Raw genomic sequence first — 57,671 nt, 5'->3', positions numbered from 1 at the left:
AGGGATGTGAAACAAGCGTTAACCGCAGCAACCGATATTCGCTCCCGCGTGACGATCCGAAGTGAACACAGCGGTACGGTTGTAGGCATGAATGTGCACAGTGTGGGCGGTGTCGTTAATGCGGGTGATGTGATGATGGAAATAGTCCCCAATAGTGACGAGTTAATCGTGGAAGCTTTGGTTAAGCCAGAAGACATTGATGTTGTTCACCAAGGGTTAGCTGCAAAAGTGCGATTGAGTGCTTTTAATGTGCGTCGGACGCCTCCCGTCCAAGGTGAGGTGATATATGTAGCCGCTGACCGATTAATGCCTAAAAAAGAGTCCCAACAAACGGGGTACCTCGTCAAAGTTAAATTAAGCAAAAGCGATGTAGAAAGGCTGGGGGACGTTGAGTTATACCCTGGTATGCCTACCGAGGTCTTTATTTTATTAGAGAGCCAAACAATGTGGGAATACCTTTCTGCTCCCTTGTTTAGTTCTTATTACCGCGCCTTTAGAGAGTCGTAAGCAGGAGGCTTATCATGATTGTGTTTTGGTTATGCTTTTATTTGTTTTTCTTTTTTCTTGCGGTTGCTATTGGTTACCACAAGGGAAATTTAGTCGCAGGTATCTTATTAGGCTATGTTTTAGGTCCAATTGGTGTGTTGCTTTTATGCTTGAGTAAAGACCGAAAACATATTACCTGTCCTTATTGTGAAGCTCAGATACACAAGCGTTCGTATTTTTGTCCTAAATGTCGAGAAAAAGTAATGGCTGTTGCCTAGGGTAAAAGTATAGGAAAGTACAATGAGAAAGAATAAACAACGCGCAAAGTCAGCAAATCATCAAGCGATACTTCCTCAGCACACAGGACGATTGGAAGGGAAGTGGAAAAGTTCGGCGATGCTCTCGTATATAGCGACGTTACTTGGTAAATCAAGACTGACGGTTTCTGCTGTAGTGGCTTTTGTTCTTACGATAGTCGTTGTTTGGCAGTATTATCAATATCAAGAAAGTCTGACACAACTAGTAGCAAAAGAAGCAATCATTGTTGATCAGCGCGATCAAATTAATGAGCTGTTAGTTGAGTTAGATAATCAGGGGCAAAATGTCATTGAGCTGGAAAGCAATGTTAGCTTAGCCAGTGAATTACTTGCGGATAATAATTTAACTGTGAGCTTGCTGAATGAAAAAGTTGAGCAGTTACTGGAAGATAATGCTGACAAAGAAGCTGCATTGCGGTTGGTGAAGTTAGATTATCAACGTAATTTATCAAAGGAACGGAATAAAGGTAAAGCGCGCATTCGCTCGTCTGAGCAAGCCTTGGCGCAAGAGCGTGAGGCTTTAGCTTTGCAAGAGGCCAGTGTTAATTCCAAGATCGGTGATCTTGATGATTGGGAAAAGAAAAAGGCCGAGTTCGATAAATTGTATGCAAGTTCGGCGCTTGAGGTAGAGAATGAAAAGCGCATCGATAAGCTAATGGCGCAGTTTAATAGTTTACGTGTCGATCTGACAGTGGTGAATGAGTGTGACAAAGATTATTTATACCGCTATAACGAAGCCAAAAGTGTACTGAACCATATTCGTACGTTTATACAAAAATATGAAATGAAACAAGAATATTACTTTTTTGTTATTTCAAATGACAGCCAAATAACATCCCAAAATAGGAAAATTTGCTTTAAAGATTAGTCTTAATTGCGACAGCTCATGCTACTTAAACGTGTAATGCGTTTATTTGAAAGGCTGATGATTTTACTGTAAATAAAATTATCATTTATCAATACGTGTATTTAGGTATACTGGTCGGCTGTAACCGTTTGTTGAGTATATAGAAATGCGATTTGTTGTTGGATGTGCGTTATTGTTAGTAGGTTGTAGTTCAACAACGAATATACAAGACCGACTTTTAAGTGATATTGACTACCCTTTATCTAAAACGTTTGAATCGGGTCGATTCGAAAGTGTTGTTATGCAGCCTTATATTCAATTTGGGCAGCACAAGCGCTTTTACGAAAAAACGACTCTTTCTCAGTTTAAACGTTTAAGCAAAGCGCGCTCTGCGAGCCTAGCTGTGCAATATGCCGACTTATTTGATGAACCGCTTGATGTTCAGAACCGTCATTTATATCAATACCAAGTGAAATTCGGTCAGGAAGTGGGTCAAACGAAACGCTATTTCTATATTTTCGATACTCACGATAATGGTGCTCGCTGGGTGATGAACATTCATCATGACGGCATGGGTGCTGAGATGATGTTCCCTACCAAGTTAAGTACCCTCGATGAAGGCATGTCATTCACTGCAACCTATGATTTGCAGATAAGTGATGTGGTGCATTTAGCTGAGAAACAAAAAGAGACGTTACTTTTCCCTGTGACACGGTTAGTGAACGCTTTGGATCAAGCTGCTATTAGCGATGACGATTTTGCTGATGATGCCTTTAGCCGCTCAATTACCACACTCATTGATTATGAAGGCCTATTTCCGATTGGCTTTTCATTTAAAAACTCGTTAAAGGGAACAAGTGACAGTAAAGCTGCTGGTGATGCACTATCGCAACAGTGTACGTATACAGTCACCAAGACCTTCCAGCCGCTAAAATCACGTGAAGCATTTGCGGTTAAAGAGATTAAATTTGAAACGGTGAAAGTTAATACTGCTTATGAATACACGCTGTCTTGTGATGGCCGAGAGGCTGATCACTTGGCTGTCGATAGTCAGTTTTGGTATTCACCTGCGATGGGGATTTTAAAAACAGCACGAGATGTGAGTTTTACTGAGCTGGTTTCAGATGATTTGCTAGATGATGCGATGAGCTATATTGATGATAAGCAAGCGTTTAAAGCAGAGTTATCTAAGGTGAAGTTTACCATTGGCTCTGCTGTGACTGAGCTGAAGCAGTAATGTGATTTTCTGTGTGATATTTTGCTCAGTTAGTTACGGATATTAGGTAGATCCACACGCTATAAGCAGCAAAATGCCGATACGGTTTGTATCGGCATTTTTGTCTGTGCTTACTGTTCACTATGGTGTGGTAATGTAAGATTAAATATCTGCATCGTTGAAACTGATGTTTTGGCTATCGCTATCACTCCAGATGGTGACTTCTTTACCTTCACTATTACTGAAGGTGTAACCAGTCAGTGAACTTACATCAATATCTTGGGCTTCGTAGGCCGCTTGTAAGTTGCTATCCATACTTGCGTTACTGCTATCGAGTGTCCAACCAAAGCCTTGCAAGTCAAGCGACTCAGCACCAGAGCAAACAAACTGCCCATTAGCATCACCAGCGGTGTCATTGACTAAGACTTTATCTAACGCGATTTTTAGCTCGGCATCGGTCGCATTTACGACTACCCCTTCAATTTCTTGGTAAGCAGTTTGGGTCATATCAATGATTTGGTTATCACCATCGCTGCCAACAGAAAGCACATCGAAGCCTTCGCCGCCACTAAAGTGCACGGTAACACCGTCTGTTTGTGCTATGTCTTCTTTGTCGAAGATAAGGGTATCGTTGCCGCTACCAGCGAACAGTTGGTCAGAGCCTGCGCCGCCATCAAGGGTATCATCACCACTTTGGCCAAAGATAAGGTCGTTACCAGCATCACCACTGAGGGTGTCATTGCCGATGCCACCGTCGATGTTATCGTCGCCATCACCACCTTTGACTGTGTCATCGCCTTCACCAGCCGATAAGGTATCGTTGCCAGTACCACCATCGATTGTATCGTTACCTATGTCACCATAAATGGTATCGCTACCACCGTCCCCAGTAAGTTTATCGTCACCTTGCTCACCGTAGATAACATCATTGCCACTGCCGCCTTTGACAGTATCATTATCATTTCCTGCGAAGATAACGTCGTTGCCACCATCACCTTTTAGCAAATCAGATCCATCACCGCCATGGAGGGTATCGTTACCTGAACCGCCATATAAGCTGTCATTGCCTAAACCACCCGTGAGTTGGTCATCGTCATTTTGGCCGTACAGTTTATCGTTCCCTTCACCGCCTTCGAGCACATCATTACCGCTACCCGCATACAGTTTATCGTTCCCTTCACCACCTTTTAGCGTATCGTCACCTGAGCCTGCATTTAGGTAGTCGTCACCAATACCGCCATCGAGTTGGTCACTACCACTGCCTGAATAAAGGCTATCGTTGCCTTCTTCCCCTGACAGTTTGTTAACACCGTTGCCAGCACTTAGGTAGTCATTACCCAAGCCGCCAGTCATGGTGTCGTTACCGCTACCCGCGTACAGTTTATCGTTACCTTCGCCGCCATCCAGGGTGTTATTACCGCCGCCTGCGGTTAGGTCATCATTGCCTTCACCGCCAGATAGTTGGTCATCACCATCACCGGCTTTTAATGTATCTGTTCCTGCACCACCATCAAGGATGTTGTTACCGGAGTCGGCTGTTAGACTATCGTTACCATCGCCCCCAGATAAGGTATCGTCACCAGCACCGGCGTTAAGTGTATCGTCACCTAAGCCGCCCTCTAATGTATCATTGCCTTCGAAGCCTTCTAAGCGATCATCGCCGTCATCCCCTTGAAGGATATCGTTGCCAGTGCCGCCGTAGAGGGTATCGTTATCATCGCCGCCTGATAGGGTATTGTTACCTGCTTCGGCATGAAGCTCATCTTGTCCCGCACCGCCTTTAAGGGTGTCGTCACCTTCGCCTGCGAAGAGTTTATCGTCACCTTCTCCACCTTCGAGGATATCGTTGCCGTCACCACCAAGAATGACATCATCGCCCGCTTCACCCTTAAGGGTATCTTGGCCTGCGCCACCTTCTATTTGGTCGACACCTGCGCCCCCTGAGATATTGTCGTTACCTTCAGCACCGTAAAGAAGATCGTCGCCACTGCCTGCAGTCACTGTATCGTTACCGCTACCACCAAATAGTGTATTGGTACCTTCACCGAGATCGATCGTGTTGTTACCCGCTTCGCCGTATACTGTATCGTTACCTTCACCCGCTGTGATGGTATCGTTGCCGTCACCTGCAAATAGGGTGTCGTCGCCTTTACCACCTGTGATGGTATCTTGGTCACCACCACCGTATAGGGTGTCATCAGCATCGCTACCGATAAGGGTATCATCACCTGCGCCGCCGTAAATTTGATGGCTACCACCTGCTGCTGCGATTAAGGTGTCGTCGCCGCCTTCACCGAGTAGGGTATCTTGACCATCATCCGTTAGGGTATCGTTACCTTCGCCACCAGCTAAGAAGTCAAAGCCTTCACCACCGACTAAGGTATCGGCGCCATCACCGCCAAAGAGCGCATCGTTACCTGCACCACCGTCGAGTTTATCATCGCCACTACCGGCATCGACGTGGTCATCCCCAGCGCCTGCGGTGATCGTATCTGTGCCGTCACCGCCATAAATCATATCGTTGCCTTCGCCTGCATCTATCGTGTCGCTGTTGATGCCACCATAAATTGTATCGTTACCTGTACCAGCAGTAATTTGGTTATCACCTGACTCACCATAGATAGTATCGTTACCTTCGCCTGCATCTATGGTATCTGCGCCCCCCCCAGCAAAGATGGTGTCATCACCGGCATTTGCTGTAATTGTATCGTTACCGTCACCACCGCCAAGAATGTCGTTTTGGTCAGCACTTATCAGGGTGTCATCACCATCATCACCGTAGAGTTGGCTAACACCTTCGCCGCCATCTAGGTAGTCATTACCTGCACCGCCAGCCAGTACATCATCACCCGCTTCACCAAGCAGTTTGTCATCGCCTGAGCCACCAACTAGCGTATCGTTACCATCACCACCGAGTAAGTTATCATCACCCGAACCGCCGAGTAGGGTATCTATCCCTTCGCCGCCGCTGAGTGCATCATTACCGCTATTTCCTTCTAGTAAATCGTCGCCTTTATTACCTACCAGCACGTCATCATCACCGCCGCCGTGCAGCTGGTCTGATTCATCCGATCCTGTTAGCACGTCATTGCCAGCACCACCATAAAGGGCACTGCTATTGAGGCCGGCATTGATGGTATCGGCACCGTCTTCCCCAAAAAGGGCGTTGTTGCCGCTTTCACCTTCAATAATGTCATCGCCTGCACCGGCATAAACATTATCAGCGCCTGAGTTGGCATAAATGGTATCGTTGCCTGCACCTGCAAATACGTTATCGTCACCGTCACCTGCCGTGATGGTATCCGTACCGCCGCCTGCATAAATGTTATCGTTACCTGTACCCGCATCAATACTGTTATCACCTTCGCCTGCGTAAACAATATCGTGCCCGTCACCGCTGTCTATGGTGTCATTACCTTCGGCGCTATAGACGGTGTCGTTGTCTGCACCTGTGATAATGGTGTTATCACCTGCTCCTGCAAAAACAGTATCGTGGCCATCACCTGTTGTAATGGTATCGTTGCCTGAATCGGTATAAACAGTGTCGTCGCCAGTCCCTGAATCAATTGTATTGTTGCCTGTCTCACCAAACAGGGTATCGTGTCCTGCGCCACCGGAAATGACATCATCACCACTACCTGCGTAGACAAAATCATCGCCATCACCAGCGCTAATGACATCATCACCTTCGTTGGCGTGAAGAATATCGCTGCCTTCGCCACCATCAAGCACATCATTGCCTTCACCACCAAATAGTTGGTCGCTGCCTGTGCCACCACTCAGGTTATCGTTACCGACACCGCCATAAACCATGTCGTCGCCAGTACCGCCTTTAACAAGGTCGTCACCTTGCTCACCAAATAGTTGGTCGTTGCCTTCGCCCCCTAAGATAGTATCGTTATCATCACCACCTAGGATTAAGTCATTATCAGCGCCACCATCAATAATATCGTCGCCTGTGCCGCCAAGAATAAAGTCATCCCCTGCGCCACCAGTGATGGTATCTACGCCGGCATCACCGTGAATCTCATCTTTGCCTTCGCCACCATCAAGGGTATCTGTTCCTAAGCCGCCAAAGAGCTTATCGTCGCCTGTGCCGCCTGTAATAATGTCATTGCCGTCATCACCAATAAGGGTGTCGTTGCCAGCGCCGCCATCAATAACATCATCACCTAGCTCACCAAGTAACAGGTCATCGCCTTCATCGCCAAATAACTTGTCGTCACCATCACTGCCCAATAAAGTATCGTTGCCTGTGCCGCCATGTAATTCATCGTCACCATTACCACCGATGAGTACATCATTACCTTCATCGCCGTACAGTTTGTCGTCATTGATATCGCCATCAATGAAGTCATCGCCAGTACCACCATAGATGGTATCTGCCCCTTGTTGACCAAATAGGCTATCTGCGCCGTCGCCACCAGTAATGGTGTCGTCATAGATGTTATGTGCAATAAATTCGACTGAATCAATATCAGTAATTGGATTGCCTTCAGGGTCGATTAACGTAAAGCTAACCAGTTGGTCAGTACCAACTTGTTCTTTTGTGAATGTAATATCGACTAGGATTTCGCCTGTTTCACTCACAGTCGCCGGTACCGATGCGATGACAGTGCCTGCGGAGTCAGTTAGTTGAACAACAACAGAGGTATGCTTAGGATCAACCGTAAACTTAGTTGTCATTGATCCCGTATCATCAACAATATAATTACCTAACCGAGCACTGTGTGTGACTTGCTCTTGCGGTTCTTCTGGTGTTGGGGCTGTGTAACTATATACAGTTTGAGATTCCCCCCATTTATCATCGACAGCTGGTTCTGCTGGTGGTTCTTGACCATATTCAACATCACCAAAAATCGTATCATCGCCAGCACCGCCAGATAGTGTATCGCTGCCTTCCCCACCGGCGACAAAGTCATCACCGCCTTTGGCTTCTACATGGTCGCTACCAGAAAGAACGTTAATACCATCATCGCCTTCCGTGCCTACGACTTTATCGTTGTTTTTAGTCCCTTGCATACTCACCTCATTTGAATCTGACGGTAATTGGTAATGTATAAATATTTGTTCTCTATAGATGGCATAAATGATGCCAACTTTAGGAACCAGGAGCTAAGTCACGATAATGGGGGAGGGTGAAAGCACCTAAAAGTGCGCTAACCTTTTGTATTCCCATTGCCAATAGGTGACTAGCAGCATAAAAATACAGTTTCATATCAAGGTTAGACGGCTTTTTAGGCATTGCCATAGTTAATTCTGGATATTTTGGGGTGAATGCAATACGCAAAGGAAGAATGTTTTTAACTATGAAAATTGCAAAATGCAAAGAGGGATTAGAAGGAAAAAGAGTAGGCTAAAGTGATTGAACCATCAATAAAACGTCCAGTATCTTCACCTCGTTCTGATGGGTTCCAACGGTTACCTGAGTAGTTATTGTATTGCAATGTAAATGAGCCTGGGCGCCAATCGAAGTAGCCAAAGCCATAGGTGAAATCAGGGTTCCACGGTTGCCGTTGTGATTTATCAAAATAGTAGAAAGCAGTACCATTGACATACCAATTGCCATAAATGGAATATTTACAGCCAAGGCTCAGTGTTTTATGGCCACTTTTATAGGATGTCGAAGCGAGGTCGAAATACTCAGGAGTGTAGTTAAAGTCGACTTGACAGCCAATGGCACCATCATCAGTAAAAGTAAGCCAATCAACAAATGGCTTAGTCACTGGAAACTTCCAGCCAAACGCCCATGTACCTTGATTAAAGTTGGTAACAGGTTGCTCATCTGTACCATTAAAGCGGTTACCACCGTAATTAGAATATAAAAGGCTAAAGGTATAAGGGCGCCAATCGCTGTAACCAAAAACGTAAGTAAAGTCGGGGTTCCATGGCTGCTGCTGATCTTTATCGAGATAGTAATAGAGGTTGCCTGATACAAACCAGTTGCCAATAATCACATATTTGAGAGATAAGGTCCCAATTGTATTGTTATTAGTTGGGCCGCTTGTTGCATTTGCAGGCACATTCGCCGCTTGTGTTTGTAATAGCGGATGCCCCAATCCTAAGTTACCACTTAGCCCTTTCAGCCAACTATCATCTTCGTCGCGTGGTTTTGTCCAATCTTCAAACGGCACATCAAACGAGCTGGTCACTCCTTTCCAAATAAGGGCAGACTCTGGCTCTTCGTCATCGGATTTTTTATTAACTGTGGCTGCTTTTGCAAAATTAGGCGAGCTAGGTTCTGGAGCATGCTTAGCGGTTTCGGATTGGTACTCACTCGCAGTAATCGGCAGGCTATTAACGCAGCAAGAGAGTATGGAAAGAAAGGCAATAGTCTGTCTTTTTTGCATCATCCCTCCTTAGTAAGCATCAATTTAGTACGCTAAGGTACTAAAATACAACATTTATTACTTCTTTATATAACACTTGTCACATAGGTAAAAGTTTTTGTCTAAATTTATGGTGTAGAGGGTAAAACTTACTAGACTTGATTTGTGATAAACATGTTCTTGATATGTTGACACCACAGAATAATATGCAATAAGGTGTTTATTCTTGTGTGGTATTGCTGAAACGGTGGCTTCTGAATGAATGACATTCTTGTAGTAGATGACAACAGAACCATGCTGATGTTTATGGAACGAGTGCTGACCAAGCGTGGGTTTAATGTAACAACAGCAAATGATGGCACACAGGCCTTAACGGTTTTGGAAGAATGCCCACATATCCAATTTGTATTGAGTGACTGGATGATGCCTGAAATGGATGGCATTGAACTCTGCAGCCGTCTTAAGTCTGGATCGTACTCTCGTTATATTTTTTTCGTATTACTGTCAGGTAAAGACGATCAAGAATCTATTATCGATGGCATTAATGCGGGTGCTGATGATTTTGTCGTTAAAGACACACATGTCGATGAAATATCAGCACGTATAAAAGCTGGTTTTCGTACCTTAGAGCTCCATAATCAAATAACCGCGCAAAATAATGAGCTTGATTCTGCTTACGCCATAATGAAAAAGGATTTAGAGTCTGCTGGTGATTTATTAAAACGTTTATTACCCGCAGAGCGAAAACTGTCTGGTGTTGAAATTAGCTATGTCTCTTTGCCTAGCGCCCAAATTGGCGGTGATATGCTGGGCTACATGCAGTTAGATGAAGAGAACGTCGGATTCTATCTACTCGATGTTGCAGGGCACGGGGTGTCATCGGCACTTATGTCGTTTTCTGTTCAGCAGAGTATTGCTGTCAATACTGGCAAAGGGTCGATTGTTAAATCGCCTATCGAACAAGCGCCTTTCTATAAAATTAATTCACCTGATAGCGTCCTTAAGCAGCTCAATGATCTGTATTTAAGTGATGACCATAATTTACTGTATTTCACCATGGTCTATTCCGTGCTCAATGTAAAAACGGGCATGTTGGAATTTTCAATTGCAGGGCATCCGCCTTTAGTGTGGTTGCACGCAGCAACAGGTGACGCTGAATTTATTGGTCAAGATAGCTTTGTTGTTGGGGCCTTTGATTTTGTTGAGTACCAAACGGCAAGAATACAGTTAGAGCCAGGTGACAAAATTTGGATTTATTCCGATGGCATCACTGAGGCAGAAAAAGGGTCTGAACAGTTTACTGAAGAAGGGCTTAGACAAACCGTGATGGAAATAAAACACCATCCAACCACAGTGCAAACAGAGATGTTAGTTAATCGCGTCAGGGATTGGCAACGTTCAGAACAATTTGACGATGATGTGAGTGTACTCGTAGTCGAATGGACAGGTTATTCAGAAGGGGAACAATCATGCAATACGAAGCTTTCAACCAGGGTCAATGCACAATTCTTCAAATAAAAGAGGCACGTTTTGACGCTAAATTAGCGCCAAGTTTTCGCGCTGTTATTGAAGAAAAAGTAAATGAAATTGATGCACAGCTTGTACTCGATCTTACTGATGTTCGCTTTATGGATAGCAGTGGTCTAGGTGCTGTGATGGGTGCCTATAAATTATTGAAAGGAAAGAAAATAAGTGTGGTAAACCCACAGCGTGCAGTGAAGGAACTACTTAAACTCACCCGAATGGATAAATTAATTGCGAGCTACGATTCGATCGAAGACGCTGTTAGCACTGTTGCTTAGGAGCTAGCTATGAAGGGAATGATTCTTGCCGCAGGGAAAGGCACCCGAGTAAAACCTATTACTCAAACAATCCCTAAACCTATGATCCCCATACTGGGGAAACCTGTCATGGAGTCGATGATTCAACTGTTTGCATCACATAGCATCGACAAAATTGTGGTTAATACCAGCCATCTTGCAGAAGTGATTGAAAATTATTTCGGTGATGGTCATCACTTTAATGTGCAGTTGTCGTATTCATATGAAGGTGAAATGAAAGACGGTAAGTTCATCAGCAAAGCATTGGGTTCTGCGGGTGGCATGAGAAAAATCCAAGATTTCTCTGGCTTCTTCGATGAAACTTTTGTCGTTGTATGTGGTGATGCTTGGATCGATCTTGATTTAACGGAAGCGGTTAAGCGTCATAAAGAAAAAGGCGGCATTGCCACTATTGTTACTCGCAATGTTGATATTAGCGAAGTGAGTAAATATGGCGTTGTTGTTGCTGATGACTACGGCCGCGTGACGAGTTTCCAAGAAAAACCGTCGGAAGAGGAAGCGCTATCGACCGAAATTAATACGGGCATTTATATTTTTGAGCCTGCTATTTTTGACTTTATTCCTTCTGGTCAAGAGTTTGATATTGGGAGTGAGCTATTCCCAGCCTTGGTTGACAATGATGTGCGCTTTTATGCCACTAACATGGATTTTCAGTGGCTGGATGTCGGCAATATTAGCGACATCTGGGGAGTAACTAGTGAAATACTACACGGAAAAGTCCCTGGTTATCCTATTCCTGGAACTCAAGTGAAACCTGGAATTTGGGTGGGTATTAATACGGTCTTTGACCCTGATAGTTGCAATATTACACCTCCTGTTATTGTGAGTAGTGGCTGTGAGATCCAAGCCGGTGCTGTTATCACTGGGCCTGCGGTGATTGGTGCTAACTGTAAAGTTGAAACAAATGCCGTCATTAATAAAAGCCTAGTGAGTGATTATATTCATATTTCGGGCTCTGCATTTGTCGAAAATAAAACAGTCTTTGGTGATTATTTCATTAGTCATGATGGTTATACGCAATCTCTTATCGAGATGGATGCGATACATATGCTGAAAGATCGCCGTACCAGTCAGCCATTGTTGTCTCATCATCAAGGGCAGGGTGTTTTCTTTTCACATAAGCCAGAAGAAGTCACAGTGACTAAATAGTAAGGAGCGGCTCGATGGAGACGACCAAATGTCATTTTAACAAACAGTACAAAAGTTCTTTAGATGTTTCTCGCGATGTTGCTGAGGACATAAAAGCATTTTGGTTAGACGTTGGCTTGAAAGAAGATGTTATTGATCAGATTGAATTGTGTTTGGTTGAGTTGGTGAATAATGCTTACGAGCATGCTTATCAGTTAAACGAAGGCGAGCCTATCGAGCTTAATTCCTATATCAAAAATAATGAACTCGTGATTGAAATTGCCGATTACGGTGAATCAATGACTGATGAGGAATTTGAAAAGGCAGTAAAAGGAACCTTTATTGAACCCGATCCTGAAGACCCGGAAACATGGATGACGTCAGGGCGAGGCTTCATTATTGTGGTTCAACTTACAGATAACCTTGAATACGAAAAAGCTGGTGGAAAAAACACCTTCAAGCTTTATAAAAAAACAGAAGCATAGAACTTATTGCAGAGGAAAATATGAGAATAGCTTTCGCCACGATGGCGTTATTCTCATTATCATCTTGCGCTATACAACAACCTACTAATGACTGGCAAATTACAACGCAATCGTTAAATGGATTATGGCGATTAGAGATAATTGATGATCAACAACGTCAATCAACAAGTCGAAATGTCAATGTGCCGAATAACTGGTACTTGGAAGGAATTGATCATGCTGGAGCTGCAATATACCAGCGAGAATTTGATACAAGGGTTTCTGAAGAGTCACGTTATTGGTTAGTGTTTGATGCTGTAGATTATGAAGCAAAAGTGTCTGTTAATGGCGAACAAGTAGCAACGCATACTGGCTACTTTTCGCCTTTTGGTGCTGAAGTTAGCCATCTGATTCGTGATCGTAACAATAATATTGAAGTTTGGGTGAATAGCCCGAACGAATCGATTATGCCTGATTGGTCTCTATATAAGACGCAGATCAAAGGGGTCTTAAATCATCATGATACCCGCCCTGGTGGTGCATGGTCTGATTCAGGTCAAGATAGAAACTCAGGGGGAATATGGGGCGATGTTGTCCTTAAAGCCACGGGGCCAACAGCCATAGCATCTCTCACTGTGGTGCCTAGTATTGATTTACCATCAAAACGATCTCATTCTGAAATCGACAAACCTGCAGCCAAGATTCTAGCCACAACCAAGACTCAAGCATCAGTGAGCCTGACTGTTAATAATCTCTACAGTCAGCCCATTTCCTTTTCTTACCGTTTATTCGAAGGCAATAACACAACGCCTGTTGAATCCTATGAGCAATCAGTAAACGTCAAAGCCGGTGAGCAGATTATTAATTGGCAGTTGCCGAAGAAGGTTCGTGATCTTTGGTGGCCATGGGATTGGGGTAAACCAAGTCTATATCGTTTAGAGGTTACAGCTTCGATTAAAGGAAAAGTAACAGATCAGCAGGTTACAACAATTGGTTTTCGGGATGTCGATTTAAAAGAAACGTTTGATACAAAGGAAAATAAACAGAAAGGGCAATTTTATATTAATGGTTTAGCGTACTTTGTCAGAGGTACAAATTATATCGGTAGTCAGTGGTTAGGTGAATTAACCGGGAATGACTACCGACGCGATATAGCTCTTATGAAGTCAGCCAACATCAATAGCGTTCGTGTGCATGCGCATGTTGCGGGTAAAGCATTTTACGACGAAGCGGATAAAGCAGGGTTATTAGTTTGGCAAGATTTTCCCTTGCAATGGGGGTATTCAGATGCTCCGCAATTTAGGCTAGAAGCGGTAAAACAAGTGGCTGAAATGACTTCCATGCTTGCAAATCACCCTTCTATTGCATTTTGGAGTGGTCATAACGAACCGCCCTGGGATGCTGATTGGATGAAGTATAAATACCCGAGTTATCAGCCGCAGCAGAATCAATTGTTAACTGAAGCTGTTTATCAGCAGCTATTAAATGCTAAAGACAAGCGCGTTGTAAGAAAAGCATCTTATACCAAAGAACATCCTTGGTTAGGTTGGTATTCAGGTAAATATCAAGATTACAGCACAGCAACATTTACACCGATTATCAGCGAATTTGGTGCGCAAGCTATGCCAAGTTTAGCCATGGTGAAGGATATTTTAGGCGCCAAGTGGGATTGGCCGTTAACCGAACAAAATGTAGCTAAGTTGAGCTACCACAATTATCAACCACATGAAACGTTAATGCTTGCGAAGGTTGCTCAAGGTGAATCTTTGTCACAATTTCATCAAAATAGCCAAGAATATCAAAGAGTAGCCACCAAATATGCAGCTGAACACCTAAGATTAAATAAAGGTGAAGGTGTGGCTGCTATTTATCAGTTTATGTTTGTAGATAGTTGGCCTTCAATTACTTGGTCTGTGCTGGATGTGACACGTGAGGCTAAACCTGGTTATAAAGCGCTAAAACAGGCCTATCAGCCAGTGATAGCGGTTGTTGAACGTGATCTTTATAGCGCGAAAGCACATATATCTGTCACTGTGATTAATGATTCCCTTAATGCTTATCCCAAAGCAACAGTTTGGATTCGTAATCAATTTGATAGTAAGCAATGGGTATTTGATGACGTTGACCTGTCAGCCAATAGCAAGAAAGCCATCATTGAAGAGGCAAATCTTGCAGGGGTATCTGGCGCCATTATTGTTGGCATTACCGATCAAAATGGCATTGAAATTAGTCGCAACCTTTATAACTTTCAAGATAAATAGGTGGAACAATGACAAGGACGATCATTCTTCTGTTAGCACTGGTAACGAGTTGTGTACTACAAGCACAAACAATTGTGGTTAACCAACTCGGCTATTTATCGAATGGCGATAAAGTCGCCTATTGGTTAAAACCAAGCTCGGAAAGTGTCACGTTATGGTCTGTGGATCAAAATAAAAGCATTGCCCAATTTCGCGCTCAAAGTCAGAAACAGCTTAAAGATGAACGTCCCGTAGCCATGATTAATTTCAGTGAAGTGAAAGTGACAGGGTGGTTTCAACTGGTGGCGGGTGATGTGCGATCAGCACCTTTTCAAATCGCATCGAATACTTATCACGATCTGAGTCAACGTTTGGTTCATGCCTTGTACCTTCAGCGCTCGGGCGTAAGTGTTAATGACAAAACCACTGGGTTAGCTAGACCAATTAGCCATATGAAAGACGGTGTAATTTTCCGAACTGATACTTTTCATAAGAAAGGCAAGTCGTTAGATATGACGGGGGGGTGGTACGATGCGGGTGATTTTGGCAAATACACGGCTACTACCACAATTACTGTAGCACGTTTGTTAGAAGCATACCGTCAATCACCAGACATGTTTAAACCGGCTCATGATCAATCATTGCCTCCTATTTTAGATGAAGCGCAGTTTGGCTTGAATTGGCTACTGAAAATGCAACGTGCTGATGGTGCCGTTTATCGAAAAGTATCGGGTGCAAAATGGCCAGCTAAAATTCCACCTTGGCAAGATACACAACCTCGTTACATTTACGGTGTCAGCACGCCTGAAACAGCAAAATTTGCGGCAACTATGGCTTTTGCTTCACGCATTTATGCTAATTACCAGCCAAGTATGGCGCGGCGTTATTTGCAAGCTGCTGTTCATGCATGGCGGTATTTAGAAGTGACGCCAGAGCAATATATTGATTGGCAAAACGGTGATGATTCTGGCTCAGGTCCTTACATTAAAAATAAAGAAGACAATGAAGCGTCATTAGACACAGATGTTGATGATCGTTTGTGGGCATTAGCCGAGTTATATATCACCACGCAGCAAGATAAATATTTAACCGCGTTTGAAGCGCAATACGATAAGCAGTGGGTTGATATTTTTGAATGGAAAAACCCAGCCCTCATGGGTGTATGGCATCTGCTGCTTACGTTAGATCGCGGGCAAGAACTCTATCAACAACTCGCCACCGATTTACGCGATGTTGCAGAAAAATATATTACGCAAGCTAATGATTCTGCCTTCAGTATTGCTAACCAACGGTTTATTTGGGGCTCGAATAAGATGACGGCAGAAGCTGGGATCTTAATTGCTTGGTCTGATGCGATTCAACGTCATCAGCCACCGCATAAAGCGCAATATCGCGCAGTTGTTCAGTCACAGATTGATTATTTGTTAGGGGCAAACGCCTTCAATTTGAGCTTTGTGACTGGCAGCGGTACTTATGCCGTCCGTAATTTACATCATCTGTACCGTATCGCAACAGGTGTATATCTACCAGGGTATTTAGTTGGTGGGCCAAATGAAAAAGCGCAGGCTGGGGTCGCACCAAAAAATATGGGCATGTTGAGTTATATCGACAGTGAAAAGTCTTATGCAGTGAACGAATTCGCTATTGACTATAACGCAAGTTTGATTGGTTTATTGGCCACGCATCACGCGTATTTTCGTCAATATTAATGGAGTAATTCTAGATGGATTTTTATTTTAAGGAGTTCGAGCATCGCAAGCCGCCAGAGCCTGTGCCGCATAGCATGTCACGTGAATTGCTTTATCAATATTTAGCGACATGTAATCTGACACTGGGTATTTGGTACTTGTGGTGGCGGTGGACATACGCATTGAACTATGAAGCGATGTGGTTCTCTTTGCCCTTGGCGTTTGCAGAATCCTGTGCCTTTATTGGCTCTATGTTATTTACGTTCAATTTGTGGAAAACGAAAGATGAGCCACGTCGTGAGCCTCCGCATAAAATTGCCGAATGTGTGCATGAAACGGATGAAGACCGACCGATTAGCGTTGACGTGTTTTTCCCCACCTACGATGAAGAGCCCGATTTAGTTCGCTTGAGTATTTTAGATGCTCAGAAGATTCGTTACCCGCACGATATTGAGATGAAAATTTTCATTCTTGATGATGGTAAACGCCCTGCTATGGAAGCATTGGCCACGGAAATGGGTGTCGAATATATTACGCGTGAAGGGAATGTTGGCTTCAAAGCGGGAAACTTACGTAATGCACTTGAGCAAACATACGGGGATTTTATTGTTATCTGTGATGCAGATACCCGTCCTTTCCCGACAATCCTTGAACATACCCTAGGCTATTTCCGAGATCCTGATGTGGCTTGGGTGCAAACACCACAGTGGTTCTTTGATTTACCTGAAGGTGAACGTTTACCGCATTGGTTAGGCAAGAAAATGGGCGGATTTGGCCGCCTAATTGGTCGCGGTGTCGAGCGCTTGTATGGTCCTGTAACTTTAGGTGAAGACCCATTTGTGAATGATCCGCAAATGTTCTACGACGTTATCCAACGCCGCCGTAATTGGGTAAATGCTTCTTTCTGTTGTGGCGCGGGCTCAATTCACCGACGTGAAGCGGTAATGGAAGCAGCTTTACGTGCTTATAGTGAGCAGATCAGTAAAGAGCACGATGAAGTAGAGCGTCAAATTCGTAAATTAACCAAAGAGAAAACGGTTGATCAGGATATCTCGAATAACCTGCGTCAAGAGATCTTATTTGATACTGAGTTTACACCTTATAAATTCCACGTTTCGGAAGATATTTATACCTCTATCGTTCTGCACTCAGACACCGAGCGAAATTGGCGTTCAATTCAACACCCACAAGTTGAAAGTAAAATGCTGTCACCGCAAGATCTACAAACTTGGACGGTGCAGCGTTTTAAATACTCCGGTGGGTCAATTGATATCTTTATGAATGATAACCCATTGTTCCGTAAAGGAATGACGATCAAACAAAAGCTGATGTACGCAGCGAGCTTCTGGTCTAATTTATCGGCTATCTGGAATATCATTTTCCTTGCGTGTCCAATCATTTACTTCTTAACCAGTATTGCGCCAGTGAGCGCATACGATACAACCTTCTATTTGCATTTCTTACCGTTTGTACTGACGGCAGAGCTTGCCATGATGATAGGGACATGGGGTGTTGCTGGTTATAAAGGGAAAACGAACTTCTTGTCTTTCTTCCCCGTTAACTTACGGGCGTTATGGACAGTATTGAGAGGGCGGAAGATCAGCTTCCCAACCACACCGAAAGAACGTCAAAGTGGTACCTTCTTTAAGATGGTTATCCCGCAATTTACCGTGTTTGTATTGAGTTTATTTAGTATGTGCTTTGCTTGGGTTGGTTATTCAACGGGGGCCTATGGTAGCTACTCATTTGGTGGTCTTGTGCTAAATAGTTTCTGGATTATCAATAACATGATGGCAATGTGGGGCATGATTGCTGCGGCATTCTGGTCACCACCAACAGACAAAGAGCAGGAACAAGGATCGGAGGAATTAGAATATGGAATTTAAAAAAGCACTTGTGAATGCACGGCACCACTTTGTCTTTATTGCGGGTTTAGTGACTGCGCTAGTGGTGGCATTTACGATCGAAACGCGCGACTACGGTCAAGTGCTCGGTAATATCACGTTTGAAGTGTCAGAGCCGATTCCTTTGCGTGAAAATCGTATTTTGACTGAGCAGGAGTACTTGTGGGCGAAAACCGCTTGGCAGTATTTCGAAAATAACTACCAAGATAATACAGGTCTGGTCAACTCAGTAGATGGCTATCCTTCGACAACGATGTGGGATACCGCGTCATACCTAATGGGGCTGATTTCAGCAGAAAAGCTGAATGTTATCAGTCACGCAGAATTTACGCTTCGGATGGAAAAAGCACTCAATTCATTAGCGCGTCTTCCACTTATTGAAGGTCAATTACCGAACAAAGCATATAATACACAAACGCTAGAAATGGTGGATTATTCAAATCAGCCTGTGCCTAAAGGGATTGGTTGGTCTGCAATTGATATTGGCCGTATTCTCGTGCCGTTTAACATCTTGATTTGGCAGTACCCTGAGTTTAACAAGCCAGTGAATAATGTTCTTAACCATTGGAATGTCACTGAAATGATCGACAAGGGCTATTTGTACGGTTCTCGCCCAGCCGTTAAAGGTGATGGGTTCGAATTGGTACAAGAGGGACGTATTGGATATGAAGAATATGCGTCTAAAGCGCTTTCATTGATGGGACGCGATGTCTTTAATGCCATGAAATATATCGACTACTTAGATTTGGTTGAAATTGATGGCGTCGAGATCCCAACCGATAAGCGCGATCCTGCCAAGTACCATGCGCATAACTACGTTGTGAGTGAATCTTACATCCTCGACAGTTTGGAGTTTGGTGCGGATAGTATTTCTAAAATCTTTGCGTATCGCGTCTATAAAGCACAAGAGAATCGTTATGAGCGTACCGGAATCCTAACTGCGGTCAGTGAGGATAACGTTGATGAAGCGCCTTACTTTGTCTACAACACGGTTTTCTCTGATGGTAAAGAGTGGAATGCCATTTCGGATCAGGGCGACGACGCTTCGCACCTAAAAACCTTGTCGACGAAGGCTGCATTTGGCTGGTATGCGCTTTACGACACGCCATATACAAGCTTGTTAATCGATGATGCTCAAACGCTATTTTCGAAAGAAAAAGGTTGGTATTCAGGCCGTTATGAAAGTGATGGCCGCACAAATAAAGCAATTACAGCTAACACTAACGGTATTGTTTTAGAGTCACTTGCGTATGTTCAAAATGGCACCTTGTTGAGCGTAGGTGCTAAGTAAACGCAACTTTGATAGGGAGTGTTGTATGCGTTATATCATTGTTTGCCTGATGGGGCTGTTGGCGGCTGGCTGTGGTAACAAATACAGTAGTTTGTCGGATGAAATTATTGACCGACCAAACCACTGGGATGTGCCAAAACCTCGTCATGGCAAGCTGACGGAAAAAGAAATGGATATGGCTCGGATTGCTTGGAAGTATTTTGAAAATAACTTCCAAGAATCGACAGGGCTAGTGAATGCGGTAAATAACTACCCATCAGTTACATGGTGGGATGCTGCTTCGTATCTCGCAGGTATGACAAGTGCACTTGAGTTAGGAATTATAGAAAAAGAAGAGTTTGACCGTCGTCTTATTCGCTTTTTGACAACACTCAATACGATGCAGCTCTTTAAAGGGGAGCTGCCAAACAAAGCGTATAATACGCAAACAGCTGCGATGGTGGATTACGGTAACCAACCGGGTGAAATTGGTTATTCCGCACTTGATTTAGGGCGATTATTGATTTGGTTACACATCATTAAAAACCGTTACCCTGAATATGCAACGGGCGTAGACTCTGCAGTACTTCGCTGGAATTTCTGTAATGTTGTGGATGAAAACGGCACCATGTTTGGTGCTTTGCTTGAAAAAGATAAACCCGTCCAATATTTGCAAGAAGGACGCTTAGGCTATGAAGAATATGCCGCTAAAGGTTTCCAACTTTGGGGGTTTGATACAACGCAAGCGTCTATGCCTGAGCCATACAGTACCATTAACTTGTATGGCTACGACATTCCGTATGACACACGTGATCCTCGTAAACTCAAAGCACATAGCTATGTAGTAACAGAAAGTTTTGTTCTTGATGGTATCGAAATGGGGTGGGATTTAACTTCCGACAAGACACCGCATGATGCAAATTATTCGAATGACTGGATGGCTGAATTTGCGCTTCAAATTTATCGCGTGCAAGAAGCTAGGTATGAGAACACAGGGATTATCACTGCCCGGACTGAGCACCAATTAGCGGGTGCACCGTACTTCGTTTACGATACTATTTATACCGATGGCTATGCTTGGAATACGATTTCTGAAGTCGGTGAGTATTTACCACAATATGCCGCTGTTGCTGTGAAAGGCGCTATGGGTATTTGGGCACTGTGGGATACCGAATATACCGACCTAGTGTTTGACCATATTTCAAATCTTTATGATCGTGAAAAAGGATTTTACGAAGGAATATTTGAAAATGGTACTGGCTTAATTAACACCTTTACCTCAAACAATAACGGGATTACATTAGAAATATTGCTTTATAAACAAGAAGGTAAGTTGTTGACATATTTAGACAACCCACCTGTTAGTTTATGGGATAAAGCGCTGGAATCACCGTTTGGTTACGAAGGACAGTGTTTACCAAGAAAAACACTAAATAAGAAATAATTTCTCAGGTAAAGGGATGTAGATGTTGAGAAAAGGACTTATTGTATGCTCGTTATTTGCACTAACTTCCTGCGGAGTGGTGTATCAGGGTGTGCAAGATGGTTTAACAACAATGAATACGTCCCAAGTGATACGCCAAGGTCGTTATGGTGAATTAACTGAGCAGGAATTAGCATGGGCACAAACGGCATGGGTATATGTTGAAAATAATACTCAGCTAAAAACAGGTCTGGTTAATTCGATTGATAATTATCCTTCCACTAATATGTCGTCATTAGCAGATTATCTCGTTGCGCTAATGGCGGCACAAGAGTTCGAATTTATTACCAGTAAAGAGCATGATGAGCGTCTTTCTCTTGTCTTGAATTTTCTCAATAGAATGCCGCTCAGTTCTGTGGGTGTTCCGAATAAAGTTTATAACACTACCACAGGACAAATGGTGGATTATGGCAACCAACCCAAAGATATTGGCTGGTCAGCTGTGGATATCGGTCGCATATTGATTGTGCTTGCATTGACGAAGCAACGTAATCCCGAATTTTCTGAATATATTGATAAAGCGGTGCTGCGCTGGAATTTTTGTGAGTTAGTCACTAACGACGGTGAGCTCTATGGCGGAATCGTCAAAGATAATGGCGACGTATTTCGTTATAAAGAGGGGCGTTTAGGTATAGAAGAATACACTTCTTATGGCTATTTAGATTGGCAAGTCGTGCCACAAAAAGCGATGCGTTTCGATCCTTATGAAGTCATCACTATCAATGATATTGATATTATGTTCGATGGGCGAGATCCTCGTGACTATGATGTCCTTCGCCCCGTTTACAGTAATCCCTATCTGAAGCTCGGCCTTGAATTTAATTGGGACAATATTAACGACACGACCAGTAATGATGCCAAGCACACTAATGATACCTTGGCGGCAATGGCAGATTCATTGTATAGAGTGCAAGAATCTCGTTGGGATAAAGAGCGCATTTATACTGCTCGCGGTTCACATGTTGTCAGCGGTGAGCCTTATTTTGTTTACGATAGTATTTATGCACTGGGCACACCATGGATCACGGTCGCGGAAGATGGCAGTGATCATGATGAATTAGCCTTAATTTCAACTCAAGTCGCTTTTCAAATGTGGACCCTCTGGAAAACTGATTATACCGATAGCTTAATGGTACTGGTTCGTGAGTTGTATGATGCTGATCGTGGCTGGTATGAAGGGCGCTATGAACTTACAAGTGGCTATGAGAAAAGCATTACATTGAATACGAATGCTGGAGTGCTAGAAGCTTTGTTGTACAAGGCAAATGGTAAGTTGTATCAGCCGCGTAAAGCGCTGGAATACCGTGATGTTAAGTTTAACTCTCGTTTTGATCACCCTGGTCGGTGTTTAGTGGAGACGTTCAGATGAGCTTATTTCCTCAACATTCATGCAAAAAACGTGTTGTCACTTCATTTTTTGTCTTATGTTTACTGATGCTTTTTCCGTTTTTATCGACAGCAAATGCTTCAGCTGTCGATGTGGATATTAGCTTATACAGTAAAGCAACGTTTCTTGCTAAGTCTGGCCGTTATAAACAAGCAGCAGAGCAATACCATCGATTATCAATTATGTTTTTAAGCTCAGAGGCAAAACTTGGGCGTAAAAATATGTGGCAATATGCGGGGCTTGCTGAGGGGTTAGCAGCCATTGCCGCCGATAAAAGTAACAGCGCGAAAGCCTATCAGTATTGGGCAGACAGTATGCGTTATTTGATGACTGGAGGGACAAATTGGGACCAAATGAAACATAAGCTCCACATGCGCTATGAAGCAGCCAATACGCAACTATCTACCCAGTTACAAATAAATGATTTTGCTGCGACCATCGATGAACATTGGCAAAATGAGCTGGATACATTACAAGCATGGGATGAAAAGTTAGATTTTTTCTCCTTCTCTAGCCCTAAACTAGGTTTGGTTGACCGCTCACAAGCAGGCTCAACTGCGGTAAATGCTTCCCAAGTTAAACCTAAAGTCATGTATCAACCGCCTTCTTCTTCGGGCAAGAAACTCAGTGGTTTAAATAATAGCTTTTCACAAAGTAAGCAATTTGCGCCAGTGCCCGCAGCAGATCCAACACCGGAGCCATTATCGGAACCAGAACCGGCAGAGTCGAATGAACCAACACTTGCTGAAGATCTGAACTCACAGAAAGTGGCACCACCGGTACAGAAAAATAAAGTGGGTGGGTCACAATTAGCCGCGTCGATGACACCTGCACAAGATCTTGAAGCGCCTACAGTAGCAAGCCGCAGCGATAAGTCGATAGATGAAGCTAACAGCGATCAACCCGAAACTAAAAACCTTCAGCCCGAAACTAAAAACCTTCAGCCAAAAGACAATGTTGTAGTTCTTCCTATAGAAGCAATCTCGTTTGAGCAACAAACCGCTACCAATGACACACCAGCACTAAAAGTATCGTCTCAAGAGGCTCAAACAAAACCTTCCCCGCCCAATGTGCCTAACCCTATGGCGAAAGGAAACCTTGCAACGATTGAAGAAGCGACAGTGACACCACTACAGCGTCGTAGTTTTGCACCTGTTGTTAGCGAAGAATAGTCTGTGTCAGCTTGGTCTCTTTATATTGAACAATCGATAAGTAGCACCTTAATAAAGTTAAATTAGGGCGATCCATTACGATCATTCAATTGGTCATATTGACTCCGTTTATCCCGTATTTCTCACTTCAAATTAACGGCACAAAAGTAAGTTAAAATAGGCATTTAAATTTGGCTTAGTTGCATATGGTTACTAGTCTTTAAGTAGACCCTATAAGCAACCATTTGCTGACCAGTTGTTTGTTTAGCTTCGCTTGTGGGTGGTTTATTCTCACAAGGACTAAAGGATGAGCGAAATGACTGTATCGGAGAAAGTAATTCAGCAGGTGCTTGTTTCAGCGAGTGACTATTTTGACTTAACAGAAGCAGCGCATCAGCATAAGTTGCTTAAATTAGCGAATACCTTGTATTGCTTGAAAGACATTTCGATAGATCGCTACCAAGAAATTGCATCCCAGCCTAATTGTCCGCTTGAATTTAAGTTAGCCATAAAACTTGTTGAGTCTCGTCGTTATTTACTGACAGTGACTAAGCCAATCACGGTTGGTGTTGTGTTCGCTATGTGGGGGGAACATAACCGTTTGAATGTAAAAGATGCCACAAACCCGCATGGTGAAGATTCACTACGCGTCAAAATAGAACAGCTTAACTGGGTTACGCAAGGCACAGTAGTTGATTGGCGATTATACCCTGTGGACGATGGTTGCCCGCATAATAGCCATAACATTGCTAAAAGTATCGCGAAAGGCAGTGTGGATGCGCAGCAGATCAAAGTACTCAAATTATCAGATGCGCTTCCTGCGGCAGATGGCCCACTGAAAAATTTAGCATCGGCGGATGACTCTCGAAAAGGCGGTGCGATTATTTATGGTTGCCAACAAGCATTAGAAGACGGTGTCGAATGCGTGATGTACACAGATGCCGATAATTCTGTGCATCTTGGGCAATTAGGATTATTACTTAAACCCTTCATTATGAATCATCACCATGTTGTGCTTGGTAACCGTAAACACCCAGACTCGATTTTGGTTAAGCAAGAAGAACGTTGGGGCGTTGGAATTAAGACCTTACGTCATATGCAGCGCATGATAGGCCAAGAAATTTTCTCGAAAGGCATCAAAGACACTCAAGCTGCGTTTAAATTATACGGTGCGGGTGTCCTAAGAGAAATTATTCAGAACCCGACAGTGTATGACTTTTCGTTTGATACGGATTGGATTCTAGCAGCGATGGAAATGAAGCAGCCTATTGCTACTGTACCTTTCGCATTTATTGATTCAGCAGCTGAATCGGCATCTGTTGTGCAGGGGCCGATGACAACTTGGTACACACTGCTTGATGGCTTGGTAAAAGCCGTAAGAGCACGCCATGCCGATCATGATCTCGCGATGGCGAGTGTGTTTGATCAAGAGGTGAAATCCCATGAAGATCTTGAAGCCATCATTAACGTGTTACCTGCAGAGTTAGCCGATGCAGCAGATGCCGATTTGGGTGACCCATCACTAATGTCGCCAAGTGCCGTTAAAGAGTGGATCATCAAAATGAAGCAACCACAAACCGTGGCTTTCTAGCGAATATCAATAATTGTCAAAAATGATATCAGTACCCTTTGCCCCTGTTAACAGGGGCTTTTTTGTTTTACTGAGAATTTGTGATTTCTTCACCAACCCATAGTAATAACTGCTTAATCGCCCGAGATAGCACCTGATTCTGACGGACGATGTAGCCTAAGCTAGTGGTCGGGAAATCTGGTAACGGTGTTATCGTACTGGTTAGATTAAGCTTAGGGTGAAGTGAAAAAGCAGGCACAATGGCAATACCAAACCCAGCCTCTGCCCAGTCAATTTGAGCATCCACACTGCCGACTTCCATAATTCTATACTTAGGCAGTTTAAGGCTTGGTAAAGCGAGATCAATCAAATCCCGAGTACGGGTATCATGACCAAGTAAAATAAGGGTAGGGAGCTCATCATCAGGGAGTGCTGCATTATCCATAGCTTTTTTTTGCCACCTTGCTAGACCATCGCCTAACGCACACCACCGTACTTGCCTTAGCTCAGTAAAATGCAGCGGCTGACTTTCCTTCTGTGCAATAACAAAGCCTAAATCGGCTTTAGCACTTTTAACTAATTCGGCCGCTTGGGTTGACGTTGTATTGAATAGTGATAGGTCAATACCCGGAAATTCACGCTTAAATGACTGAAAGGGTTTGATCAGCAGAAGTCGAGAAATAATATCGCTAGCGGCAATAGAAACCGTTCCTTGGCACAGGTCATTGATTGCGTTTAAGTCGGCTTGGCATATTTGCAGTTCTTGCAGTGTTTGTTGGGCGCTTTTCAGCAAACGCTCGCCAGCTTGTGTTAACCGAAAAGGGTTCCGTTCGATTAACTTAACACGGGTAGATTGCTCTAACTGTTTGATATGAAGGCTAACATTCGGCTGGGTCATGTGGAGTGCTGAAGCGGTTTTACCAAAATGTTCAAGTTGCGCTAAGGTCACAAAAGTGTTTAGCCAATTAATATCTAGCATACCCAATCCTTACCATTGTTATCTTAATTTTAGGCGCTAGTCTCCGCCCAGTTATCGACAGTCTTGCTGCATGACTCGAAAACATTCTACGGCAAGGCGAACGATTAGTCATATGGAATCCTTATCAAGGTTATAACTATTATTAATTTCTCTTATTATCAAGTGAGGAATAGCATAACCACTTCGCTTTTAAGGAGAGTTAATTATGTCGTCTATCGTTGTTGTTGGTGCTAACTGGGGTGATGAAGGTAAAGGCCGTATCGTTGATTTCTTGGCAGAGAAAGCTTCGGCAAGCATCCGTTTCCAAGGGGGTAATAACGCTGGTCACACCGTTGTGAATGACTTGGGTACATTTAAATTACACCAACTTCCAAGCGGCGTATTTAATCCTGATTGTTTAGCTGTTTTGGGCCCAGGCATGGTAATTAGCCCTGAACACCTAACAAAAGAAATCGAAGAAGTGTCCGCTGCTGGTGTGAAGGTAAACCTATGCATTTCAGATCGTGCGACACTGTGTTTACCTCTACATGCACTTGAAGACACACTAGAAGAAGAACGCTTAGGCGATGGTGCTTATGGCTCTACACGTCAAGGTATTGCACCAGCTTATGGTGATCGTGTTATGAAGAAGGGCATTTTAGTGGGTTGGTTACAACAACCAGACGTGCTACTTGAGCGTATTCAATTTATGATGGATTGGAAACTACCTCAGTTAAAAGCGCTTTACCCATCTTTTGAATTCGAGCAAACAGCAGAAGAAATGACGCAGTGGTTGCTAGACGTGTCTGCACCTTGGCGTGATGCGATTTGTAATGTAACTCAGCCGCTTAAAGCGCTACAAGCTAAGGGTGAAAACCTGTTGTTTGAAGCACAACTGGGTGCGGGTCGCGATTTAGTTTACGGTGAATACCCATGGACAACATCATCAAATGTTATCTCAACGTACGCAGGTATTGGCAGTGGTTTGCCTGCGCTTCGTCCTGAGTGTGTGATTGCAGTTGCGAAAGCATTCAGCTCATCTGTTGGCACAGGTACGCTAGTAACAGCAATGGAAGAGCAAGATGCATTCCGTGAATCAGCTAACGAATTTGGTGCAACAACGGGTCGTCCACGTGATATGGGTTACTTTGATGCGGTTGCAACACGTAATGGTGTGGAAATTCAAGCAGCGACTGAAATTGCACTGACTAAAGTTGACTGCTTGAGTGGTCTGACAGATCTGAAAATTTGTGTAGGTTACGATGGTGACCACAGTGAAAACCCAATTTGGCCGCAAACGGCTTCTTTAGCACCTGTTTATGAGCAAATGGAAGGCTGGAATGAAGACATCACGTCGTGCCGTCAATTCGAAGAATTACCGAAAGCAGCGCAAGCTTACGTTTTACGTATTGAAGAGCTAATGGGTGTGCCTGTGAAGATGGTATCTGTTGGTCCTGGTCGTGAACAAATGATCATGCGCTAATACACTGATTGCTATTTTACGGTAATAGAAAAGCAGTATCACTTTGAGTGGTGCTGCTTTTTTGTTTTCTGACTTTCGGTTTTTACTTTGAAGGTAGACCCAAAGGGGGCACTCAGTCTATTGATAGAAATACAATAATTGTTATCAGAGATTGAATCTGGTTTCTATTATGCTGGTGGATTGTAATGGTTAGGTAAAGTTTGGCTTTTATCGTTTAAAATACAAACACTTGATTGTATTAAGGCTTTACTCTTTTCGCTGTCCACCGTATTATTCGCGGCATGGAGAGATGGCTGAGTGGTTGAAAGCACCGGTCTTGAAAACCGGCATACGTTTGTAGCGTATCTAGGGTTCAAATCCCTATCTCTCCGCCAAATTTAAGAAAACCGCTGAGCATTCAGCGGTTTTTTTTCGCCTCAATTTTGTGATTAGAGATAGGGTGCCGAACCCTAGAGTAGGGTTCACCTGAGCGAAGCGAAAGCACATTGCCCGTGCCGAAGGCGCGAAAAGGCAATAGCCCGAAGGGCGCGAGCTTGCGAGCAGTAAATCCCTATCTCTCCGCCACATTTAAGAAAGGCGCTAATTTATTAGCGCCTTTTTTGCGTTTGAGCAAAGCGATCCGTGCCTCGTCTTAAAATACGTATTCAGATGAAGCCCAACAGAAATGTTGGGCTTTTCGTTTGCGCAGAATATAGGTAACTGATGCACGGTAGAAGCTGTTTTTAATTGGCTTCAAGCGTGAGAGTTTCTTGGACAGAAATAGCCAAGTTATACAGATCTGAACGATAAGAAAACTGCTGGGAATCTAACTTATAGTCTTGCCAGAGCTGTACAGCGGCTGCGGTATTATTATCTTGAAGGTATCCATTAGCTAAATATAACGCCTGCATGTTGGTGAAGTCGGATTGATGATACGGATTGTGTTTCCTGGTCAGTAAATTGATGAAAAGGATTTGGCTGCGCTCTACATACCCCGCTTGAAATAGTTGCTGTGCATAGTCAGTAATAGCTTCATCCATTAAAGGCGCGGTACTAATGATTCGTGCAACGGCTTTATCTGTATTCTGATGCTTTAATAGCTGCGAGAAGAGGGTGTCACTGTGCGTATGGTGACCAGTTATTCGAGTAGCGTAATGGAGATAAACCGTCCTTTCCAGCCAATCAGTATGCTCCGGAAGGGTATGCTGAAGCACTGCGGGCGATAGCTGTATTTTATGCTCTTGGAGCAGCAAGCTAAACAATTCAAAGTAAGGATCTAGTGTTGGTAATCGTTGATCATTTTGTGCGATTGAAAGTGCTTTGTATGTAGTAAACGCGTTGCGAAAACTCGGCCAGTCTCGGTGAAAAATAGCGACGATCATCTCTGATGGTGACGTAGCGAACAGTGGCTGGATCTCTGTACTTATTTTAAAGTGGGTAGATTCATCTAATTGTAGAATCTCGTTTGCTTTCTGGGTATCGCCTAAAAGTAAGTATGCACTGGCTAAAGAGTTAATGGCATTACTGGCAAGTGCAGCCATTTCGCCATATTTGCTGATAATGCTCGTTTCAACGGTTCGGAGCGAAGTCTTCGACTTTTCTGGGTCGCGAAGATCTACCATTGTCAGTGGTTCAAAGGACAAAGTTTTGGTGTTGAGAGGCAGCGCTTTTGCCCTAAGCGATTGGTATAACGCTGAAAAAAGTTGTGCTTTCTCTACTAGGTTAAAGGCATAAGCAATATTTTTGGCTAAGCCAGCAACCCTGTATTTATCGCTTGCCGTAGAGGTATTTTTAATCCAGTCTTCTAAAAAAGTAATGACTGCATGCTTTTGGTGCTCGGGAATGTGGACGGTGCTGGTGACATACTGATTAGAGAAAATCATGAATAGGTCATGCTTTGCATCAAATGCGAGCTGTGACCAGAGTTGATGATCCTGCGTGGCTGAATCCAGAATCTCGCCAGTGATTTCTTGAAGCAAAGCTTGATGTTGTAATGGTTCACTGTGCTGATATTGAATCAACTCTGCAAACAGTCTCCAGTCATTGAACGTCCTCTGTGATGACTTCGCCAAGTAATGCCAGTGTTCAGTGGCAAGAGTCTGTTGTGGGCAAAACTCACGTTTATTTTCACTCTCACTTTCTATGTACTGTTGCTTTAGGCAATCAGGTGTTGAGAGCATAATCCCCCGACTATTTTTTAACTGCAAAACCTTAATATCAGCTTGCTCATCATTGCTATAACGAACTTGATGGTTGGATAAGATCGAAAGTAGGGTGCCAGCTATTTTGTATTCCTGTAGAGCTTGTAGCCCCATGACGAGTACTTTGCCCGTTTGGAAGTGTGCGCCAGCAGTTAGCATGTGGTGAGAATCAAGCCACTGATTCGATGCGTGCTGATATAGGCTTACTATCGTTGGGCTTTCAAAAGAGTGAAAAAGCGCGGGCTGTGAAAATAGTAGGACATTGGATAATTGTTCTATGACCTCATCGGAGGTTTGTTTTTCTGCGACGAGATCAAAGTGTTTGTGTATAAAAGCAATAGAACCAATGGCTAAAAGTAGAGTGGCACTGGCTAATATCCCTGAGACCATGGGACGGCGCAATACACTTTTTTGTATCCTATAGGTAAGCTTCTGCGAATAGGCATCAACAGGAAATCCGTTTAACCACCGCTCAACATCCTCACGCATCTCATCGGCATCACGATATCTTTTTGCTGCATCTGGCTGAACCGCTTTCGAGATAATTGCTGCGCTCTCACGGCAGAAACCGTTAGCGATCAGGTAAGGCTTACACAGTGTCGAATCCAGACATACCTCTGCGTTGAAGGTTTCTTCCTCAGAGAGTAAGTAAAAAAATAAGATGCCAAGTGAATAAATGTCAGATCGAGAGCGGTACCAAATGCCTTGTTTTTGTTCTGGCGGACTCCAATGATGCGAAAAAGCTTGGATGTAGTCTTTTTCAATCGCATCGCTGAGAGGAGGGATATCGTCAATTCGCTTAGAAAACCCTAAATCAATGATTTTGATGTTTTCCTGCTCATCCACAAGTAAGTTCTGAGGCTTTAAATCCCCATGGTAAAGCCCGTGGCGATGAGCATAAGCCATCCCGTCTAAGAGCTGCTGCAGCAAGTGTAACCGCTTTGCTTTTGATGGGGGCAATGATCTAAGGAATGTATCTAACTGGTTGCCATCCACATATTCTGTGACGATACAAAGTGCTCCATCAATCTCACCAGAGCCAAAAAGCTTACAAATGTAAGGGTTGTTAAGCGCAGTCAGGTTGCTGGCTTCGCGATAAAATAAATGTTGGCGTTCACGCAAAGAGAGAAGACTACCGCGCAATATTTTTACTGCAGCATAGTGGCGGTTTTGCTTTGACGTTTCAGGCGAAATGATTGTCTGAACTGCAAGGTAAACTTGCCCTGTTGCACCTCCTTCGGAAAGTATTTTGATTATTTTAAACCCCATGACTTCTTTACCGATGAAGTCTGTCCGCGGTGTTGCCTTGTTTGTCTGAGATGAAAACAGGTTATTACCTGTGACTGTTAGGCTTTCGCTAGACAGCGTCAGCATCGATTCGAGGTCATCAGCTAGCTCAGCATCTTGCTCTCTGATGCTATCAATTTGGATTTTCCGCTGCTCTAGTGGCAGTTCGAGCAGGCCGGCGTATAGGTCAGAGACTTCCACTAGGACAAGGCTTTTCTAAGATAGTTGGTTGCAAATAAAAGACGGTTATTCACTGTTCGCTCAGTTACGTTTTGTAGTTGGGCTATTTCTTTATTGGTTGATGCGGAAAAGTGCTTATATTCAAATGCCTCTGCTTGGGAGGGGTAACGATCTCTGAGTTTACTTAAGACCAAGTACAAGTCGTGACTTAAAGATAGATCTGGAAGATGCACGGTAGATCGTAATTGTTCTATATCAGCATAATTCTTTTTTATATCTTGTTTGTTCTGTTGAGATTCATGTTCACTAAAGAGCAAATGCCATACAGAGCGTCGAACATAATCAATAAATTCTTTGCGGTGAGTAAATGGCGTTTCATCTTTTCGCCATTTGTTTAGCTTAATAATAGCTTCATGTGTGAGCTCAGTTGCACTGGCTTGGATAAAAATAGTTTCAACGGGTTTATTTTTGTCGAGTAACCCTTGAATGATGCTATAAATATCTTGATAAGCAGTAGTGAAAAAGTCGTTGGTTTTCTCTTTATCACGAGATTGCCAGCCAGCGAGCAATTCAGTTGCATTATGTGCTTGTAATAGGTATTGCTTCTCTTTCATGCGAAAATTATTTTAATTTTTATTCTGTATAGGAATATATGATATTTGTGAATGCTCAGTTTGTAGATAAATATAGGAAGGTGCAAGTGAAAACATATTACACCATCAGGGCTGATGTATTTTTAAGCAGTATGATTGCTTATAAATAATATTATTAGTTGTTTGTTTATCAAGGAGGGTAGAATTATTTTTACTGTATGGGTAACTGTAAATTAAATATCAAAAAAGGTTATTGAGATAGAGTGAAAGTATAAAAATGCTATTTGATGAGAGGAAGATAGCTGAGAGTGATTTATATCAAAATGAAAACTAGAGCTAAATTAACCCTAGTTTTCAAATTAATTAAATATTAAACCAATTCCCACGTACCATCGATATTTCGGAAAGTGAAGTTGTCGTTAATCTTATTAGATTCATTTGTTTCTACACCCATAATGGTACCTTTTACTTGTGCTGCTGCTTTGACGGTACACTCAACATCACTGCCTTCTTTTTCGTCAATGATTTTGCAATCTGATAAGTCAAAATTATTGAATTTAATACTGGCACTATCACCTAGGTTGTCTTTAATTGATATGTCGAATGCGGCTTTTACTTCTTTTTCTGACGGGTGATCAGAACCACAGCCAACCAGTACAACAACAAGGGATAATGCACAGTATTTAGCCGCTTTTAGAATGTTTTTCATAATGTTTTCAATGCTCTATTAATAAGTTGTAAAAGTTATTGTTGTGGCGCCTGGCTTAGTTCTGATGTCAGTAGAGCGTCATTAAAAGCAATGATCTCTTTGTTTACAGAGAACATGCCCCATAGCCAAAGGAAGAACGCGATAAAAAGGGGGGCGATAAGAAAAGAGGTCACCATACAAGCAATAAACACGGCCATAACAATAACACCTTTAATCGGTGAGCCACTGTACATATGGCCTGTACCTGGTAAAACACAGTTCATCACAATACCCAGCGTCTTATTTTTCATCTGGTTTTTTATGCGTTCTGTATTGATTACATTATCGTAACTCATCTTTAATTCCTGTCCTGTGTTGATAGGAGCGCTATAGTCCGTATTTTGGTCTTGATCGTAAAGGTACGTAAAATTAAACAATAAGCGAAAATTATTTGTAAATTATTATATCACCCAAATTGATTAATTATTGATCGCTTGGAGCTGGTTCACCTTGACAAAATGTCAGAATATATAAGTATATTCACTCTAAATACTCGAGTTTTCTCTATCGAAATTCATCGCTTAAATTTATTTATTATTTGGATGTTTATCACTCAATAGGTTGTGATTCATCTAAGTCATTATTATGAATAGTCAGTGTGTATATTCACATATTTATTGTTTTAAAAAGGCAGATAATTGCTGTTATAAGCCTCATCGTGATGTCTGTTGTTGATGTCGATATTAAATGATTTCACCACCAATAGTGCGATTATTATATTTACGCCCGAATACAGTAATGTCACGGTGTTTATCTGGCTATATTTCAATTGTTATTCCCTGTGGGAATTAATCTATAAACACTAAAAAACAACTGTAGCGGTTTATAAATAAATGCACCTTGCTTGAAATATCGACAGCCATATTGTTAGCGATGAGAGTGATGAATACTCAATATTTTTGATGTAATTATTGGTTGAGTGAACAACCAATAATTACATCAAAGGTTAAGATAATAAGGAATGATGGAAGTGAAAGGTTCGATGTCACCCAAAGTCGTCAGTAATCACATTGATGATTTAATTAAGGAAGTCCAAGCGGTATCTCAACAAAAACAACAAGCAGAAAAAGCGGTTTCTAACGTAACCAGTTATGTCGGAAGTATTAATGAGATGCTTGGTAAAAATAAAGCATCCCATGAGTTATTTCTGGCTGATAAAGCAATGCCTCAAATTGCAAAGAGTATTGGTTCGAATTTAATGAGTAAAGACATGGCAGATACGTATCACGCGTCTCATCCAGACACTCATGCGATACATCAGCGTGTTAATGCTGATTTCTGCGTGTTATCAAAGCAATTGCTTAAAGGGCATCAAGCTTATGCTGAAAGTCATCGTGCGTTAGCCGAAAAGGAGGCGCAAATGGAAGCTGAAAAGAAAGAGCTAGAAATCGCTGCTGCAGAAGCTTCACAAGCGGCGAAGCTAAAACGAAATGCAACAATGAAAAAACTATTTTGTACTGCCCTTTTCATGGCGGCTGTTGCTGCGTTTATTTCTAAACAAGTGGGATAAATCATGTTTACACAAAAAGAAATCGAAAAATCACTTGAAGAAAAAGCAGTGAAAAATGGTGAAACGTATGTCTCGTTAGATGTACTGAAAGAACAAGCCGTATCAGCGAATCGCACTCTCTGTGATACCAAAAACCAATGGTTAGCATCTTACGATGAACTTGCTAATGCCGCCGTATCTCATGCCGCGTACCTTCCGCAGTATTGTGAAAATCTGCTGGTTGATTTAAGCGATAAAGAGTTAGCGAAGTGTGCTGCCTTGCGACATGCGCTTGCAGTATTGCCCGCCCCCTTGCAAGCAGAATTAAGTAAAGTTGATTGGCCGAGTTATACCTTCAGCGAGCAGTTGATGCCAGATGATGTCGTTATTGGTTACCAGTCTTTGACCTTGCCAGATGGTGGAAAGGTGAATGTGCCAACCATGATGCCATTCTTGTCGACAGCGAATTGCTTTGTTATTGACCATAATGACAATGCAATCAATGAAGTACATAAACTTGTCATTCGTTTGAATGCGCACATGCCATACACCAGTCAGTTTAGTTTGTTAGACCCCGCTAATGGCGGTAAATCCTTCCTCTACAATAAAAATATTCCTTATAAAAGAATGATCGAGAAAGACATTTGTAAGGTACTTGAAGAGATTGAAGATGATGCGCTGCGTATTCGTCAGACGTTCTTGGATCAGGCTACACAAAGGTTGCATGATGTAGATGAAACAATTCGCAGTAATGAACGTTTTGAGTTTATTGTGGCAGCAAATTTCCCATCAGGTTACGACCGCCGTGCGATTGAGTTGTTAGCATCTATTGCAAACAATGCGACTGATACCGGTAAGTATGTTCTGCTGCAGTTAGATAAAGAACAACATTATCCTAATGGCACTTCGTTGGAGATGTTCAAGTCTCGTCACAACGTTGTTGCTCAGCGCCAAGGTGACGATCAGTTAAGCGCAACAAACTACAGCGAACAATTAACAGATGATGTCATTACTCACTTTTTCGACAGCTTATCTCAAGCTAAACCTCAAGAGCGTAAGTTAGCCTTTACGGATGTTGTGAGTACAGCAGACGCAGATATGTGGCAGGGTGATGCATCGAATGAGCTACGTTCTGCCATTGGTGGTTCTGGCTCTAAGATGAACGACCTTGAAATTTGGTTTGGTGAAAGTAAAGATGGCAGAAGCAGCTCTCACGGTATGCTTGGCGCAACCACAGGTGCAGGTAAATCTTATCTTTATCATGCATTTATTATGGGGCTGGCTTGTCAGTATTCACCAGAAGAGCTTGAGTTTTATCTTATTGATGGCAAGCAAGGGGTTGAGTTTCAGTCATACTCGGACCTACCGCATGCCAAAGTGGTATCGCTGAAAACATCCCCACAACTTGCGCGGAGCGTTGTTGATGAACTGACCCAAGAGATGGAAAGACGTAATGAGATCTTCCAACGCTTAGGTGTAACGAATTTCGGTGGTTACCGAGAGGCAGGATCACCAGAGGGTAAACTGCCGCGCATCATGCTGATTGTCGATGAATACCAAGTGTTATTTGAAGATGACCGCGATGGTGTGGGCTCTGAGCTTATATATAAGCTGGCGGCACAAGCCCGAAGTGCTGGTATTCACATGTTTGTAGGCTCTCAACGTTTTGGTGCGCCGGGAATGCAAAAGCAGCAGCACATCTTCGGTAACATTCATTTACGAGTAGGGATGAAAATGACATCGGCTGATGTCACTTCGTTACAAGAGTTTGGGCATAACGGTAAGCGTTTACTTCGCGCGTGTAAGGAGCCTGGTCAGGCTGTTGTTAACGATGGTGCTGGTGACGATGAGCGTAATGTCGCGGGTCGAGTTGCCTTCTTAGATAACGACTCCCGCAGCGCATTGATCCAGCAACTAGCGCAGAAATGGCAACAACATAAAGCGGTCGATTGCCTTCATAAAGCCATTTTATTGGATGGTTCAGGCCAACCAGAATTACACGATAACCCGCAATTGGCGCAGTTACTCAACCATGGCGCTCGCCCAAGTGAACAAGCTTGGACACAATTTGCCAATACATCGCCACACCTTGGCGGGTTAGGCGAGAAAGAGTGGTATTCCGTCGAGTCTCCCGCTGTTTTTTGGTTAGGCCAAGAGCTGAATATTCATGGTCATGCAAATGTCATTCTTCGCCGTCGCCCACATGAGCATATTTTGATAACCGGCGAGAGCAATGAAGCTCGCTTGGGAATGATGAGTGTTGTTTTAGCACAGCTATCAATGAATTTTGCACCTGCACAATACCAAGCCGTGGTCTATGAACGTAGCATTAAAGGATCACCTTGGCATGGCGCAATGTCATCAAGTGTGCCTTCACAAGCCAATATTGCCGTAGTAGAAAAAGCGCGGGAATTTGAAGAGAAGATTGCAGAAATTCATGGCCAATTAGAGCAAAGACGCGGGTTATATGAAGATGAAGTTGGTGAACTCCCGTCAATTTTTATCTTTTGTAATGACTTTCAGCGTGCGACTGAATTACAGATGACCGCGGGTAAATTTGGTGTAAACGAACCTTCGGATACGGCTAAAAAGTTGATCCAGATTTTGGAGTCAGGGGCTGAATTTGGTGTTCACCTTGTGATTGCGAGCGACAGTGTACGTGCATTACAAAAAGTCTTGAATCGTCATGATATCGACAATGTTCGTCATAAAGTTGCACTGCAAATGTCAGAAGATGACAGTTTCTCTTTGCTTAAAGTGAGGTCGGCTTCTCAGCTTCAAATCGATGGGAAAAATCCGGTCAATGCGCTCTATGTTGACCATACCCAAAATCGACCAAACCATTTCAAACCCTACTTCTTTAACGACATAGATGATCATAAAGCCAAGATGGATCACTTGTTCAACCGTATGTCTGATTGGGAGTAATCATGTCTCTGAATGAAACTGAAGAAAAGATGCATCGATTCGTTGATGGCTTGGTTGAGTTTCAGGAAGTTGTTCAAAAACGCCAGTCAGATTGGCTGGCGTTAATTGAGGAGAACCTTCCTTTATTAGACGAAGACGATCGACGTTATTTAGAACCTGCGTTACGTGAGTTAGAGGGAGAACTTCTCCTTCTATCACGTCTTGTGCCAGATATAGCGGATGTGGTTTCTCACCGTCTCTCGATATTAAGAAGGTATCTCAATGAAGAATAACGAGATTCAAAAACGTCATCACGCACGACAAACTATTTTACGATCAACCCAAATGCTAGGGATGAGTTTGTATGAAGCGGCTGATGAACTGCAAGGGCAGTGGTTAGCGCTTAAAGATACTTATCACGGCGTTGGAGCTGAAGACACTGAAGCATATTTTCAGCAGATATCCGTGTCTGGTGTGCAAATTCAGGAGTATGTAGACAGGATCGCTTTATTGGCCGTGCATTCAGACAAAGCGTCTAAGGGGGAAGAATGAGCCCTGCATTACTGATTTATCAGTTTGGTGAACTCAAGCACCAATTAGAGCAAAGCCAGTATTTCTTGAACGAGTTTTTGCAGGGAGCCGATGATCTCCATCATTTAACGGTGGAGCATGCAGAAAGGGCAGCGTCAGATCTTGCTGCGAATGAAATGCGCGTTGAATCTTGGGTCGCTGTCCTTTCTGAATTAAAAGACGGTGTAAAAGAGCAGCGTCAAACAAACAGTGAGAACAGAACAAGATTAGCAGCGTTGAAAGAAGAGTCGGCAGAAAACACGCGTGTCGGCGCTAAATTAGTTTCATTTTGGGCTGACCAACTGAGTAAGGCTAAGCAATGGGAATCGAGTGCACGTGCTGCCGTTAATGTTGTGAGAGTGCAATACCAAGAAGCACGTGTTTCAGCAGATAAAGCCAGAGCCGAACATGCTAGTGCACTGTCAAGTCTTAGGAGTTTGCAAGAGCAAGTTTCTCATGTCGAGGTCACGCTACCAGATGGCACTAAGCGTGTAGAACGCAGAGGACCATGTACAAATGCAGCGCAAAGGGCTGAGTCTTCAGCGAAATCCACCATGAATGAGTTTGTGGCAATCGAAAATAAGGCGTTAGCGGCATTAGATCAAGCTCAAGCTGAGTTGAAACAAGCGGTTTATCAAGTCGAAGGCAGCAAGGCGGCGTTAGCAAGTGCAGAGCATGCAAGAGAAGTCGCTTATCAGCAACAAGAGCGAACAAACCGTTCTTACCGATTCTTTTTAGATGAGGGCCGTAACTTGGATGGGGTAGTCGAAGGCATTGAGGCGATTGAAGCAAGGTATAAAAAAATGCATTCGCAATGTTCAGCTCTCAGTCAAAAACTGGCTTCACTCAATCAGCGAAATGACAGCAACTTCATTGAGCTACGTAACGCCAACACATCACTAGAAGAACTAGAGACGGTCAATTATCAGCTTAAACGTTCGCTAAAATCTAAATCTGATTTGTTAGCTGCTTTTGATCAGCCCCTACGGACCGAATAAGGAGCATATATGCCTAGTTTTGATCATCACTATCATAAAACATCTTGCGACACATTACTGTCAGAGCTTGAGGGTGTGCGTTATCAAGTGTCAGTCTTCAAAGAGGATGTACGAACAATTAGAGCTATTTGGGCCGATAGAGCAGCAGTCAACGCGGAGCGTCGGTATTTAGCCCCAATAGAAGCGTACCAAAATGGGGCCATTCAGTCTTTTTCAGACCAAATAGACAATGCGGATGTGTGTCAGCAATTATTTCAACAGCTCCACGATCTTTTACTGATCTGTTATGCAGATGAAGAGCAATGTGTTGACACACAGGCGTCGATTATTCTGAAAAAGACTTTGGGCATGCAGTCTCAAAAGAGTGGGCTGCAATTTGAAAAAGACTACCTTGATAACCGCCATTTGTTTCAAGAAACATTGAGCGCCACTCACACTCACATAGAACCTATCTAATAATTATGTTTGCACGTTATTCATTCTTACCATTATTGGTACTTGTATTACTACAAGGTTGTAGTTCGCAACTCAAGCCAGAAGGTGAACGTTTTCAACTGCTCAGTCATTACCCTGATAATGCAGAAGGAGCAAAATATGGCAGTGAAAACCTCGATACAGGTGCTTTAGTCGATTCTCAATATGCCTTAACGGATCGAAATCTGTATTTAACCTTAGGTGGCGATCTTGGTTTTTTTAATCAAACATGTCCGCTTAAGGTAGGTGTCGAACGAGGTGATGCGAGGTTTAGTGAAAACTCGCTGGATGCACTGGAGTATGCAAGCCGTAATGGGTTTGATGTTGTCAACATTAGTGCGAGGGTAACGAAAGCAGGGAATTGGTTTGCTTATCACGATGATGAAACAGGCCGAGCAGCGGCAAATAAACAAGGGCACCGAAAGAAGTTCTATGACTTGTCGACTAACGATTTGTCAAAACTGCGGCTGCGAGATCGCGATGGGCAACTAACGGATGATCGTATTCCATCAATTAAAGAGATTGTTAATACGTGGGATCCGTATCTAGCGCATCAGCGCTTAGCCATTAACATTCAAGGTGATGCGACGCTTGACCAGTTGAGCGAACTTAACCGTATAGTGAAGCGCGCGTTAGCATCAGGATCGTACTTCTTTACTTCAGGAAAACTATATCAACTGCAGCATCTAAGAGGATTAGATAATGGGGTTTATTTGGGCTATGTGTGGGGGCCCGATAGTCTCTCATCTCAACGCTACAAACGCTCAATCAGGCAGGCAATATCCAATGATAAGATGTATCAGCGTAACCGAGGTTCATCCAATCGGGCGATAGATCTCGCATTGGCGAAGCAAAATCACCCTAAGCTTAGTGCGACAGAAGTCGCGAGAAAGTTGGGTGACAACGCGGGCTTGCATGTTGATATTCGTAGCTATGCTAAACACTCAACCATTTATCAGCGTGCAAAAGAAAATAACCTTTCAGTGTCGACTTACTCAATTAATGGTGATGATTACCATATCAACACACTGCAATCTTTAGCGAGCAAAAATAAACCCCTACCAGATGTCGCTGACGTAACGACATCTAAATATAAAGTGTGTGCTTCTCTCTTTCCTCGTTTGATTGCTGAGAATGGCGGTTATTTACCAAGGACCGACCAAGGAAAAAAAATCAGCCAATTGCCTAAAAATGGTGATTTTTCGGCAATTGAATTGCAAGGTGATTATCTAAAAAATGGCTACTACTTAGCCATTGATGGTGAAGTTAAGCCATTAAAAGTAAATAAAAAAGTGGCTGAGAAGGTAACGAAGAAAGCCGTTATTATTACCGTACCTGAAATACCTGCCGACACTGATTTAAATGTTGTGTTCGACCCTATCCATATTGTTATTCCTGAGTAAAAAACGCTATGCAATCAAAACCTAAATGGCTTGCGCTATTCTTATTCGCAATGTCACTGATTTACTTGATACCTGAAGTTATTTTCAATGCAAAACTTGTAGAGGTAGCGGGTTCATCGGGTCTTTCGGACGAAACATTACATATTACAGAGCTCTTTGGCCGTGCTATATCGGGTATCGGTGTTACTTTATTAATGATTGATTTGCTTGTCTTTGGGCGCGTGGCGGCGAAAAAAAGAACGGCAATTCCAGCGATGGTGGTGATTACGCTTATCGTTTGGCCTGCGACTTTCTTTGGTCAAAAATGGCTGGTGGATTATTTTATTATTGATTCCTCTAGCGCAGAACAAAGACAAAATGCCTTTATGTCCAATGTACTTCGTTCAAGTCTGGCGCAAAATGCATTACGGATAGAAGGTATCCCGTTTGAACCTGAGCATGCAACCTCGGCGCATGAAATGACCTTTCTTGCATTAATGGGGGGGCTTATTTACAGCAATGACAGTTTTATAAACGATGTGGATAAGCAAAAAAATGCGATTCTAGAAAAGTATCTTCTAAATCGTGCAGGGGCGCGGTTTGATGAAGATTATGCCGTGTATCGAGATATGCGAAAAGATGTACATGTTGCATGGGACGATTATAAACGAGCCAATAAACAATATAACGATGCTGTTGCTTCTCGCCATAATGAAGCCAATAAAGCTTGGAGTAATGTCGAAAGCGATGTTCTGAAAGGTTGGAAGCGTTATCAATCGGCGGAAAAATCCTATTTGATGCGAGCGGAAGGCAAAGCTCAAGAGTTGGCACCTAAAATATCTCAAGCTTTTGATGAAAAGAATAACTGCATAAGCCGTTATAGCAATATTAAGCATCAGAACAAATGTATTAAAACGGTTGAAAGTCATTATCGCCAAGGTTTAGCGAAATATGGTCTTCCTTACAAAGAAATGAATTATTGGCTGGTAACTGAAAAGGGACGAGTTAAAGGCACAACAACAGTCAGTGAGACTATTTTAACTTTAGGCCTGTCAGCTGTACTTGCTGGCCTTGAGTTGGCAACCGGTGATGGGGGAGAGCAGGACCAGCATCTTGTTTATTCCAGTATACCTAGCGATTATGTGCCTAACATATTGAACTTAATGAAAGGGGAATTTAAATCTGAAACAGGTTATTCCATGGGGATTGCTACCTTTTCACAGTTTAGGCATCACAAGGTTACTGCGCGTAAGATTGTGAGAAAAAGTAAAAATAAAGGGGTTCAGCTAGCCACTAATTGGACCATTAATGATGTGTCAGCATTCAAAAATGCAGTAAGAACTACCACCAGAGATAAAGCCAAAAGAAAGTGGAATAAAGAAATGGCGAAGCGGGGTCTGACTATTCCTCCAGGCCTTAACTTTAATCAGTTCCAAAAGCACTCAAGCATTCAAAATCAGATAAAACAGATCATGGGTGAAGAATATTATGTTAACCCTGTATTGACGACGTGGAACAATAAGCAGTTCTATAAGAACGTCACCTTAGTGAATGTACAGCGCGAACGTGACAAATGGCTTGCTTATATTAACTCTTCCGTTGTTAGGTTCGAAGATGGTGGCTTGTATGAAAATGAAGGGAAGAGTGCACTTCGTTCTATCATTGTTCCCCCTATATCAATGAGCTTGTCGTTGTTTTTAGTGCTTATAACTTTCTTTAAGTTACCGTTTAAGTTTTGGGCATTATTAAGTTATGGCGAAAACGAGGTTAGTACGTCGAAAAGCAAGCGAATGAACCATGTTGCTGCGCTAGCTGTTATTATTGCTATTTTCTCAATCCCATTATTGATGGGTAATTCTAAGTTTACAGATGAAGGTTCAACAACCGCATATTTCCTGAAATCTATTGATAACAGTGTGTCGCCATTGACGTCATCCGCTATTACATGGGTGCTTCATTCTCAGCCGAGTATTCAGCCAATCGGTATGGCTTTTGATAAAAACTTCCATGTTTTTTCTCTGTTTGAAAAATACGCACTGAAACCAATGAATGATTGGGATGAAAAAATTTACCCATTATTAAGTGTCGATCAATATAAACAAGCTGAACCTAAGGTTGTAAATGGTAAGGTAGCGATGTTTGTACATTCAAATGTACCAGAGAATAGAATTCGGATCCTTAATATTAAGCCGAAATATCAAGATGGTATGTTATTACAACCTGATAGTTATTATGTTGAGGTGAGTGCTTCTGGGTATCGGCCGGTTAAAAAATGGGTGACTCATAATCGTAATAATAATGAGCATGTGTTCTTTTTAAATAAGAAGTAACCTTTTGATTTTATTTTAATGTCAGAGTGTTCAACCAAGAAAAATAGTATTTTGCTTGGTTTAATAACTGAATTGTCATTTTAACGATTATAAAATAGAGCTGTATGAGGTACGTAATGAAAAAAGTAATTGAATTTATTGCAATGTCGTTCATATATCCTTTTGTTATTTTGTTTATGTTAGTTTGTTTTTTAATATTTATACCAATGAACTTTATGGGGCCTGCGTTATTCACTAATGAGTCAGGTTTGATTCCTAATCCCAATAAAAAAGGTTGGGCTGTTATCTATGCTTTTTACGCGATTGTTATTTCGTGTGTTTATGGCGTTTCATATTTAGTTGAACGGCTGGCTTAGATGCTCTGATTATGAGTCAACAATAGTGTTATTGCGCTATTTTCTTTCATCTAACGTTTGTTGATTGCTTTGAGCGGTAAAGTCACTCTTGACCTTCCATCAGCTGGAAGGTGTACCGTTTCTGCATTGGTGAGATAAAGGGGAATTAACGGTGGGGTGTTGTAATCAAGCACCCAAAGGGGGCACGCGTCAGTTAGCATTGCTGTTAAAAGTGACAGGCGCCATCTTTTTGATGGTTTTGTTAGTTGCGGTTTTTTTCGCCTCAATTTTGTGATTAGAGATAGGGTGCCGAACCCTAGAGTAGGCTTCACCTGAGCAAAGCGAAAGCACATTGCCCGTGCCGAAGGCGCGAAAAGGCAATAGCCCGAAGGGCGCGAGCTTGCGAGCAGTAAATCCCTATCTCTTTGCCACATTTAAGAAAGGCGCTAATTTATTAGCGCCTTTTTTGCGTTTGAGCTAACGTGAAAAGGATTTGTACCAAATCCGCTATACTCAAAGCGCTTCGCCAAATGTAAAGAAGCCAGCTTAATTGCTGGATTTTTTACATCTGTAATAAATTATTCCTACTTTACTTTGTCACTTAAAACGCTATGACTCCTGTGTGGCTTGTATGTACGGTAAGTGAATTTATATTGATGTAAATTCATAATACAAATGAAATGTGAACGAGTTAAGTGGTGAAGGGGTAAGTGGTGAATAAAAGGAAGGTGAGGTTAATAATGTGTTTTTCTAACTATAAAAGTGAAACATAAATATATAATAATTTAATTGAAAATAGCTTTTACTCGGTTATTTATCTGATTAAAAATATAATTTAAGTGAATGGTTTAACCTGCCGCTAAGGTGATCCGTTATTTAATTTTTTAAAGGAAGTAAGAAGTTAAAAACAACTATTTCTTTAAATCCTCAAGAGGGCAGGTTGTATATAAATGTCATATAAAAACTTATCATTGGGTAAAAAAATAGCGGTTGTGTTTTCTGCTATCGCAACGATTATTATCGCGCTTGGTGTATTTCTAACGGGGGAATTGAAGCTAGTTCGAGAGGGCACCATTAACTTTACAGATTCGACATTGCCGAGTGTACTGTCGGTCGAAGAGCTGAAATATGAAATTACGAATAATCGTACAACTCAGTTTTTTACCTTAACACATCAAAATGACCTTAATGCGATGCAAGCAACGTTGCAACGAACACAAAGAGACAGTGAGCGTATTAAGCAAATGCTAGCAGCTTATGATGCGACAGTTGCATCACAGCATGAACGTCAAGTTTTTGATCGTGTAAGCAATACATGGCGAGCGTACGAAACAGGTATTTTAGGTTTTGAAGCTGCCGCGTCTGTGGGTGATAGTGTCACAGCGGAAGCTGAGCTTGTGAATACTTACAATCAGTTTAATGAATTGATGATCGCGCTGGATGGTTTACGAGAGCTGAACTTAGGCTTTGTTGCTAATAACCGCACTGAAATGCTAGCGACTGCAACGCGTGTCGGCACTATGACACTCGCTTGTATCGTCAGTATGCTGGTTCTGATGGTGATCTTGAATCAATTTTTGACTCGCCAAATCTGTCGCCCACTTAATTTAGTGATGGAGCTTTCTGGGGAAATCGCCTCCGGTAATCTGACACATACCTTAGATCGTGACCAAATGGGTAACGATGAGCTAGGGATGTTGGCGGACTCTAGCATTAAGATGCAAAACAATCTGCGCAAATTGGTCGAAGAGATTGTTGCTGCAGTGACTCAGTTAAGTGCTGCGGTAGAAGAAGTCAGTGCTGTATCTGAACAGTCATCTCAGGGGATGAAGCAGCAACAAGATGAGATCACCATGGTTGTTACAGCGATGGAGCAAATGAAGGCGACAGTCGCTGACGTTGCGAGTAACACTGAAGTTGCTTCTGTATCTGCAACATCGGCGAATGATGAAGCTAAATTAGGTAGTAAGGATGTACAGAAAGGCACCGAATCTATTTTGGATGTATCGAGAGAGATTGAAAATGCTGGATCTCTGGTTGAGCAACTAGAGCGAGAGTCTGTCAATATCAGTATGGTTGTAGACGTTATTCGAGATATCGCCGAGCAAACGAATTTACTAGCACTGAATGCGGCAATTGAAGCTGCTCGGGCCGGCGAACAAGGTCGTGGTTTTGCTGTTGTTGCTGATGAAGTGAGAACTCTTGCGGGTCGAACACAACATTCTACGGGTGAAATTGTTTCGATTATCGATAAGTTACAAAAAAGCGCGAATGAAGCTAAAGAGGCGACGACAGATAGTTGTCGTATGATCCAACAGTGTGTTACACAAAGCCAAAATACAGGTACTACCATACAAAGTATTGAGCAAGCTGTAGCAAAGATTGCTGATATGAACATGCAGATTGCTAGTGCGTGTAGTGAGCAAGATTCTGTAACAGAAGAGTTAGGACGGAATGTGGAGAGTATCCACTTATCGTCGACAGAAGTTGCAATAGGAGCAAATCAAACTGCTAAGGCAAGTGTTGAACTTAGCCAGTTGGCTGCTAACCTCCAATCTATGATGAATCGTTTCCGAATCTCTTAACTTTTGTATTCCACTTTTGTGAAACGATTTGAAAGCCAGCTTAATTGCTGGCTTTTTTCATTTCTAGCTTTGTTACAGCTAGAAGAAAGTAAAACAATTAAGAGTTTGTATTGACCTTCCATTAGCTGGAAGGCGTAGTCTTAAGTCTGTTTTGGATGAAGACACAAGGAGCCATGATGGGATGTTGTAATCAAGCACCTAAAGGAGGCACGCGTCAGCTCGGTTTTTTGCTCAAAGTAACTGGTGCAATTTTATTAGTGGTGCTACTTATTGCTATGGTATTTGGCTAGAGCCTTGTTAGTGAGTTTGAACACCAAGAAAAGAAAACCACTGAGAAGTGAGCACATCTCAGTGGTTTTTATTATTTATCACACTAAGTGGTGAAATTAGCGCTGTTTTTACTTAATACTAAATTAGTAGGCCGTTGTATAAACCGCTACTTCAGCTTTGTTCCCATTATTACTTAGCATGAAATGGACATAGCCATTTTGGTTTACTTTAAGCTCGATGAACTCTTGATTCCCCGTGTAACGTGACGCAGCATCATGCTGTTCTGGTGTTGGCCAATGAGACTGTGCGGCATAAAGATCGACATTACTTAAATGATTAGTTTGGTTTTCATTTTTTTGGGTTGTTGGGGTAACCCAAATACGTACTGTTTCTTTACCTTCAGGTACATAAAAAGCCAGATAGCGGGTGTTAATGACATCTAGGTTGATGGGTTCATCTGTAGTGAGAACAACAGGCGCTAAATCATCTTGTCCTGCGTTGCCACCTTGACCGCCACCTTGACCGCCACCTTGGTTACTGCTCTGATTCTCCACTTCCGCTTTAGCCAAAAGCTCAACATTGCTGAATGCTTCACGACCATCAATGCTGATGTAATAACGGCCCGCTTTAATGTAGCCATTTGCTTGAGGTGCAATAGTGACGTGTTCGTTGCTACCATGGCTGAAAGACGTAAAGTCATGATCATAGTAGTACGCAACGCGATCGAAACTTGCATATAAATCGGCATCGCCTTTACCTTGAATCGATAGCTCAAGTGAGCGAGTGAACTCAGGTATGTCAATATAGAATTGTTGTCCGCTGTGCTTTTCACCTTCAAGCGTAATTGAAGTATTAAGCGCTAGCTCTGAAACAATGGGTTCCTTTCCACCAGGCGTCGTTGGTTGGCTTGTGGTTTCTAATGTATCTAACCAAGCGACAAATTCTTGATTGTACTGCTGACCAATAGTTTGGCTCTTCTGTGCCCATGCTTTGAAGTTGTTATTACGGCCAAGCACTAAGAGTTGGTCAACCTCTTCTGGGTGGTTATCCATTAAGAAACGCACAGCAAGGTATCCCCAGCGGTATATTCGGTTAGTGTCGTGTGAGTAGGTTGTTGCCATTACTTCTGGCAGTGAGTAGGTATGAGTTTTACCTAGCTCAATTGCAGCGTTGTAACCTTCTTTGTAATGCATGTATTCGGCAAAGCCTTCAAGCCACCACACAGTGTTACCTTCACGTAATACATCGCCAAAATCCCCGTATAAATTAAAGCGACCATCTAGGTAGTGTACATATTCATGTTCTAGATTCAGAATACTAAAACCGTCAGCGTATTCATTGCGGTAAGCGACAAAGCGGGCTTTGTTATCTGGGTTTGAAGGGTTTCCTTCTAAATACTGACCGCCATTATTGGTTGTATTTCCAAAGAGGAAGCTAGAATAAGTGACATAATCGCTATTTGAATCAAATACAATCACTTCAACATTATCGTTATGATCATCAGCAACTGGTACGCCATTGCTATTTACTATCTGGTGGAAGTCAGCCTCTTTTTCATTAAGGGTTGCACAGACTTCTAGCGCTTGTGATTGATCCATCTTTTGCGCACGTACAATAGCAGGTCCATCACAAGGGTAGGTAAATGGCATCACTAAGGCTTCAAGCTGCGCTTTGCCATTGTTTAGCCCCATAGATTCAGCTTGATCTGGTGCAAAGTGGCTCACCATTTCTGCAATGCCAACCCAAATCTTATCGCTCTTACCACCCAATGGATAACGCTTAAGCAGGTTCTTTTGAATCGATAGCACTTGTTGTTTCGTTTCTTTATGCGGGCTTGCTAATAAACGGCCCATTTCACGTGAAGCGTTACTTACAATAAAGCTAGCGTTAGTTTCTAGTGCCCATTCATTATCGTAAATAAACTGTTCTAGTTGGTGTAGATATTCAGGGTGTTTGACTAGTTCTGAATAGAAATCATCATTACCAGTGTGGCCGCTCATTGCACGGAAAAGGTCATTCATTGATTCAATGAAACGGGTATGTTCAGCGCTTTCAGGGGTCAAATGATTCAGTAAGGCTAACTGGTTAGCCATTGTTAGTGGTAAACGGCGAATATTATCTACCATGATGGTCATGCTTTTCAGTGCAGAGCTTTGCTCGTGACCATAATTAATCGCATAAGGGGAGGTGATAAAAGCATTAATAGTTTGAGCAAGCTTTAGATCAAGCGCATCAGAGAATTCACCAAGCTGCTGCTTATTGTTAGAGCGAACGTAGTAAGCGGCACGAATAAATTCACCAAGGTTATTTATAATTACAGCTTGATTGGGCTCACCTCGGTAGCTGTTTACTTCATTTAATAAGCGTACTTGTGCTTGCTCAACGAGATGATCGCTGAAAACAGTTTGAGCATGTGTGACATTAGCTGAAAACCATTCATTGCGGCAATCGAGATCGGCACTTTCAACGGTAAGAAGCGGGTTTTGTGAGGTGTAAAGTGCGTTGATTTCACACGTGGATGCGGCAGATGCCTGTGAGGTATAAAAGCAACTTGAGAGTAGAATAGCCAAAGCTGAGTGTTTGAATGTGTTTAAATTAGTCATAATTGTAATGGTTATATTTGCGTGGTAATTCAAAGGGCGAGAGTTATACGCGCCGTATATTCAAATGCACGCTTACTAATATGAAACTAAGAGACGCATTCAGGAATCAATAAGTTTCTTAATAACACATTTTTACTTCCAAAAAGACATGTTAAAATCAACTAAAATCATTGAGTTAAAATTTTGTGTCTGTCTAAATGTTGATGGCGTGATCGTAAGTTAGGCGGCTTGTCTGTTTCTTGTTCGCTTGGTCTTTTTTATTCTTTTTATGCTTTACAGGATTTAGAGAAATCCTTATTATACGCCTCATGGAGAGATGGCTGAGTGGTTGAAAGCACCGGTCTTGAAAACCGGCATACGTTTGTAGCGTATCTAGGGTTCAAATCCCTATCTCTCCGCCAAACAGTAACGAATCTGGGCACCTCATCGCAGGTGCCCTTTTTTGTACTTGAAACAAGATGAAGCAAAGCTAACAGACTTCCCCTCATCTTTAATTCTTTGGGTATACTCTTACCTCCAAGCCCATCGCAATCAAGAATGATTTAGTGACTTCTGTATTTTCAGAATTTATTAAATTTTTTATTGTCTTGACAAACATGTTTACTTGGTTAGAGCCAAAGTTTTTGTATGTGATTTTTTTCGTTACTTTAATCTTATCAATTTCCCTCTGAATTTCATTAATCTTACCTTGTTCTGTATTAATGAAACCTTTTACAGTGTCATCGACTTCTATTTCACTAGTAAATAGTTTTGTATAAAAAGCATTAAGGTTTGCTTTGTTGTATTTTAATTTTTTAGTTAATCTATTAAGTTCTATTTCTTCTGTGTTATTCGCTTTTATTAGTAACTTAAGTTCTTTTAAAATGCTTTCAATAGTATCCTTTGTAAGAATGTTTTTTATTAATGCCTCATTTATTTGCTCTTCAAGTAATTGTTTTGGTATATTCTGACATGTACAAGAGTTAACACTGCTTCTAATTCTTTTTCCACAGCTGTAATATTTATATTTTCCGCCTTTCCCTGTTCTGATTACAAGATTAGTGTTGCATTTCCCACACTTTACTATTCCTGTTAAAAGAGAGTTAGAGCGCAAAGGTTTATCTTTGTTATTTTTAAGATCCCTTGATTTAAGTTCATCTCGCACATTATCAAAAAGTTTTTTTGATATTATTGCTGGAGTGTTTACTATAGTAGGTAGTGGGTTTTCTTTACCTGCTCGTTTAACTCTATTTTTACCAAATACTCTATCGCCATAGTAAATACTATTATTAAGGATTCGATGAATAGTATTTATCTTCCAATCATTACCTCGATTAAGTATATTATTATCATTTAGATACGATGTTATTTGTTTTATCCCCCAGCCCTTTCCATAATTTCCTTTTTGCGCAAGTTTATAAATCTTCCTTACTATCTTTGCCTCATATTCATTGATTATTAATTTTTTTCTAAAAATAGAATCATCTTTTACATTAATTGACTCATAACCATAAGGGATATTTCCTCCTGTAAAGTACCCCTTTTCTGCGGTGTCTTGTAAGCGATCACAAACTGTTCTTGAGTTTTGTGAGCTTTGCATTTCGTTCATTAGACCAATAACAGTACTTAATAATCTATATGTGTCATAATCCTCTGGAAGTGGCTCAACAACAGATAGTAGTCGAATGCTTTTTTTATCCAACACTGACTGAGCTGCTGACTGAGATATTAGATTTCTTGCAAAACGCGAGAGGGCGTAGACAATTATTGCATCACAATCAAAGTTATCATTTTCAATATCTTTCAGCATCATATTAAATTGTGGGCGATAATTGTCATTATAAGCAGAAGAGCCTGGTTCAATATATTTCCTGACTATAGTGTGCCCATTTTTTTCTGCCCAGTTATAGATACTTTCTTCTTGGCCTGTTAGAGAGTCACCATATTCAACCTGGTTTTGTGATGATACGCGAATGTAAGCGGCTAGTTTCATACGTCACCTATGGTATTACTATTTAAAGTCAAATGTCTTGCTAATGTTTTATTATTTAGTGCGTATAAACACTCTTTATAATAAATGATTCACTTAGAACTATAATTTGTATATCTAAATTTTGTGTAAGAGTAAGAAGTCTTACAATATCAGTAGGTTTTCTTGCTAATCTGTAAAAATCAGTAACAACTATTCCTTCTATGTTTTTATGGTTATCGTTAATATCTTTTATCATTTTTTCGAACTGTATTCTTTGTTTGTTATGTATTGTATGTCTAGAGTCGATATAATACTTACCTATAATGTTGTTATTCGAATAAGCCCACTCATCTATAATGGACTTTTGCGTTTTTATCAATACTACGTCTTCCGTTTCATCAATATTTGATGTTCGTATGTAGGCGACAGTATTCATATTATTTCTCACTCAAGTTATCATCATTATTCATGTTGTAAAGATATATTTTTTGAAACTCTTCTGTGTTATTTCTAACTGTGTCAATGATTGCCTTTTGATAATTGCCATTTAATATAAAATGTATTTTTAGTGTTTTCGTTTCAAAGTAAAATGCGTTTTTCATGTTTGAGTTTGACGCCGATTGGAATGTGTAAGGTAACTATAGATTTTCTTTTATCTTATTCAACGACATTTATGTTTGAAATGTGCAATAGTTGGTCTATGATATTAATTATATCAATACTAATATAAATTTGATGATTTTAACTCTAGTTGACTAAGTTATCAGAGTTTTTCAAAATGGTCTGAATTAGAATAAACACTCACCCTTACAACTATTCTTTATATGTTATTATAATTTGTTATAACCAGTCTTTGTGTATGCTACAACGTATCATTAGATGGCTGACGTTATTAATGACTATGATCTGCTCTACCGAAAATTGTATATTTTCAAGGCACCTCTCCGTCCTATTGTAAAATATGTGTAGTCTACTTAAGCTATCATATTGATTTAAAATGGCTTGATTTACCAAAAGCAGTATCAGTAAGTTATGATTATTATTCCTTCACCACTTTTTGAATTTCCCGGGCAATGTGACGACTCTATTCATCTCGATGAGTTTCAAGCAGTCGTCATTCAGTGCTGAAGGGATAAGCGTAGTAAGCCTGTCGATCCAAAAATAGGCAAGCAGGAATAATTAAGCGTTACACTCGAAGGAGGAGTCATGACGCCCCAATATCAAGCTATCCATGTCTGATCGAATTTGGATTAGTATAAGTCTTCAATTGCTATATATGAGTGATATGTTGAATGCTGTGAGTGCGTAGAAAATGGGGCTCGTTTTACCACGCGATTTTGTAAGATGAACTGTGGGCTCTGTTGCCTCATGAGTATGCACGCTGTATACAAACATCGCAATATTCGTTGGGAAACCGTTAAAAATATCGATAGAGCATATTTGCTTTCTTCGCTGCCATCGCTTGAACATCAAACGCTTACAGGCCTCATTTATATCGGGGTTGACGAAGTTGCTAGAGCAAAAGGCCATGATTACATGACAGTCGTTTATGACCTTGTTCAAGGTCACCTCATATGGTTGAACACGGTCTGAAGCTTATCAGAAGCACATATAGCCAACCGTACCATTTACTGTGCAATAGTCATTAAGGCTTAGGCTTAAACCAAATTGTGTTCAATGTAGTCAACAATAGCTTGTTGATTAAAGTTTCTAGCTATGTGAAGGCAGTGTATAGCTTTTTCATTATGAACAGATTGTGATGGCAGAACGTAGGTCTTACGCCAATCGCCATTATGCGCAATCATTAATTTAAATAGTGAGAGCTCACCAAATTCAGCAGCAAGCATCAAAGGAGTGTATTTCATTCCATTTATATTGTGCTCTAGATTAGGGTTTGCCCCAGCAAGAATCAATATACGAGCTATATGGCGAATCTTACTCGGTGATGGACTATGGCGTCTAAAGTTTTCCATGAATAGCTTTTGATAAACTGACTTAATACTACCTTTCCTTCCATCATTTGTGCCGTTGTTAGTTAAGGCTTTGCGCATATCTTCAATAAATGTTGGTAATATCCCTGCGAACATCGGCTTTAGCCTGTGAATACTCTCATCACTAATATTTTCAAAAGCCTTTTGTTCAAGTAAAGACGGTTTTTTTATCAAAGGGAGTAGGCACAATGTTTGATAGAGAGGTGACATATAGTCCAGACCACCTTTCAGGTCGATGTCAATGTCTTTGTTCAAAGATAGAACCGTTTTAACAATATCCTGTTGGCCTGAGTCAACGGCAGCATTGAGAGGAAAACGCATTTTACGTCGACTTATCGTATTCAGTGTTTTGGCGCTATGACTGTGTGTCACGATGAGGTCGAATATTCTCCTATCCATAGGTGCGTAGGGGGTTTGAAAGTCTAGTAATTCAAGGCTCATTAAGAGAGGCGATTCATTTACTTCGCTAAGTGCATTTACGCTGGCACCACTCTTCAACATGAGTGCTACAGACTCCAAATCATTGTTTTTTATTGCCTCAATGAGAGGAGAAGATAAGCGCTGTACACCGTCTCCTAATCCAACAGTGACTTTTTTCTTTTTTAACATTTTGATGTCTGAACCTAGCGGATTTAACTTGTCAAAAATCAACCCCGCTTTCTTGGGATGACTCGGATACGTGACATTTGGATAGGCAAATTTCTCTGGAAATAATATCTGGAGCTCTTCGCGATATGCGTCAATTTCATTGGCAGCAATAACACTCCTGCGGTTTCTATCTGGCTCGTCAGTCCTTGCAGGAGCAGGTTCCATACCTGTCAGAATTAACATCGACTTTAAGTTTGTTATAAAAACTTTATCGGGATTTGGTGATTGATACGCAGCAACACGTAGTGCTTCGGCAATTAGTTTTTTGAATTGAGATGGGTGATGAACCCTAAAAAGCGCGATGTTAAATGCCTCTTTATAAGTAGCATTCGCTTCTTCAAGGAAACCAGAGTTGACCAAAAAACGTGCCTTAGCATGCAAATAACTTAGGTTTGCACCTAGCTCCGGATTGAGCTTAGCGAGTTCCTCGTTTGTCAGCTTGAGAAGCTTACGCATGCGTTCTTGGTGAGCCTCGTTTTTAGTCACCGTTTGATGAACATTATATTCTTTTAGGGTGACATCATTGAGCATTGAAATCGGGAGTAACTGTTGTTTGTTCAATTGATTGGCGTTGACAAAAAGTTCATGATTTATTCCCGTTAGATTGATTCCAAAGCTGGAAAGAAAATGATGAACAAACCTTGAAGCTAGTAGGCTCCACTTTAGTTCCAGCCATTGTTGTTTATTGAAGTTCAGTGAAAGAGTTTGATCTAGATTCGCGATGGTGTTTAGGGATGGTTTTTCCTTTTCGCTTATCCAACGATTCCATCGGTCGATAATTTCTTTATTCACTGTATTGTTCAGTAATACCTTACATGCATTGGCATCATCCAGAATCAATGTAGTGTTACCAGGTAGGCACAGAGGTTTGCAGTCAGCTTGTTTTAGGGCAAAATTTTGAATTACAAGATTCTCAAAAAATTGTGAATCATTGAATAATTGATTGGCTTGCTCAACGGTCACTTCGCCTAGAGAATACATAGAGATCCACTTAAAATATGCGGTACTAAGATTACGAACAAAAATCTCTACTCGAGCTGAATATTCATCATTAAAAACAGAGCGAACAGGTTCAATAATGACCTGTTTGAGCGTTTCTTCTAGTTCGTAGTAATGAACACAATTCTTTTTACACAAACCGTCCAATTTACGTGCTGCTTCTTTAGATACGTAAGACTTTGTATCAAGTGCTACAGATATCTCTCGGTAGAGAGTTTGGAGTGAAGGGTATGGGGCGGCTCGATTAAAGGTTGTAAGTTTCATTAGTAACAATTCTCAAGATATCTTTTTTGAAATTTTTAAAGGCCCGATGATCACTTGGTGTTGTTGGTACAGTGATTCTTTTTCCACCAGGTGAATATAGTGAACCGTGATTTTTGCCATTAAAAAACTGCCAGTTATTATTACGAATCAAAATTTTAATAAAGTGATTTATGTCTTTGTTTTTACTAAAGCGTCTCATTTAGTGATCCTTATAAAGGGGTAAGAGCGCTTACCCCTTGTTACTATCCTTTACTTACTCGAATTTGAATTTTTGGCTGCGGCACTTTGTGCACGAGCGGCAAAGCTTCCTTTTGCAACTTGACCTTCGTTCGCTTTTGCGACAGTACTTTGGATACGGGCTGCTGCTGATGGTGTCATTGGGGTTTTAGGTTTAGACATATCATTTTCCTTTAATGTGTCGATGAATGAGTTTTCATCTTAAGAAATACACTTGAGGAAAGCTGCGGTGTGATTGGAGAAATTTTTTTTTGCATGTGGTTGTTAGGTTTCAAGGGCGCATTGAGGGTGGGGAAAGCGCTAGGAGAGAGCTGTAAAGTAAGAAGCTGGCTGTACCTAGCTTGGTAGGCGTAGGTATAACAATATTTTAATGTACTGTTATGCCCCCTGTGTCAGGATTAAGCACTGGTCTCTACACAGTGGTATATACAGTAGTTTTTGTCTTTTCCGATGTCCTTTCCAGTCCCAGTGTCAGTTCCAGTCTCATTTGGGATTCTGTCCGGCTAAATGGGATTCTTTTTTTGAGTTATCTGGCTGTTTATAAAGTGAATTTTTGATTGTGGGAGATTTTGGATGAAATGAGTTGTCCAACTTTCCGCTTCAAACAACCAGAAAATGAGAGCCTTGAAGTTTGAACTACGTCACATTGGAAATGGTGAATGACGGGCTTTGTTTGTATGGCATCAATGGGACTATATAGGTCAGGTGTGTAAAGGATGTCTGATGCCGAATGGACAACAACTGTGTTTAACGGGAGGGTAGTAGACCGCGCTTCCTGGCACGGTTCTGCCCCAAAACGTGATTTCACTATTCTTAATTCTGTTGTCAGTGAGCCATTTTTCAATATGAGCGGAGAAGAGCCCTTGAGCTTATGGAAAAATGGCAAAACTTAGCTTTGTTCTTTTTAGTCAAAAGTAACATGTTTTCAGCTGGATACGATAGCTGTACAATGGTTGTGCTGACTATTGGTTAGGATAATCATTTATGACCCCATTAAGCGAAATTTTAGCTACGATGCCTCGAAGAGCGGAGAAGAAGCCAGATAACTACCTAGTGGACTCTTTCGTCCATATTGGTTCGGTCTTCTCTTTGTTTTCCTGTTTAGAAAACCAGATAATCTATGGTCGTCGTGGAACAGGTAAGACTCACCTCCTGAAATACTTGAGAAACGACGTGAAGAAATCAGGAGTCGCTTGCCTAGAAATCGATATGAGGACTATGGGGTCAACAGGTGGAATGTATGCTGATGGTAATATTGGCCTAACTGAAAGGGCTTCTAGACTGCTTTCAGACACCTTGTGTGATATTCGTGAACAAATCTTAGATGTTTGCTATGACAACGAGTTATGTGATTTATCGCAGCTTATACCGCTACTAGACGAATTTGTTGAACAAGCAACTCATATCGTTATTCAAGGTAATGTTGATAAAGAGCAAAGTAATAGCAAAGCCATATCATCAGCTTCATCAGCTAAGTTTTCAGCGGTCATATCTCCTAAGAGTAGCTTTTCAGCTAATCTAGAATGCTCAAAGTCTGTGAATGATTCTGGGACAGTTACCACTAGGGAGTCTGGTCAACAGACGTTAAGGATTCACTTTGGAACACTCTCTCGAATTTTGAAACGTATCGTCAAGCTAATGCCAGAAGGTAGTTTGCTTATCTTGATTGACGAATGGAGTGAAGTTCCATTAGACCTTCAACCTTATCTGGCAGATATGTTGAGGCGAATTATATTTCCAGTTTCAACTATTACAGTAAAAATAGCAGCTATTAGTCATCGTTCACGATTTCGGATACATGATGAACACGGGGCATCTATAGGCTTGGAAGTATCATCTGATGCTTCAGCCTCGTTAAATTTAGACCATTTTATGGTCTTTGATAGCGATAAAGAGCAATCTGTTGAGTTCTTTAAAAACCTAGTTTTCAAGCATGCTAAAGCAGCGGATAGGAAAAATATAATACCATCGGATATAGATGAATTTATCTCTATGGTGTTTAAGAATAAGAACGCACTTGAAGAATTCGCGCGAGCTAGTGAGGGTGTTCCACGCGATGCTATCAACATAATTTCTCAAGCAGCACAGCATCAGAAAGACCAAAAAATTGGTGTAAAAAGTATTAGAAATGCAGCAAGAACATGGTACACAACGTCAAAGAGTAAAGACATTAATTCTCGTACTGAAGCAGTAGGGTTGCTTGAATGGATCGTATCTTCGGTCATTGGTGCAAAGAGAACTAGAGGTTTTCTTGTTAATAGTAGTATTACCGACGAACTAATAGACTATCTGTACGATTCAAGGGTTATACATTTGGTGAGGCAAGGAGTCTCGGTAAATGCGGTTCAAGGCTCAAAGTACAACTTATACTCTTTAGACTATGGTTGTTATTCTCATTTGATTAATACCAAGGATGAGCCCCAAGGGTTGATAAGTGATGAGACAGGCTACATCAGTGTCCCTAAAGTAGATAATAGTTACGGTAAAGGGTCTATATTAGAGCTCGATAACTATTACAAATTAGGTTTTCTCCCTTTGTTTGAACAGACGCAAGACATAGAGTTACCGACTCAGTTTTATGAAAAGGGTGATGATGTTATCGATTTTGATGATGGTGTTTTTAGTAAACTGCCCAAATATCTAGAAGCTCAGAAAATTAAAGGGACGATCTATATCCCTTTGATATTTGTAGGGCTCGTGCTCAGGTACAAGCAAGGTCAAGAACTTAGTAATGGAACGGAAATCACTCATACGATTAACAACTACTTGATATCTCAGCCTAAAAATAAAAAGGCTCCAAACAATATTTCTAGAGCGTTAAGAAGTGAGCCTACCTGTAGTGAAAAGTGGTTTATCAGGCGTGAGCGAAGTGATGGGCCATTTTTCGA

At 41.8% G+C, this 57,671-nt stretch carries 42 protein-coding genes and 2 tRNA genes (2 of these 44 running past the window's edge); 31 read left to right on the top strand and 13 right to left on the bottom strand.

Going from position 1 to position 57,671, the window contains the following annotated elements:
* From OCU77_RS11095 to OCU77_RS11080, 4 genes are all read left to right on the top strand, one after another.
* Positions 1-507, top strand: the 3' end of a protein-coding gene (locus tag OCU77_RS11095) for an HlyD family type I secretion periplasmic adaptor subunit (protein ID WP_239686015.1). The gene continues 801 nt to the left of window position 1, outside the view; 507 of the gene's 1,308 nt are visible here — the last part of the coding sequence; its start codon lies off the left edge, out of view; the stop codon is at positions 505-507.
* Positions 508-521: 14 nt separating this feature from the next.
* A complete protein-coding gene (locus tag OCU77_RS11090) occupies positions 522-764 on the top strand; it encodes a hypothetical protein (protein WP_244915157.1) in 243 nt (80 codons plus the stop codon).
* Between the two features lie 22 nt (positions 765-786).
* Complete coding sequence (locus OCU77_RS11085; RefSeq protein ID WP_048899543.1) at positions 787-1,671, top strand: hypothetical protein; 885 nt, start codon at positions 787-789, stop codon at positions 1,669-1,671.
* A gap of 280 nt (positions 1,672-1,951) precedes the next feature.
* Positions 1,952-2,887, top strand: a complete 936-nt coding sequence (locus OCU77_RS11080) for a hypothetical protein (RefSeq protein ID WP_144414916.1) — start codon at positions 1,952-1,954, stop codon at positions 2,885-2,887.
* Between the two features lie 141 nt (positions 2,888-3,028).
* Here the strand turns inward: OCU77_RS11080 and OCU77_RS11075 are convergent, their stop codons facing one another.
* On the bottom strand, positions 3,029-7,888 hold the full coding sequence (locus OCU77_RS11075; protein ID WP_048899545.1) for a beta strand repeat-containing protein: 4,860 nt from the start codon (positions 7,886-7,888) through the stop codon (positions 3,029-3,031).
* 314 nt (positions 7,889-8,202) lie between these two features.
* The gene (locus OCU77_RS11070; protein WP_048899546.1) at positions 8,203-9,219 is read right to left on the bottom strand and encodes a hypothetical protein; all 1,017 of its coding nucleotides are present in this window, start codon (positions 9,217-9,219) and stop codon (positions 8,203-8,205) included.
* 234 nt (positions 9,220-9,453) lie between these two features.
* On the opposite strand from OCU77_RS11070, the gene OCU77_RS11065 reads away from it, so the two are divergent.
* From OCU77_RS11065 to OCU77_RS11010, 12 genes are all read left to right on the top strand, one after another.
* Positions 9,454-10,713, top strand: coding sequence for a SpoIIE family protein phosphatase (locus OCU77_RS11065; protein ID WP_048899547.1), 1,260 nt, complete (start codon positions 9,454-9,456; stop codon positions 10,711-10,713).
* Positions 10,665-10,997: an STAS domain-containing protein gene (locus tag OCU77_RS11060; protein WP_048899548.1), complete on the top strand. Its 333-nt coding sequence runs from the start codon at positions 10,665-10,667 to the stop codon at positions 10,995-10,997. The genes OCU77_RS11065 and OCU77_RS11060 overlap by 49 nt, the downstream gene beginning before the upstream one ends.
* A gap of 9 nt (positions 10,998-11,006) precedes the next feature.
* Positions 11,007-12,185: a sugar phosphate nucleotidyltransferase gene (locus tag OCU77_RS11055; RefSeq protein ID WP_048899549.1), complete on the top strand. Its 1,179-nt coding sequence runs from the start codon at positions 11,007-11,009 to the stop codon at positions 12,183-12,185.
* Between the two features lie 14 nt (positions 12,186-12,199).
* The gene (locus tag OCU77_RS11050; RefSeq protein ID WP_048899550.1) at positions 12,200-12,649 is read left to right on the top strand and encodes an ATP-binding protein; all 450 of its coding nucleotides are present in this window, start codon (positions 12,200-12,202) and stop codon (positions 12,647-12,649) included.
* 20 nt (positions 12,650-12,669) lie between these two features.
* Positions 12,670-14,889 carry a glycoside hydrolase family 2 protein gene (locus OCU77_RS11045; protein ID WP_048899551.1) on the top strand — a complete coding sequence of 740 codons (2,220 nt, stop codon included), beginning with the start codon at positions 12,670-12,672 and terminating at the stop codon, positions 14,887-14,889.
* Between the two features lie 8 nt (positions 14,890-14,897).
* Positions 14,898-16,577, top strand: a complete 1,680-nt coding sequence (locus OCU77_RS11040; protein ID WP_048899552.1) for a glycoside hydrolase family 9 protein — start codon at positions 14,898-14,900, stop codon at positions 16,575-16,577.
* A 14-nt stretch (positions 16,578-16,591) separates the two neighbouring features.
* Positions 16,592-18,442 carry a glycosyltransferase family 2 protein gene (locus OCU77_RS11035; protein WP_048899553.1) on the top strand — a complete coding sequence of 617 codons (1,851 nt, stop codon included), beginning with the start codon at positions 16,592-16,594 and terminating at the stop codon, positions 18,440-18,442.
* The gene (locus tag OCU77_RS11030; protein ID WP_048899554.1) at positions 18,432-19,751 is read left to right on the top strand and encodes a DUF3131 domain-containing protein; all 1,320 of its coding nucleotides are present in this window, start codon (positions 18,432-18,434) and stop codon (positions 19,749-19,751) included. Before OCU77_RS11035 ends, OCU77_RS11030 begins: the two co-directional genes overlap by 11 nt.
* Positions 19,752-19,776: 25 nt before the next feature.
* Positions 19,777-21,174: a DUF3131 domain-containing protein gene (locus OCU77_RS11025; protein WP_107302516.1), complete on the top strand. Its 1,398-nt coding sequence runs from the start codon at positions 19,777-19,779 to the stop codon at positions 21,172-21,174.
* A 112-nt stretch (positions 21,175-21,286) separates the two neighbouring features.
* Positions 21,287-22,582: a DUF3131 domain-containing protein gene (locus tag OCU77_RS11020; protein ID WP_239686017.1), complete on the top strand. Its 1,296-nt coding sequence runs from the start codon at positions 21,287-21,289 to the stop codon at positions 22,580-22,582.
* Positions 22,579-23,772, top strand: coding sequence for a hypothetical protein (locus tag OCU77_RS11015; protein ID WP_048899556.1), 1,194 nt, complete (start codon positions 22,579-22,581; stop codon positions 23,770-23,772). Before OCU77_RS11020 ends, OCU77_RS11015 begins: the two co-directional genes overlap by 4 nt.
* A 286-nt stretch (positions 23,773-24,058) precedes the next feature.
* Positions 24,059-25,342 (top strand): glycosyltransferase, encoded by a 1,284-nt coding sequence (locus OCU77_RS11010; RefSeq protein WP_315972510.1) that lies wholly within the window; start codon positions 24,059-24,061, stop codon positions 25,340-25,342.
* A 67-nt stretch (positions 25,343-25,409) separates the two neighbouring features.
* On the opposite strand, the gene OCU77_RS11005 is transcribed toward OCU77_RS11010, so the two are convergent.
* Complete coding sequence (locus OCU77_RS11005; protein ID WP_048899558.1) at positions 25,410-26,300, bottom strand: LysR family transcriptional regulator; 891 nt, start codon at positions 26,298-26,300, stop codon at positions 25,410-25,412.
* 205 nt (positions 26,301-26,505) lie between these two features.
* Between OCU77_RS11005 and OCU77_RS11000 the strand changes: the two genes are divergently transcribed.
* Both OCU77_RS11000 and OCU77_RS10995 read left to right on the top strand, forming a co-directional pair.
* On the top strand, positions 26,506-27,762 hold the full coding sequence (locus tag OCU77_RS11000; protein WP_048899559.1) for an adenylosuccinate synthase: 1,257 nt from the start codon (positions 26,506-26,508) through the stop codon (positions 27,760-27,762).
* Positions 27,763-28,045: 283 nt separating this feature from the next.
* Positions 28,046-28,136: transfer RNA gene (locus OCU77_RS10995), tRNA-Ser, on the top strand.
* 348 nt (positions 28,137-28,484) lie between these two features.
* Here the strand turns inward: OCU77_RS10995 and OCU77_RS10990 are convergent.
* From OCU77_RS10990 to OCU77_RS10975, 4 genes are all read right to left on the bottom strand, one after another.
* Entirely contained in the window at positions 28,485-31,430 is a 2,946-nt protein-coding gene (locus tag OCU77_RS10990) for a serine/threonine protein kinase (RefSeq protein WP_048899560.1), read from the bottom strand.
* Positions 31,430-32,023: an ECF-type sigma factor gene (locus tag OCU77_RS10985; protein WP_048899561.1), complete on the bottom strand. Its 594-nt coding sequence runs from the start codon at positions 32,021-32,023 to the stop codon at positions 31,430-31,432. The genes OCU77_RS10990 and OCU77_RS10985 overlap by 1 nt, the downstream gene beginning before the upstream one ends.
* A 349-nt stretch (positions 32,024-32,372) precedes the next feature.
* Positions 32,373-32,711: a hypothetical protein gene (locus tag OCU77_RS10980; RefSeq protein WP_048899562.1), complete on the bottom strand. Its 339-nt coding sequence runs from the start codon at positions 32,709-32,711 to the stop codon at positions 32,373-32,375.
* A 35-nt stretch (positions 32,712-32,746) separates the two neighbouring features.
* A complete protein-coding gene (locus OCU77_RS10975) occupies positions 32,747-33,046 on the bottom strand; it encodes a hypothetical protein (RefSeq protein ID WP_048899563.1) in 300 nt (99 codons plus the stop codon).
* A 665-nt stretch (positions 33,047-33,711) separates the two neighbouring features.
* On the opposite strand from OCU77_RS10975, the gene OCU77_RS10970 reads away from it, so the two are divergent.
* From OCU77_RS10970 to OCU77_RS10920, 11 genes are all read left to right on the top strand, one after another.
* The gene (locus OCU77_RS10970) at positions 33,712-34,260 is read left to right on the top strand and encodes a hypothetical protein (RefSeq protein ID WP_144414917.1); all 549 of its coding nucleotides are present in this window, start codon (positions 33,712-33,714) and stop codon (positions 34,258-34,260) included.
* A 3-nt stretch (positions 34,261-34,263) separates the two neighbouring features.
* Positions 34,264-37,167 (top strand): FtsK/SpoIIIE domain-containing protein, encoded by a 2,904-nt coding sequence (locus OCU77_RS10965; RefSeq protein ID WP_107302515.1) that lies wholly within the window; start codon positions 34,264-34,266, stop codon positions 37,165-37,167.
* Positions 37,168-37,169: 2 nt separating this feature from the next.
* The gene (locus tag OCU77_RS10960) at positions 37,170-37,439 is read left to right on the top strand and encodes a hypothetical protein (protein WP_048899567.1); all 270 of its coding nucleotides are present in this window, start codon (positions 37,170-37,172) and stop codon (positions 37,437-37,439) included.
* Positions 37,429-37,698 carry a hypothetical protein gene (locus OCU77_RS10955; protein WP_048899568.1) on the top strand — a complete coding sequence of 90 codons (270 nt, stop codon included), beginning with the start codon at positions 37,429-37,431 and terminating at the stop codon, positions 37,696-37,698. Before OCU77_RS10960 ends, OCU77_RS10955 begins: the two co-directional genes overlap by 11 nt.
* Positions 37,695-38,714: a hypothetical protein gene (locus OCU77_RS10950; protein WP_048899569.1), complete on the top strand. Its 1,020-nt coding sequence runs from the start codon at positions 37,695-37,697 to the stop codon at positions 38,712-38,714. The genes OCU77_RS10955 and OCU77_RS10950 overlap by 4 nt, the downstream gene beginning before the upstream one ends.
* Positions 38,715-38,723: 9 nt before the next feature.
* Positions 38,724-39,170 (top strand): hypothetical protein, encoded by a 447-nt coding sequence (locus OCU77_RS10945; RefSeq protein ID WP_048899570.1) that lies wholly within the window; start codon positions 38,724-38,726, stop codon positions 39,168-39,170.
* Positions 39,171-39,175: 5 nt separating this feature from the next.
* Positions 39,176-40,591, top strand: a complete 1,416-nt coding sequence (locus tag OCU77_RS10940; protein WP_048899571.1) for a glycerophosphodiester phosphodiesterase family protein — start codon at positions 39,176-39,178, stop codon at positions 40,589-40,591.
* 8 nt (positions 40,592-40,599) lie between these two features.
* The gene (locus OCU77_RS10935; protein ID WP_048899572.1) at positions 40,600-42,900 is read left to right on the top strand and encodes a hypothetical protein; all 2,301 of its coding nucleotides are present in this window, start codon (positions 40,600-40,602) and stop codon (positions 42,898-42,900) included.
* Positions 42,901-43,016: 116 nt separating this feature from the next.
* On the top strand, positions 43,017-43,256 hold the full coding sequence (locus OCU77_RS10930; protein WP_048899573.1) for a hypothetical protein: 240 nt from the start codon (positions 43,017-43,019) through the stop codon (positions 43,254-43,256).
* Positions 43,257-44,185: 929 nt separating this feature from the next.
* On the top strand, positions 44,186-45,820 hold the full coding sequence (locus OCU77_RS10925; RefSeq protein WP_048899574.1) for a methyl-accepting chemotaxis protein: 1,635 nt from the start codon (positions 44,186-44,188) through the stop codon (positions 45,818-45,820).
* A gap of 155 nt (positions 45,821-45,975) precedes the next feature.
* On the top strand, positions 45,976-46,110 hold the full coding sequence (locus tag OCU77_RS10920; RefSeq protein ID WP_261856005.1) for a hypothetical protein: 135 nt from the start codon (positions 45,976-45,978) through the stop codon (positions 46,108-46,110).
* 123 nt (positions 46,111-46,233) lie between these two features.
* Here OCU77_RS10920 and OCU77_RS10915 read toward each other — a convergent pair whose 3' ends face one another.
* Entirely contained in the window at positions 46,234-48,693 is a 2,460-nt protein-coding gene (locus tag OCU77_RS10915) for a M9 family metallopeptidase (protein WP_048899575.1), read from the bottom strand.
* Between the two features lie 310 nt (positions 48,694-49,003).
* On the opposite strand from OCU77_RS10915, the gene OCU77_RS10910 reads away from it, so the two are divergent.
* Positions 49,004-49,094, top strand: a tRNA-Ser gene (locus OCU77_RS10910).
* Positions 49,095-49,183: 89 nt separating this feature from the next.
* On the opposite strand, the gene OCU77_RS10905 is transcribed toward OCU77_RS10910, so the two are convergent.
* The 5 genes from OCU77_RS10905 to OCU77_RS10890 form a co-directional block, all read right to left on the bottom strand.
* Positions 49,184-50,665 carry a recombinase family protein gene (locus OCU77_RS10905; protein WP_048899576.1) on the bottom strand — a complete coding sequence of 494 codons (1,482 nt, stop codon included), beginning with the start codon at positions 50,663-50,665 and terminating at the stop codon, positions 49,184-49,186.
* Between the two features lie 55 nt (positions 50,666-50,720).
* On the bottom strand, positions 50,721-51,080 hold the full coding sequence (locus OCU77_RS25245; RefSeq protein ID WP_048899577.1) for a recombinase family protein: 360 nt from the start codon (positions 51,078-51,080) through the stop codon (positions 50,721-50,723).
* Between the two features lie 1,222 nt (positions 51,081-52,302).
* Positions 52,303-54,546, bottom strand: coding sequence for an ankyrin repeat domain-containing protein (locus tag OCU77_RS10900; protein ID WP_048899578.1), 2,244 nt, complete (start codon positions 54,544-54,546; stop codon positions 52,303-52,305).
* On the bottom strand, positions 54,527-54,745 hold the full coding sequence (locus OCU77_RS10895) for a hypothetical protein (RefSeq protein WP_048899579.1): 219 nt from the start codon (positions 54,743-54,745) through the stop codon (positions 54,527-54,529). Before OCU77_RS10895 ends, OCU77_RS10900 begins: the two co-directional genes overlap by 20 nt.
* A gap of 50 nt (positions 54,746-54,795) precedes the next feature.
* Complete coding sequence (locus OCU77_RS10890; protein ID WP_084711822.1) at positions 54,796-54,945, bottom strand: hypothetical protein; 150 nt, start codon at positions 54,943-54,945, stop codon at positions 54,796-54,798.
* A gap of 822 nt (positions 54,946-55,767) precedes the next feature.
* On the opposite strand from OCU77_RS10890, the gene OCU77_RS10885 reads away from it, so the two are divergent.
* Positions 55,768-57,671: the 5' portion of an ORC-CDC6 family AAA ATPase gene (locus OCU77_RS10885; protein ID WP_107302513.1), read on the top strand. It continues 61 nt past the right edge of the window; the window shows 1,904 of its 1,965 coding nt (coding positions 1-1,904); its start codon is at positions 55,768-55,770; the stop codon falls past the right edge of the window.

It is taken from the genome of Photobacterium swingsii (assembly GCF_024346715.1).
Classification (GTDB): Bacteria; Pseudomonadota; Gammaproteobacteria; order Enterobacterales; family Vibrionaceae; genus Photobacterium; species Photobacterium swingsii.
Note: the sequence above shows the minus strand (reverse complement) of the source record. Positions and strands in the feature narration are given on the sequence as shown.

Bases quoted from the DNA above. Each gene is read 5' to 3' on its own strand.
- OCU77_RS10890 (WP_084711822.1), bottom strand. From the start codon at position 54,945: ATGTCTAAACCTAAAACCCCAATGACACCATCAGCAGCAGCCCGTATC.
- OCU77_RS10935 (WP_048899572.1), top strand. From the start codon at position 40,600: ATGCAATCAAAACCTAAATGGCTTGCGCTATTCTTATTCGCAATGTCA.
- OCU77_RS11000 (WP_048899559.1), top strand. From the start codon at position 26,506: ATGTCGTCTATCGTTGTTGTTGGTGCTAACTGGGGTGATGAAGGTAAA.
- OCU77_RS10980 (WP_048899562.1), bottom strand. From the start codon at position 32,711: ATGAAAAACATTCTAAAAGCGGCTAAATACTGTGCATTATCCCTTGTT.
- OCU77_RS11010 (WP_315972510.1), top strand. From the start codon at position 24,059: ATGAGCGAAATGACTGTATCGGAGAAAGTAATTCAGCAGGTGCTTGTT.
- OCU77_RS10975 (WP_048899563.1), bottom strand. From the start codon at position 33,046: ATGAGTTACGATAATGTAATCAATACAGAACGCATAAAAAACCAGATG.
- OCU77_RS10920 (WP_261856005.1), top strand. From the start codon at position 45,976: ATGAAGACACAAGGAGCCATGATGGGATGTTGTAATCAAGCACCTAAA.
- OCU77_RS10950 (WP_048899569.1), top strand. From the start codon at position 37,695: ATGAGCCCTGCATTACTGATTTATCAGTTTGGTGAACTCAAGCACCAA.
- OCU77_RS10905 (WP_048899576.1), bottom strand. From the start codon at position 50,665: ATGAAACTAGCCGCTTACATTCGCGTATCATCACAAAACCAGGTTGAA.
- OCU77_RS25245 (WP_048899577.1), bottom strand. From the start codon at position 51,080: ATGAATACTGTCGCCTACATACGAACATCAAATATTGATGAAACGGAA.
- OCU77_RS10970 (WP_144414917.1), top strand. From the start codon at position 33,712: ATGATGGAAGTGAAAGGTTCGATGTCACCCAAAGTCGTCAGTAATCAC.
- OCU77_RS10895 (WP_048899579.1), bottom strand. From the start codon at position 54,745: ATGAGACGCTTTAGTAAAAACAAAGACATAAATCACTTTATTAAAATT.
- OCU77_RS10930 (WP_048899573.1), top strand. From the start codon at position 43,017: ATGAAAAAAGTAATTGAATTTATTGCAATGTCGTTCATATATCCTTTT.
- OCU77_RS11055 (WP_048899549.1), top strand. From the start codon at position 11,007: ATGAAGGGAATGATTCTTGCCGCAGGGAAAGGCACCCGAGTAAAACCT.
- OCU77_RS11015 (WP_048899556.1), top strand. From the start codon at position 22,579: ATGAGCTTATTTCCTCAACATTCATGCAAAAAACGTGTTGTCACTTCA.
- OCU77_RS10945 (WP_048899570.1), top strand. From the start codon at position 38,724: ATGCCTAGTTTTGATCATCACTATCATAAAACATCTTGCGACACATTA.
- OCU77_RS10985 (WP_048899561.1), bottom strand. From the start codon at position 32,023: ATGAAAGAGAAGCAATACCTATTACAAGCACATAATGCAACTGAATTG.
- OCU77_RS11060 (WP_048899548.1), top strand. From the start codon at position 10,665: ATGCAATACGAAGCTTTCAACCAGGGTCAATGCACAATTCTTCAAATA.
- OCU77_RS10965 (WP_107302515.1), top strand. From the start codon at position 34,264: ATGTTTACACAAAAAGAAATCGAAAAATCACTTGAAGAAAAAGCAGTG.
- OCU77_RS11025 (WP_107302516.1), top strand. From the start codon at position 19,777: ATGCGTTATATCATTGTTTGCCTGATGGGGCTGTTGGCGGCTGGCTGT.
- OCU77_RS11030 (WP_048899554.1), top strand. From the start codon at position 18,432: ATGGAATTTAAAAAAGCACTTGTGAATGCACGGCACCACTTTGTCTTT.
- OCU77_RS10960 (WP_048899567.1), top strand. From the start codon at position 37,170: ATGTCTCTGAATGAAACTGAAGAAAAGATGCATCGATTCGTTGATGGC.
- OCU77_RS11020 (WP_239686017.1), top strand. From the start codon at position 21,287: ATGAATACGTCCCAAGTGATACGCCAAGGTCGTTATGGTGAATTAACT.
- OCU77_RS11090 (WP_244915157.1), top strand. From the start codon at position 522: ATGATTGTGTTTTGGTTATGCTTTTATTTGTTTTTCTTTTTTCTTGCG.
- OCU77_RS11040 (WP_048899552.1), top strand. From the start codon at position 14,898: ATGACAAGGACGATCATTCTTCTGTTAGCACTGGTAACGAGTTGTGTA.
- OCU77_RS10900 (WP_048899578.1), bottom strand. From the start codon at position 54,546: ATGAAACTTACAACCTTTAATCGAGCCGCCCCATACCCTTCACTCCAA.
- OCU77_RS11075 (WP_048899545.1), bottom strand. From the start codon at position 7,888: ATGCAAGGGACTAAAAACAACGATAAAGTCGTAGGCACGGAAGGCGAT.
- OCU77_RS11070 (WP_048899546.1), bottom strand. From the start codon at position 9,219: ATGATGCAAAAAAGACAGACTATTGCCTTTCTTTCCATACTCTCTTGC.
- OCU77_RS11035 (WP_048899553.1), top strand. From the start codon at position 16,592: ATGGATTTTTATTTTAAGGAGTTCGAGCATCGCAAGCCGCCAGAGCCT.
- OCU77_RS11065 (WP_048899547.1), top strand. From the start codon at position 9,454: ATGAATGACATTCTTGTAGTAGATGACAACAGAACCATGCTGATGTTT.
- OCU77_RS10940 (WP_048899571.1), top strand. From the start codon at position 39,176: ATGTTTGCACGTTATTCATTCTTACCATTATTGGTACTTGTATTACTA.
- OCU77_RS11045 (WP_048899551.1), top strand. From the start codon at position 12,670: ATGAGAATAGCTTTCGCCACGATGGCGTTATTCTCATTATCATCTTGC.
- OCU77_RS11085 (WP_048899543.1), top strand. From the start codon at position 787: ATGAGAAAGAATAAACAACGCGCAAAGTCAGCAAATCATCAAGCGATA.
- OCU77_RS11005 (WP_048899558.1), bottom strand. From the start codon at position 26,300: ATGCTAGATATTAATTGGCTAAACACTTTTGTGACCTTAGCGCAACTT.
- OCU77_RS11050 (WP_048899550.1), top strand. From the start codon at position 12,200: ATGGAGACGACCAAATGTCATTTTAACAAACAGTACAAAAGTTCTTTA.
- OCU77_RS10915 (WP_048899575.1), bottom strand. From the start codon at position 48,693: ATGACTAATTTAAACACATTCAAACACTCAGCTTTGGCTATTCTACTC.
- OCU77_RS10955 (WP_048899568.1), top strand. From the start codon at position 37,429: ATGAAGAATAACGAGATTCAAAAACGTCATCACGCACGACAAACTATT.
- OCU77_RS11080 (WP_144414916.1), top strand. From the start codon at position 1,952: ATGCAGCCTTATATTCAATTTGGGCAGCACAAGCGCTTTTACGAAAAA.
- OCU77_RS10925 (WP_048899574.1), top strand. From the start codon at position 44,186: ATGTCATATAAAAACTTATCATTGGGTAAAAAAATAGCGGTTGTGTTT.